The sequence below is a fragment of the Pseudomonas sp. S2_C11 genome, from assembly GCF_054668395.1.
Map to the genome: position 1 here is coordinate 1,256,486 of NZ_CP162765.1, position 54,371 is coordinate 1,310,856.

Consider the following 54,371-nt stretch of genomic DNA (forward strand, 5'->3'; position numbering starts at 1 on the left):
CAGCCACCGCCAGCACGCAGACGATCAGCTCGAACGTCGCGGCCAGTTTCACCCCGAGAATGTTCAGGCCCATGAACACGATGTACGCCCCGACCGCCGCGTGTTTCGGGTCGAGTGCCGGAAATTGCACATTGAGATACGCGCCAATCGCCAAGGCAATCGCTGGCGGGGCGAAGACGAATTCGATCAGTGTGGCCAGTCCGGCGATCAATCCGCCTTTTTCGCCAAACGCGCGGCGGCTGTAGGCAAACGGCCCGCCGGCATGGGGAATCGCGGTGGTCAGTTCGGTAAAGCTGAAGATAAAGCAGGTGTACATGGTCGCGACCATGAATGAGGTCACCAGAAAACCCAGCGTACCGGCCACGCCCCAGCCGTAACTCCAGCCGAAATATTCCCCGGAAATCACCAGCCCCACGGCAATACCCCACAGGTGCAACGTGCCCAGCGTGGGTTTGAGTTGTGTGTTCATGCGCTTGCTCCCGCAATGGTTGGAAAGCTCAGGGGAGGGCGTGTGCAGTGGGCGTGCCATTACGCTGAAACAAGTCGTAATGAGTTCAAAGCTGTCGCAGCGGGGATGATTGGCGCTGGATGTGCGGGTTTTGTGCGCCAGTTGGGAGCAGCGGAGTCTGTTATGCCGCCTTCGCGGGCAAGCCCGCTCCCACAGGTTTCTCCGTCGTCCGCTGAATTTGATTCCACCGCATAACCTGTGGGAGTCGGGCTTGCCCGCGATGAGGCCCGACCTGACGCTGCAAAAACCTGCTGTAACGCCGGCATAAACCCACTCTTTACGCTTTCTTTATGACCCACGCCGCGCCTCGCTCTCGTTCCTTTACAGCCTCCTTCCCGACAATCGCTGCACACACGGCAATACGCCGTTACACGGAGATCTTCCATGAGCGTTCTGGACGGGGTGTCACTGCTGTTGGCAGTGGGGCTGTTCATTTATCTGTTGGTTGCGCTGTTGCGCGCGGACCGGAACTAGGAGCGGCTATGCACAGTTATGACTATTGGCTGATCCTCGGGTTTTTTGCGCTGGTCCTGCTGCCGGCGCCGTTCCTTGGGCGCTTCTATTACAAGGTGATGGAGGGCCAGCGCACCTGGCTGACGCCGATTCTCGGCCCGGTCGAGCGCGGTTGCTATCGTCTTGCCGGGGTCGATGCGCAGGCGGAGCAGAGCTGGCAGAAGTACACGCTGGCGCTGCTGGCGTTCAACCTTGCAGGTTTCCTGTTGCTGTTTGCGATTCTGCTGTTCCAGGATCACCTGCCGCTGAACCCGCAAAACCTGCCGGGCCAGGAATGGACCCAGGCGTTCAACACCGCGGTCAGTTTCATGACCAATACCAACTGGCAGTCCTACAGCGGCGAAGCGACCCTCAGCTACCTGAGCCAGATGGTCGGTCTCACCGTGCAGAACTTCGTCAGCGCCGCCACCGGCCTCGCCGTACTTGTCGCGCTGTGCCGTGGGATCGGCCGTAAGTCGGCGCAGACCCTCGGCAACTTCTGGGTCGACATGACCCGCGCCACCCTCTATGGCCTGCTGCCGCTGTGCCTGCTGCTGGCGCTGTACCTGGTCTGGCAGGGCGTGCCGCAAACCTTCGCCCAGTATGTAAATGCCGTGACTTTGCAAGGCGTCGATCAGGTGATCCCGCTCGGCCCGGCCGCCAGCCAGATTGCGATCAAGCAACTGGGCACCAACGGTGGCGGTTTCTTCGGGGTCAACTCCGCGCACCCGTTCGAGAACCCGACCGCGTGGAGCAACCTGTTCGAAGTCGCCTCGATCATTCTGATCCCGGTGGCGCTGGTGTTCACCTTCGGCCACTACGTCAAGGATCTGCGCCAGAGCCGCGCGATCATCGCCTGCATGCTGGCGTTGTTCCTGATCGGCGGTGCGACGTCGTTGTGGGCCGAGTATCAGCCGAATCCGACCCTGAACAACGCTGCCGTCGAGCAGACCGCGCCGCTGGAAGGCAAGGAAGCGCGCTTCGGTACCACCGCGACGGTGCTGTGGTCGGTGACTACCACGGCGGCTTCGAACGGCTCGGTGAACGGCATGCACGACAGCCTCAACCCGCTGAGTGGCATGGTCGCGCTGGTCAACATGATGGTCGGCGAAGTGATCTTCGGCGGTGTCGGTGCCGGGCTCTACGGCATGTTGCTCAACGTGCTGATCGCGGTGTTCCTCGCCGGTCTGATGATCGGTCGTACGCCGGAATACCTCGGCAAGAAACTCCAGGCCCGCGAAGTGCAATTGCTGGTGGTGACGCTGCTGGTGATGCCGGTCGGCGTGCTGGTGCTCGGCGCGATTGCCGCCACGGTTCCCAGCGCTGCGGCAACCATCAGCAACCCCGGCGCGCACGGCTTCAGTCAGTTGCTCTATGCCTACACCTCGGCGAGCGCCAACAACGGTTCGGCATTCGGTGGCCTGGGCGCGAACACGCCGTTCCACAACCTGATGCTCGGCCTGGGCATGTTGATCGGCCGCTTCGGCTACATCCTGCCGGTGCTGGCACTGGCCGGTAGCCTGGCGATGAAGAAAAGCGCACCGGTCGGCCAGAACAGCTTTCCGACTCACGGCCCGCTGTTCGTGACCCTGTTGACCGTGACCATTCTGCTGGTGGGCGGCCTGACGTTCTTGCCGACGCTGGCGCTCGGTCCTATCGCCGAACATTTAAGTATGGGCTTCTAAGGAATCCATCATGAATATGCCTGCAATCAAACCCGCCGCCGTCAAAGCGCCGGAACAAGCCAAAACCGCGATCTCGGCCCTGTGGCGTCCGGCGCTGGTGCAAGCCTTCGTCAAGCTCGACCCTCGGCAATTGGCGCGTTCGCCAGTGATGCTGGTGGTCGAACTGACGGCGATTTTCACCACCGTGCTGTGCTTCCTTCCGGATGCCGACGTGCCGACCTTCGTCGCCGCGCAAATCGCTCTGTGGCTGTGGTTCACCGTGCTGTTCGCCAACTTCGCCGAGGCCTTGGCCGAAGGTCGTGGCAAGGCTCGCGCCGACAGCCTCAAGGCCGGCAGCGAAGGCCTCAGCGCCCGCTGCCGCCAAGCCGATGGCAGCTTCAAGATCGTGCCGGCTGCCAATCTGCGCAAGGGCGACGTGGTGCGAGTCGAAGCCGGGGAGATGATCCCCGGTGACGGCGAAGTCATCGAAGGTATCGCGGCGGTCAACGAAGCGGCGATCACTGGCGAATCGGCGCCGGTGATCCGCGAGTCCGGCGGCGACCGTTCCGCCGTCACCGGCAACACGCGGCTGGTGTCCGACTGGCTGCTGGTGAAGATCACCACCAACCCTGGTGAATCGACCCTCGACCGCATGATCGCCCTGGTCGAAGGCGCCAAGCGTCAGAAGACCCCGAACGAAGTCGCGCTGGATATCCTGCTGATCGGCCTGACCCTGATCTTTCTGCTGGTGGTCGTCACCCTGCAACCGTTCGCGCACTTTGCCAATGGCAGCCTGCCGCTGGTGTTCCTCGTGGCGTTATTGGTCACGCTGATCCCGACCACCATCGGCGGTCTGCTGTCGGCCATCGGTATCGCCGGGATGGATCGGCTGGTACGCCTCAACGTGATCGCCAAATCCGGTCGCGCGGTGGAGGCGGCGGGTGACGTGCACGTGCTGTTGCTCGACAAGACCGGCACCATCACCTTCGGCAACCGTCGTTGCAGCGCGGTGTATGCCGCGCCGGGTGTGACCGGCCGTGAGCTGGCCGAAGGCGCGCTGTTCGCCTCGCTGGCCGATGAAACCGCTGAGGGTAAGTCGATCGTCGAGTTCCTCCGTGGCCTGCATCCGCAACCGGAGCCGGCCCCGGAAACCCTGACCGCCGTGCCGTTCAGCGCGGAAACCCGCTTGTCTGGCGTCGATTATCAGGGCCGCGTATATCGCAAAGGGGCGGTGGATTCGCTGCTGGCGTTTCTCGGTCAACAGCGTAGCGATCTGGCCCCGGCGCTGGCGCGGGAAATCGACAAGATTGCGCAGAGTGGCGGCACGCCGTTGCTGGTCTGTGCAGACGGTAAGTTGCTTGGCGCGATCCATCTCAAGGACGTGGTCAAGCCAGGCATCCGCGAGCGTTTTGCCGAGTTGCGCAAACTGGGAATTCGCACGGTGATGGTCACCGGCGACAACCCGCTGACCGCTGCTGCGATCGCCGCTGAAGCAGGCGTCGATGATGTGCTCGCCGAAGCCACGCCGGAGAAGAAACTCGCGCGCATTCGTCACGAGCAGAACGACGGTCGCCTGGTCGCCATGTGCGGCGACGGCGCCAACGACGCCCCGGCGCTGGCCCAGGCAGACGTCGGCATGGCGATGAACGACGGCACGCAAGCGGCACGCGAAGCGGCGAACATGGTCGATCTCGATAGCGACCCGACCAAGCTGCTCGACGTGGTGCAGATCGGCAAGGAATTGCTGGTGACCCGTGGCGCGCTGACGACCTTTTCCATCGCCAACGACATCGCCAAATACTTCGCGATTCTGCCGGCGCTGTTCGCCTCGATTTACCCGCAACTGGGCGTGCTGAACATCATGCATCTGAGCAGTCCGCAGAGCGCGATTCTCTCGGCCATTGTGTTCAACGCGCTGATCATTGTTGTGCTGATTCCACTGGCATTGCGCGGCGTACGAGTGCAGGCGGCGAGTGCGGCGGCGTTGCTGCGGCGCAATCTGCTGATCTATGGCGTCGGCGGGATTGTCGTGCCGTTCGTGGGGATCAAGGTGATCGACATGCTGCTTACGGCGTTGCATCTGGTGTGAGGCTGAAAAGAGCCCCTCACCCTAACCCTCTCCCGGGGGGAGAGGGGACTGACCGAGGTGTTTGTGCGAGGTTCGCCGACCTGAAATTCCGAGCCTAACTCGGGTTTTGAACAGCACAAGGATCGGCTCCCTTTCCCCCTCGCCCCCTTGGGGGAGAGGGCTGGGGTGAGGGGGAAAAATCTCCCTGACACCCCGCAAAAGTTTGCCCAACGAATTCGAGGATTTTGAAATGTCCACAATGATACGCCCGGCCCTGACCCTGTTAGCGCTGATGACCCTGATCACCGGCGTCGCCTATCCACTCGCGGTCACCGGCATCACCCAAGTTGCTTTCCCGGCTCAGGCCAACGGCAGCCTGATCCACGACGCCGACGGCAAAGTCCGCGGCTCGGCGCTGATTGCTCAGGATTTCAGCGGTGACAACTGGTTCCACCCACGCCCGTCCGCCGGGGCTTTTGCCACGGTCGCCAGCGGCGCCAGCAACCTCGCGCCGAGCAATCCGGCCCTGGCGACCCGCGTAATCGAAGACGCGCAAAAACAACAAGTTGCTGGGCAGGGGCCGGTGCCATTGGCCTTGCTGACCACCTCCGCCAGCGGCCTCGACCCGCACTTGCCACCGGCGGCAATTGCCTATCAACTGGCGCGTGTCGCAGCAGCGCGCAATCTGCCGGTGTCGACCGTGCAGCAATTGCTCGATAAGCACATCGAACAGCCGCTGGTTGGGCCGCCGGTGGTGAATGTGCTGAAGCTGAATCTGGCACTGCAAAACCTGTAATTCAGTTGATACCGATCGTTCCCACGCTCTGCGTGGGAATGCATCAATAGACGCTCTGCGTCTGCTTTTATGGGACGCAGAGCGTCCCGGACTGCATTCCCACGCAGAGCGTGGGAACGATCATTCGTAAGAGAGAGCATCAAGCATGAGCGACTCCGGCCGCGCCGACGCACTGTTAGCAGACCTGCCCCGCGATGGCCGTGGCCGGCTGAAGGTTTTTCTCGGCGCGGCGCCCGGGGTCGGCAAGACCTACGCCATGCTCCAGGCTGCCCACACGCAACTGCGCCAGGGCGTAAAGGTCCTGGCCGGCGTGGTCGAAACCCATGGCCGCGCCGAAACCGAAGCCTTGCTCGGCGGCCTGCCGCAGCAGCCGTTGGTGCGCAGCGAATACCGTGGCGTGCTGCTTGAGGAAATGGACCTCGACGGCATTCTCGCCGCCAAGCCGAAGCTTGTGCTGGTCGATGAACTGGCCCACAGCAACGCCCCCGGCAGTCGTCACGCCAAGCGCTGGCAAGACATTCAGGAACTGCTCGCCGCCGGCATCGACGTGTTCACCACGGTCAACGTCCAGCACCTGGAAAGCCTCAACGATCAGGTGCGCGGCATCACCGGCGTACAGGTGCGCGAAACCCTGCCGGACTGGGTCCTGCAGGAAGCCTTCGAGCTGCTGCTGATCGACCTGCCGCCGCGTGAATTGCTCGAGCGTCTGCGCGAAGGCAAGGTCTACGTGCCGGAACAGGCCCGCGCTGCGATCGACGCGTTTTTCACCCAGACCAACCTTACCGCCCTGCGTGAACTGGCGATGCAGACCGCCGCCGCGCAGGTCGACAACGATCTGGCCCAAGGCTATCGCCAACTCGGGCAGGCCGCGCCGGCGGTACGCGGGCGTTTGCTGGTCGGTATCGATGGCGATGCGCAGGCCGAACGGCTGGTGCGTCACGCCAGCCGCGTCGCCCAGCGCCGGCATCTGCCGTGGAGTCTGGTGCATGTCGACAACGGCAGTACGCGGGATGAGCAATCGCGTTTGCGTTTGCAAAGCGCCCAGCAACTGGCCGAACGCCTCGGTGGCGAAGTGGTGCTGTTGCGGGCCGGCGAAGTGGCGAAAACCCTGATTCAACACGCCGCCGAACGCCGCGCCAGTCTGTTGCTGGTCGGCCAGTCGCGGCCACGTCTGCGCCGTCGACTGTTCGGCGGTGGTCTGGCGGCGCGCCTGCTGCGTCAGGCGCACGGTCTGGAAATCAACGTGCTCGACAGTGACCACGAGCAGCGCCAACCGCGCCCGCGCAATTCAGTCACGCTGGTGTGGTTCGACTACGCGCTGGCGCTGGTCGCGACGTTGTTGGCCACGGCCCTGGCCTGGGCGGTGTCGAGTGTGTTGCCGCTGCCGAACATCTCGCTGGTTTTTCTCGCGGCGGTGTTGCTGGTGGCGGTGCGCAGCAGCCTCGGCCCGGCGCTGGCCTGTGCGGCGTTGTCGTTTCTGACCTACGATTTTCTGTTCATTCCACCGAATTTCTCCTTCAGCATTCAGCGCGAAGAAGACGTGCTGACGCTGCTGTTCTTCCTGTTGATGGCGGCGCTCACCGGCAACCTCGCGGCGCGTCAGCGGCGGCAGTTGCAGGCCTTGCGTGATACCCAGGAAGAGACCAGCGAGCTGCTCGACCTGTCGCGCAAACTCACCGCCGCGACGGATCGCCAAGCCGTGATCAGCGCTGCCGCGCAACACCTCGAAGGCTGGAGCGATGTGCAATTGTGCTTGCTCAACCGCGACGGCCAGGGCGGCTGGAAAGTCGAAACCGGCGGGCCGCTGCAATTCACCGAGGCCGAACGCGCCGCCGCCGATTGGGCCTGGCAACACGATCAACCGGCGGGCAAGGGCACCGGCACCTTGCCGCTGGGGCGTTGGTGGTGGTGGCCGTTGTCGGTCGAGGACGGGCCGCTGGCGTTGCTTGGTGTTTGCGCCAAGGAAGGCCAGAGCTTGAGCGGTCAGCGCCGACGTTTGCTCACTGCGCTTAGCCAGCCGCTGGCGCAAGCCCTGGCCCGCGCGCAATTGGCCGATGACCTCGAAGCGGCGCGTCTGCACGGCGAAACCGAACAGTTACGCAGCGCCTTGCTGGCCTCGGTGTCCCACGATTTGCGCACGCCGCTGACGGCCATGCGCGGCAGCATCGACAGCCTGTTGGCCCTCGGCGAAGCGATCCCGCTGGAGGATCGCCGCGAGCTGCTCGAAGGCACCCGCGATGAGGCCGAACGCCTCGACCGCTACATCCAGAACCTGCTCGACATGACGCGCCTCGGCCACGGCGCCTTGAAGCTGGCGCGGGACTGGGTATCGCCGGCCGATATCGTCGGCAGTTCGCTCAATCGCCTGCGCGCCGTGCTGGCGCCGCTGCAGGTCAGCACCGAAGTGCCGGCCGAGTTGCCGCTGCTGTATGTGCACGCGGCGCTGATCGAACAGGCGCTGGTTAACGTGCTGGAAAACGCCGCGCGATTTTCGCCCAGCCACGGTCGCCTGCAACTGCGCGCGGGTGCCGATGAGCAGGAGATTTTCTTTTCGGTCAGCGATGAAGGCCCGGGGATCCCTGAAGAGGACCGAGCGAAGATTTTCGACATGTTCTACACCGCCGCGCGCGGTGATCGCGGCGGGCAGGGCACGGGGTTGGGGCTGGCGATCTGTCAGGGCATGGTCGGCGCGCACGGCGGGCGTATTTCTGTGGCTGACGGCATCGACGGGCGCGGCACCTGCATCACCTTGCACCTGCCGTTGCAGGCGCAACCGGGGATGGACGGTGAAGCTTGAAGTCGACTGCGCTACTCTCTTGCCAATCTATTGTGTTGATGTGAATTCATGAGCCAGACCGCGACCATTTTGGTCATCGACGACGAACCGCAGATCCGCAAATTCCTGCGCATCAGCCTCGCTTCACAAGGCTACAAAGTGCTCGAAGCCGGCACCGGCGCTGAAGGCTTGGCACAAGCCGCGCTGAGCAAACCGGACCTGGTGGTGCTCGACCTCGGGCTGCCGGACATGGACGGTCAGCAGGTCCTGCGCGAGTTGCGCGAGTGGGCGACCACGCCAGTGCTGGTGCTGTCGGTGCGCGCCAGTGAAGGGCAGAAGGTCGAAGCGCTGGATGGCGGCGCGAACGACTACGTGACCAAACCGTTCGGCATTCAGGAATTTCTCGCCCGGGTTCGCGCGTTGTTGCGCCAGGCACCGGCGGGGGAGGCGCAGCCAGCGGCGCTGAGTTTCGGCCCTCTGACCGTGGATCTGGCCTATCGGCGCGTGCTGCTCGATGGCGCCGAAGTCGCCCTGACCCGCAAGGAATATGCGGTGCTCGCGCAACTGGCGCGGCATCCGGGGCGGGTGATCACCCAGCAGCAATTGCTCAAGGATATCTGGGGGCCGACGCACACCGAGGACAGTCATTATCTGCGCATCGTGGTCGGGCACCTGCGGCAGAAACTGGCGGATGACCCGACCCGGCCGCGGTTTATTGTGACTGAGGCGGGGGTGGGGTATCGGTTGTTGAGTGCTGATGGGTTGTAGTTTTGTGTTGTATGGTCGGGCGCCATCGCGGGCAAGCTCGCTCCCACAGTGAGCTATGTATCACCCAGATTTCATTCCCCCCGAGAACCCTGTGGGAGCGGGCTTGCCCGCGATGAGGCCGGAACATTCACCCACAGCCTTCAGGTAATCAACCCTGCTCCTGCTCATACCGATCCAGCGTATCACTGGCAATCTCCCGCCCCAGCGCGATCAACTCCGGCGCTTTGTAGAACTCGAAAAACCGGCACACCCGCTTCGGCACGTTGATCAGGATATCCGGCGGATACCCGGCAATCTTGTACTGCGCCAGTGAGGTCTGCATCACCTCGAAACTCTGGTTGATCAGATCCAGCAGCGACGCCGGCCCGACGTTATCGATGATGAACGAGCCGGTGGCGGATTTCGGCGCGCCTTCGCGTTCCGGGGCGGAGGCCGGTTGCTGGCTTTCCGGCTCGACGCCCTCAAGCCACGGATTGATCTCCGCCGCCTCGGCGCGCAAGGCTTCCTGTTCCAGCTTCAACAATTGTTCGGCCTGTTTACGGCGGAACGGCAACTTCGAACCCATGGATTTGATCAGACTGTCGAAGCGCGAACGGAACGCCGCCGGCCGCTCGATCACCGGCAACTTGTACTGGCGCTGATTGGTGGCGTTGAGGTTGACCGCGATGATCAGATCGCAATGGCTCGACACCACCGGAACGATCGGCAACGGATTGAGAATGCCGCCGTCGACCAGCATGCGGTTGCCCTGCATCACCGGGGTAAACAGGCTGGGAATCGCCGCCGAGGCGCGCATGGCCTGATGCAGGCAGCCTTCCTGAAACCAGATTTCCTGCTGATTGGTCAGGTCGGCGGCGACGGCGGTGTAGGGAATGCGCAGGTCTTCGATGTTGATCTCGCCGACGATCTTGCGAATCTGCCCGAAGACCTTTTCGCCGCGAATCGCGCCGAGACGGAAACTCACATCGACCAGACGCAGCACGTCGAGGTAATCAAGGCTTTCGATCCAGCGCCGGTACTCATCCAGTTTGCCGGCGGCATAGATCCCGCCGACCACCGCGCCCATCGAACAACCGGCAATGCAGGCGATGTCGTAGCCGCGTCTTTCAATTTCTTCGATAACGCCGATATGGGCATAGCCCCGGGCGCCACCGGAGCCCAGTACCAGTGCGACACGCTTTTTCATCAAACTTCCTCCGGACAAGCCTGCACAATGCACGCATCGGCCAAGCGGCTCAATCGCCAAGGTCGTTGCGCGAAGCGGTGACGTCGTTTTTCGTTCGCGGCGCACGCTTGCGCGCTATGCTCTGCGCCACGTGGTTTGACCGGTCAGCGAGGCACTTTTTCACCGCTTGACCGTCTTACCTGCACGACTGTTGACCTACCTTGAGGTGTGAGTGATGAAAGCCTGGATCTGTGTACCGTTGATGGCTCTGGTTCTGGCCGGTTGCGCCGGCAAAACCGCGTACCGCGACAGCTGCGGCAGCCAACTCGACGCGGCCTGGCACGAACTGGACCTGGCCAAGGCTGAAGGCTTCGCCGGCACCGTCAGCTATTCCAAAGCGCTGTCGCTGCTGACCGCCGCCAAGACCCAGCAACAATTCGAAGGCTTCGAAGGCTGCAGCAAGAAAGCCGAGAAAGCCCGCTTCTACATTCGCGAATCCCGCGCAGGACGTTAACAGCAGCTGCAAGTTTCTAGCTGCAAGCCGCAAGCTTTGAAGCAATCACATTCAGCTTGAAGCTTGTAGCTAGAAGCTTGTAGCTGTCTACGGAGTAGACCCCATGATCGATCGCTTGGTGGCTCATGTGTTGAGCCTGGATGTGCGGCTACTGGCATGTCAGGCGCGCCTGACTGCGCGCACTGATCCCGAGGCGTTGCATGATTTGCGCACCACGGTGCGGCGCTTGCGCAGTCTGTTGCGGCCGTTGCGCGGCTTGCCGGGTGTCGAGCAACTGGAGGCGGCGGCGTCTGCGGTGGGCGAGTTGACCACACCGTGGCGTGATCGCGAAGTGCTCGCGGCGTATCTGCTCGAGCATGATCAGCCCGAGGCTGCGCAGCGGCGTCTGGCGCAAATGGCCGAGGCGTATCCGGCGCTGGCGGCGAGTGCTGAATTGGCTTCGTTGCTGATGATTCTCGACGCATTTCCACGATTTTTGCGCGCGTCCCAGCGTCAGGGGCTGCTCAAGGATCTGGATAAACGCATCGAAAAACGCCTGGGCAAACAATGGCAGAAACTCGACGAAGCGCTGCACGATCCCGCCCATGACCGCCATCGCCTGCGCCTGCTGATCAAACGCGTGCGCTATGGTATCGAAGCCTACCCCGAACTGGATCGCTTGCCGAAACCGGCCTACAAACGCCTGAAATCCGCGCAAGGCGCACTGGGCGACTGGCACGATTGCTGGCAATGGCTGGCGCGCGCCGAACAGGAGGCTGATCTGCAACCGTGCGTGGCCACCTGGCAGGCCGGGTTGATCAAGGCAGAGCTGAAGGCCGATCAAGTGCTGGAAAAGCTCAGCGCTACGTGTTTCAAACACTCCTGAAGATGGCTCTGTTCCCCTGTGGGAGCGAGCCTGCTCGCGAAGGGGCCGTGTCAGTCGCAATCGTTGTCGACTGATCGACCGCTTTCGCGAGCAGGCTCGCTCCCACAAGGTGATTTGTCGCTTGAAGGAATCGGGCCAAGGCCTATCTGTCAGCCCATTTGACCGGAATAGACGCTGCGCCGCCGCCCGGGGCTGGGTAAGATCCGCGCATTCCTTTCTCGTTTTCCGAGGTTGCCATGCGCTTTTGCGATCTGCTCGATACTGTCCGCCAACAACCTGAAGTGACCATCCCCGCCGAATGGGGGCAGGGCCGTGCGAGTTTTGGCGGGCTGGTGGCCGCGCTGCAATTTGAAGCCATGCGCGCCAGGGTGCCGACGGAGCGCCCGGTGCGTTCGCTGGCGATTACCTTTGTCGGCCCGGTCGAGCCGGAAGTGCCGGTGAGTTTCGAAGTCGACGTGCTGCGTGAAGGCAAAGCCGTCAGCCAGGTGTTGGGCCGCGCCATGCAGAATGGTCAGGTGGTGACGATCATTCAGGGCAGCTTCGGTGCCTCGCGGCCCTCGGAAGTCGCCGTCGAAGCCTACCCGGCGCCGATCATGAAACACTGGGACGAATGCCAGGAGCTGCCCTACATCAAAGGCGTGACCCCTGAATTCATGCGCCATCTGGCGATGCGCTGGAGCGTCGGCGGCATTCCGTTCTCCGGCACGGCCTCGCGCTTGATGGGCGGCTGGGTGCGGTTGCGTGGGGATGTCAAAGAGGAGCCGGTCAACGAGGCGCATCTGCTGGCGCTGGTGGATGCCTGGCCGCCGGCGCTGTTGCCGTATCTGAAGAAACCGGCGCCGGGTAGCACGCTGACCTGGACCATCGAATTCGTGCAGCCGTTACACGATTTGAGCACGCTGGACTGGTGCCAATATATGGCCGATATCGAATACGCGGCCGACGGTTACGGCCATGTCGCCGCGAAGTTGTGGAGCGCGAAAGGGGAGTTGATTGCCATGAGTCGGCAGACCGTGACGATCTTCGCCTGACTCAATGCCGACGGTGGCGCTCACGCCAGGCGCGCCACCAGCCACCGCTGAGAAAGAACCGCGGAAAGGTCAGAAACTGCTCGACCAGCAAACGTGACACGGCATCTTTGCGATCACTGAACGGCTCGGAGGCTTGCGCCTCCAGGCCGTGACCGTGGCGCTGCAGACCCAGCGCCGCGATGATACCGATCACGCCGATGGCGACGCTGGCCAGGCTCAGACTGAACACTCCCGACACGATCAACAGAAACGCCACGATGAACAGCGGCACGGCAATCAGGTGCAGGACCAGATTGGTCGGGTGCTGATGATTGCCCGGATAGGCGCGCCATTGCCACGCGGGAAGGTTGGGGTGACGTTTGCCCATGTTTGCTACTCCTCGATCCATGTTGAACTTCATGGTTGAAGAATAGGCCCGGGCGCGGAGCGCGGCGAATCAAGGTTGGCTATTGAAGTGATAGCCGTCATCGCAGGATTCGATGTAGGTGCCTCTGACGCCTTCGCGAGCAGGCTCGCTCCCACATTGATTCTATGGCGCATGTGGGAGCGAGCCTGCTCGCGAAAGCGGATTCACAATTTCAACTGGCCTATCGCCTTGTTAAGCGCCCCGGCCAGCGCCGCCAGCTCATTACTGGTCGTCGCCGAATCCACCGTCTGCTGCACGGTGTTCTCGGTCACGTCACGAATACTCACCACCGCGCGATTCATCTCCTCGGCAACCTGACTCTGCTGTTCCGCCGCCACGGCAATCTGCGTGTTGCTTTCGCGCATCTGCGCCACCGCTCCGGTGATTTCCGCCAGCGCCGCGCCAGCCTCTTGGGCCTGCTGCACGCAGTCGTCGGCCTTGTACGAACTCTCCTGCATGAAATCCACCGCATCGCGGGTGCCGGCCTGCAATGCGGCGATCATGCCGGTGATCTCGTCGGTGGAAGCCTGCACGCGCTTGGCGAGATTGCGCACTTCATCGGCGACCACGGCAAAGCCGCGACCCATCTCCCCGGCGCGGGCCGCTTCGATCGCCGCATTCAGCGCGAGCAGATTGGTCTGTTCGGCAATGCTGTGAATCACGCTGACCACGCCGTTGATCTTCTGACTGTCCTCGGCCAGGCGTTGAATCATCTCTGCTGTCTGCTGCACGCCGCTGGACAGCCCGGCAATCGACTGCTGCACCCGCGCCACCACCTGCTGACCGCTGCCGGCGAGGCCATCGGCGGTTTTCGACAGATCGCGGGTGGCGCCGGCGTGTTGCGCGATGTGATAAACGGTGGCGGTCATTTCGTTGATCGCGGTGGCAGCCTGGTCGGTTTCGCTTTGTTGGCCGAGCATGCCGTGGCGCACGTCGTTCATGCTCGAGGCCAGCCGCGCTGCACCGTCATCCAGTTGTCGCGCGGTGCTGGCAACGGTGGTCACGACGCGTTGATAACCGGCCTGCATGGCGTTGAAGGCATTGGCCATCTGCCCGACTTCGTCCCTGCCCACCAGCGGCACGCGAGCGGAGAGGTCGCCGGTTTTTTCAACGTGCAGCATCACGTCTTTCAACGTGTTGAGCTGGCTGAGCAGAAAGCGGATCAACAGTTGCGAGGCGCCGAGCATCGCCAGCATCAGGATGAATACCGCCAGCGCATAGTTGGCGAAACGCTCGCTGAACACCTGGCTCAGGCTCGGGGCATAGGCGATGACCGCCACTTGCTCGCCGTCGGCACGGCTGAACACTTCGGCGCCGATCAACGGATTCTCGCCAAACAGCGGCATTTCATTGATGGCGTTCCAGCCGTTGCTGCCGCTGATTTCCAGTAGCGGTTGATCGTTGAGACGCGGCACTTCACCGCGCTTGAAGGTCAGCACCTGAGCGGACTTGGGCAACGGTTGCCCGGTCGGCCAGGCCTTGAGCAACTGCGCCTGCGCTTGCGCGGATGCCTGCGCGGCGTGGCTGCGGGCCTGCTGTTCGAGATGTACGGCGTACAGTACGAGCAGCAGGGTGGTGACAAAGGCGACCGCGTTGACCGCCCAGAATTTGTATTTCAGCGAGATGTTGCTAAGCCAGGCACCCATGGAGGTCTTCTCTGATAGCGGAAACAGTTTTGGCAAGGTGCCATTATTGTGCCGCTATGCAGATTCGGGAGTTTTGATATGAATCAAAAGATGCCGAGATCTATTGTGGGAGCGAGCCTGCTCGCGAAAGCGTTGCGTCCTTCAGCCCATTTGTAGCTGATCCACCGCCTTCGCGAGCAGGCTCGCTGCCACAGGGGAAGTGTGCAGTCAGGTGAGAATGGGGAGATTAAAAAACGCCCGGGCACACGCGGTGGTATGTGCGGCCAGCGCTTCCTCGGTCTCGCCGCGATGCAGCGCCACCTCGCGCAGCACTTCGCTCAGATACGCCGGCTCATTGCGGCCGTTTTTCGGCTTCGGCCGCAACGTGCGCGGCAGCAGATATGGCGCATCGCTTTCCAGCATCAGCCGCCCCGGCTTGATCTCCTTGACCAGAGGATGCAGATGCGTGCCCCGGCGTTCGTCGCAGATCCAGCCGGTAATGCCGATGTGCAGATCCAGATCGAGGTAGCTGAACAAGGCCTTTTGCTCGCCAGTGAAGCAGTGCACCACCGCCGCCGGCAGTTGATCGCGGAAGTCCTTGAGAATCTCCAGCAGGCGCTGGCTGGCATCGCGCTCATGCAGGAATACCGGCAATTGCAGTTCGACGGCCAGCGCCAGATGTTCTTCGAGAACCTTTTCCTGTTGCGCGCGCGGGGAGAAGTCGCGGTTGAAATCCAGCCCGCATTCGCCCACCGCGACGACGCTGGATTCGTTCAACAGACTGCGCAGGCGACGGGCGCTGTCAGCGTTCCAGTCGCTGGCCGAATGGGGGTGAATACCGGCGGTGGCGAACAGCCGTTGGCCGCTTTCATCCAGTTGCCGGCACAGTTCCAGCGCCTGCTCGCTACCCTCGACGCTGGTGCCGGTCAGTACCAGTTGGCAGACGCCGGCGGCATAGGCACGGTCGAGCACGGCCTGGTGTTTGTCGGCGAAACTGGGGTTGGTCAGGTTGACGCCGATATCGATGAGTTGCATGGTGCTACCTCGGGCCGAAGGCCGGAAAGCATATCAGAGCTGTAGATTTATAAGAAAAGCCAAGAACTACAAAGACTTATGGCTGTCTGTTGAGGCCGCGGGGGACTCCGGGGTGGCGACAATGCCATCACTGTGCCAGTCTCACGCACTTTATCAGCGCGCAAAGCGCTCTGTTTTCGTCGGTGATGTCGTCTCTTTTGCGACGAATCGCCCCGTATTCTTTTCGGAGAGTGGATGCATCGTCCCTCGGTTCTGCTGCTGTTGTGTGCTGCGTTGCTGCTGCCGATGACGGCGGCCGCGCGCCTGCCCGGGCCGCTGCAAGCCGTGCCGGCGAGCAAGGTTCGCGACCTCTCCGAAATCCGCAGCAGCCGCGTGTTGCGGGTGTTGGTCAATCAGAGCCGCAACAGCTCCGGCGAAGTCCAGGGCCAGGCCATCGGTGTCGAGTACCACCGATTGCGCGCGTTCGAGCAATACCTCAATGGCCATGCTCGCGACGGCCAGGAAGTCACCCTCAAGATCATTCCCAAAGCCAAGGATCAATTGCTCGGCGCTTTGCAGCGCGGCGAAGGCGACATGGTCGCGCCCGGTGAATTGCTCGATCTGCCATCGGGCTATGCAGTGGCCAGCAGTGAGCCGATTGCCAGCAACGTGCCGCTGGTGCTGGTCGGCATCAAGGGCCAGCGCCGGTACACCAAGGTCGAGCAACTGTCCGGCAAGACCCTGGCCTTGCCTACCGGCAGTGCGGCGGGGGAGGTGGTCAGCCAGCTCAACCAGAAACTGGCGCTGCACAAACTGGCGCCGATCAACATCGAGTGGGTCGATCCGACGCTGGCGGTCGAAGACGTGCTGGAGATGGTCCAGGGCGGGATTTTCCACCTGACCATTGTCGAGCAACCGATTGCCGAGCGTTGGGGCAAGATCCTGCCGAAGCTGCGTCTCGATCGGCAACTGAGCCTCGGCGAGCCGGGCGAAGAACATTGGTTCGTGCGCCGCGATGCGTCGATGTTGCGCGCGAGCATCGATCGCTTCCTCACCGGTTACAAGAGACCGTCGGACGAAGACGCCGCTTTCTTGCGCATCTATCGGCGCCTTTATCAGGTGCACAATCCGCTGGCCAAGGCCGATCGCCAGCGTCTGGAAAAACTCCGTCCGACCCTGCAGAAGCATGCCGACGCGCAAAACATGGACTGGCTCAATCTGGCGGCGCTGGCGTTCAAGGAATCGCGTCTGCAGTCCAACGCCCGCAGCGGCAGCGGTCCGACCGGGCTGATGCAGATCACTCCGTCCGCCGCGCAACGGGTCGGCGTGAACAATATCCAGAATCTCGATGCGAATGTGCAGGCCGGCGCCAAGTACCTGGCGATGATCCGCCGCAAGTTCTTCAGCAGCCCGAAACTCAACGAGCGTGAGCGCATGGCGTTCACCCTCGCCGCGTACAACATCGGCCCCGAGCGCGTCCAGGGTATGCGTGCGGAAGCCCGCCGCCGTGGCCTCAATCCCAACCAGTGGTTCTTCCAGGTCGAGCGCATTGCCATGGAGCAGGTGGGGATGGGCGCCGTCAGCTATGTTAATAGCGTGAACAAGTATTATCTGGCATTCGACCGGGAGCGAGAGTCGCTCGAGCCCCGGCAGCAGAAAGTGGTCACACGGAAATAATCTAACAATTCGATTGTTATGGCGAAATTTTTGCGCTTTAAACATGAAATAAACTGATTAATATAGCGACCAACCCAAACACACAAACACTTCTGCACAACAAGGAATGCACCATGAGCTCTCTGATCAACAAGGTTCTGTTCACCCGCGCCGGTTACGGCCTGACTGTCCTGCGCATTGCTGTCGGCGTGATCTTCGCCGCCCACGGTTCGCAGAAACTCTTTGGTCTGTTCGGTGGTTACGGCCTGGCCGGCACTGCGCAATGGATGGAAAGCATCGGCCTGACCCCCGGCTATCTGATGGCCTCGCTGGCCGGCGGTACCGAGTTCTTTGCGGGTCTGGCGCTGATCATCGGCCTGCTGGCACGCCCGGCGGCACTTGGTCTGGCGTTCCTCTCGCTGGTTGCGATCTTCTCCGTGCACATCGGCAACGGTCTGTTCATGGCCAACAACGGTTATGAGTTCGCTCTGGCTCTGCTGGCCGGCAGCATCGCGGTACTGATCGAAGGTGCCGGCAAGCTCTCGGCGGATCGCGCCATCGCCGGTTGAAGGCTCTGGCTCAAGGCAAAGGCCCGCATTGCGCGGGCCTTTTTTGTTGCTGGCGATTCTTGACACTGATCGGTCACGTTCTCTAGGATGTTGCCCATGCGCCGATTTAAACAGCTACTTGCGGGGCGCCAGGTGACTTCTACAGTTACCGTCAGAAGCCGGAACAGGGCTTCGAAATACCGCTAAAGCGCTGGTTCGGTGTTGCCTCTCACCTGCCATGCAGACTTTTGAGGCAGAGACACGACACGATGAACGCACTACGCCCTCCAGCACGTCCCGCGCCGATCACGGCACATGTCACCCAGCGCAACCCGAAAATCCTTCTTGGCGGCAAACACCAGCCGACGCTGTTGCGTTATCTCGATGGCTGGCCACGTCGCAGCGGCGGTCCTGCCGCGTTCCTGATCCAGTTTGTCGATGACGGCGAGTCGCTGGCGCGTTTCGCCACCGACAGCTTTGATCTGGCGGTGATTCAGGCGCCGAGCGCAGAAGATGCGCCGGACATGATCAAGCAACTGGCCCGCGTAGCGCGGCAGGGCCTGATCACTCGGCGCTGATCAGTCTTACGGGTATTCAATCGCAACGATGTAAACGAACTGCTCGCCGGTCGGCGTTTGCACCCGCACTTCCGCGTCGAGTGCCTTGCCGATCAGCGCGCGGGCCAGCGGCGAGTCGATGCTGATCAAACCCTGTTTGAGGTCCAGTTCATCGGGGCCGACAATGCGGTAGCGCGACTGCTTGCCGTCTTCGTCTTCGATGGTCACCCAGGCGCCGAAATACACCTTGTTTGGATCGCTGGGTTTTTCGCTGACTACCTTGAGCGCTTCCAGGCGTTTAGTGAGAAAACGCACGCGACTGTCGATTTCGCGCAGCATCTTCTTGCCGTAGGTGTATTCGGCGTTTTCCGAACGATCACCCTGCGCCGCCGCTTCACTCACCGCCTGGGTGACCTGCGGGCGACGCACATGCCACAACTCATGGAATTCGGCGCGCATCCGCGCTTCACCCTCGGGGGTGATCAGCGCGGTGCCAGCGGTGCGGGGAGGGCGATAACGGCTCATGGCGACTTCTTGTGATTAAGACCGCTTGAGTCTATCAACCCTCGCGCAACACTGTCAGCGGGCTCGCATTCAGAGCGCGACGCGTGCCGAACACACCGGCGCCACCAATCAGCGCGGCGCCAATCAGCGGCAGCACCAGCAGCCATGGATGCGGATGCCATGGCAGATCGAAGGCGAAGCGGTACAGCACCAGACTGACCACCTCCGAACCGATCGCCGCGAGCAGACCGCTGACCGCACCCAACAGACCGAATTCGATACGCCGCGCCTTGATCAGCAACTGCCGCTCGGCGCCCAGCGCGCGCAACAGCGCACCCTGGCGGATGCGTTCATCCAGCGTCGCTTGCAGGCCGGAGAACAGCACCGCCATCCCCGCAGCCAGAACAAACAACAACACATATTCCACCGCCAGAGTGACCTGAGCGAGGATGCTGCGCAGCTGTTCGAGCAACGCTTCGACCTGCAGGATGGTCACCGCCGGGAAGGTCCGCGACAACTCGACGATCTGCTGATCATGCCCCGGAGCCAGATAGAAACTGGTCAGGTAGGTCGCCGGCAGATCCTTCAGGGTGCCAGGCTGGAAGATCATGAAGAAGTTCGGCTGGAAGTTGTCCCAGTTGATCTCGCGCAGGCTGGTGACCTTCGCTTCGCGATTGACCCCGCCGACACTGAACATCATGTGATCGCCGAGTTTGAGTTTCAGGCTTTCGGCAACCTTGCCTTCCACCGAAACCCCCGGCACATCATCGGACGGCTGGCCGCTCCACCACGAGCCGGCGGTGAGCTTGTTGCCGGCCGGCAGATCCGCCGCCCAGGTCAGGCTCAGGTCACGCTGAATGGCGCGGTCACCGGCCGAGTCCTTGCTGACGATCTGTTGTACCGCTTCGCCATTGACGCTGATCAACCGACCCGGCACCACCGGATACAACGGCGCCGCTTGCGCGGACACCTTGATCAGGTGATCGGCGAAAGCCTGTTTGTCCGCCGGGAGAATATTCAGCGCGAAATAGTTCGGCGCGTTTTTCGGTAGCTGGTTCTGCCAGGTGTCGAGCAGTTCGCCGCGCAGCAGTGCGATCAGCGCCATCGACAGCAGGATCAGACCGAACGCCAGCGACTGCCCGGCCGCCGCCAATGGATGCCGCAACAACTGGCCAAGGCCCAGACGCCATGGCAACGAGGCGCGGGCCAGCATGCGGCGCAGGCTTTGCAGCAGCAACAACAGCAGGCCGCCCAGCACCAGCGCGGCGACTACGCCACCGCCAAGCAGGGCGAAGGTCAGCAGCAGGTCGAGGCTCAGACGCCACATGATCAGGCCCAGCGCACCCAGCGCCGCGCCGTAGACCATCCATGTGCTCGAGGGGATCGGCAGCATGTCGCGGCGCAACACCCGCAGCGGCGGCACGCGACCCAGTGCAGCCAAAGGCGGCAAGGCAAAACCGGCCAGCGCCACCAGCCCGGTGCCAATCCCGGCCATCGCCGGAAACAGGCCACCCGGTGGCACGTCACTTGGCAGCAAATCATGCAGCAACGCGAACAGCCCCAACTGCGCCAGCCAACCGAGCAGGGCGCCACTGATGGCGGCAATCAGGCCGAGCACCGTCAGTTGCAGGCTGAACAGCACCATGGTTTCCCGGCGCGACAAGCCGAGGCAGCGCAGCAAGGCACTGGCGTCGAAACGGCGACTGGCGAAACGGTTGGCTGATAGCGCCACGGCCACGCCAGCCAACAACACCGCGACCAGACTGGCCATGTTCAGATAGCGCTCGGCCTTGCCCAGCGCACCGCCAATCTGCCGGTTACCGTCACGGGCATCCTGGATTCGCTGGTTTGCAGCGAGGCCCGGTTTGATCAGCTCGCGATAAGTTTCCAGCGCCTGCGGTTCGCCGCGCCACAGTTCGCGATAACTCACCCGGCTGCCCGGTTGCACCACGCCGGTGGCGGCGAGGTCGTCAAGATTGATCAGTACCCGTGGCGTCAGGCTGTAGAAGTTGCCGGCGCGATCCGGCTCGTAGGTCAGCACGCGGGTCAGCTTGAGCGTCTTCATGCCGACGTCGATGCTGTCGCCGATCTTCAGATCCAGCGCAGTCAACAGACGCGCCTCGACCCAGGCTTCACCGGGTTGCGGTTCGCCGCCGACTTCTTCCTCGGCAAATGGTGCGGGCGCGCTTTTCAGCTCGCCACGCAATGGATAGGCACGGTCGACAGCTTTGATGCTCGACAGCTGAATGCCGTTGTCGGTGGCAATGACGCTGGAGAACTCCACCACTTGCGCATGATTCAGGCGCAGTTCGGTGCCGCTGCGGATTTGCTCCTCGCGGGCCGGCGAGCTGCCTTCAAGGACCAGATCGGCACCGAGAAACTCGGTAGCCCGCAGCATCATCGCGCCATTGAGGCGGGCGCCGAAATAGCCGATCGCGGTGCTTGCCGCGACGGCCACCACCAGCGCAAAGAACAACACGCGCAGCTCACCGGCGCGGCCATCGCGCATGAGCTGGCGCAGGGCAAGGCTGAACAGACGCAACAGCGGCAGACGTGCCATCAAGGCTCCAGAGGGGCGACCAGCAGCCCGGCTTCAAGACGGATCAGGCGCCGGCAGCGATGGGCCAGGCGTTCGTCGTGGGTCACCAGCACCAGGGTGGTGCCGCGTTCCTTGTTCAATTCGAACAGCAAGTCGCTGATGCGCTCGCCGGTGTGGCTGTCGAGGTTGCCGGTCGGCTCGTCGGCGAACAGCACGTCCGGTTCGGCGGCGAAGGCGCGCGCGATTGCTACACGTTGCTGTTCACCACCGGAGAGCTGGCGCGGCGAGTGGGTCAGGCGCTGGCCGAGGCCGACGCGCTGAAGCAATTGCGTAGCGCGCTCGCGGGCATCTTTGCGGCCATCGAGTTCAAGCGGCAACATGACGTTCTCCAGCGCATTGAGGCTGTCGAGCAACTGGAACGACTGGAAGACAAACCCGACGTGCTCGGCGCGGATTCGCGCGCGCTGGTCTTCGTCGAGATTGCTCAGGCCCTGGCCGGCGAGAGTGACTTCGCCGCTGCTCGGCAGGTCGAGTCCGGCGAGCAGGCCGAGGAGGGTGGATTTGCCGGAACCGGACGCGCCGACGATGGCCAGGCTGTCGCCCTTGTTCAGTTCCAGGCTGAGTTCGTGCAGGATAGTCAGTTCACCTTCCGCGCTAGGGACCACTTTGCTGAGGTTCTTCGCGGTGAGAATGCTTGCGCCCATGGAGAATCCGATGCGTGTATGGTTTTTGAGTGCTGGCCTGGCCTTGATGTGCATGGCCCAGAACGCAGCGGCGGGTACTGTCCTGATCGTTGGCGATAGTATCAGCGCCGGTTTCGGCCTGGATACCCGTCTGGGGTGGGTCTCGCTGCTCGAGCAGCGCCTCAAACAAGAGGGTTTCGACGATAAAGTGGTCAACGCCTCGATCAGTGGCGACACCAGTGCCGGAGGCCAGGCGCGGCTGCCGGCGCTGCTTGCAGAGCATAAGCCGGAGTTGGTGATCCTCGAGCTGGGTGGCAATGACGGCCTGCGCGGGATGCCGCCAACGCAATTGCAACAAAATCTTGCTTCGATGATCGACAGCTCGCGGCAGAGCGGCGCGAAAGTGCTGCTGCTCGGCATGCAGTTGCCACCCAATTATGGCAAGCGCTACACCGATTCGTTCGCTGAGGTTTACGGCAAGCTCGCCGTAGAGAAAAACATCCCGTTGGTGCCGTTTTTTCTCGAAGGTGTCGGTGGTCATCCGGACCTGATGCAAGCCGACGGTCTGCACCCGGCTGCCGGGGCTCAGGGCAAGTTGCTGGAAAATGTCTGGCCGACGCTAAAACCGCTGTTATGAGGCTTTTCTACAGGCAGGCTTTCGGCTAATGTGGCGCCCCCTAATTTGGAGCCCCCGATGCCGCGTCCTGCCTGGTCCCTGTTTGCCTACCAACTGATCGAGCCTGACGAGCAGCTGGATCTGTTCGCCTGCCAGGAAGTGCGGGTGCATCTGGTGACGCGGCAGCTGGAACTCGGCGGCTCGGCCGATCGCACGCTGTGCGGCACTCTGCTGCCGGCGCAACCGCGCTGGTCGAATGTTGATCGGCGGGTGTTCCAGGATCAGCGCCTGTGCTCGCTGTGCCGGGCGATTCTCGAATCGCAAAAGCGCGGCACCTCGCCGATCTGGCCTGAGCTGCGATTCGAACTTTAAGATCAAAAGATCGCAGCCTCGTTGCACTCGTCAGCTCCTACAGGGAATGCGTTGCAAATGTAGGAGCTGACGAGTGCAACCAGGCTGCGATCTTTCAGGGCGCGACACGGTCTATCGGCGTGTCTCCCGAATCCCCAAGCCGCGGTGTACAATCGCGGCCTTATACCCTTGATGATCATGCGAAGGATTTTCCGGATGTTGCCGCGCTTTCCTGCCGTCACCCGCTGCCTGTCACTTGCCGCCCTGTGTGTGGCCGGTCCCGTTGCTGCATTGGAGCTTCCCCTGCCACCACCCGGCGAGGACATCGTCGGCCAGGTGCAGGTGATCAAAGCCAAGTACGAAGACACCTTCGCCGACCTGGGTACCACCTACGATCTGGGCTATTCGGAAATGGTTGCGGCCAACCCGGGCATCGATGCCTGGCTGCCGGGCGCCGGTACCGAGATCGTCCTGCCGACGCGCTTCATCCTGCCGCCGGGCCCGCGTGAAGGCATCGTCATCAACCTCGCCGAATACCGTCTCTATTACTACCCGAAAGGCCGTGACGTGGTGTACACCTTCCCGCTGGGTATCGGCCGTGAAGGCTGGGGCTCGCCGATCGCGCACACCTCGATCATCGCCAAGACACCGAACCCGACGTGGACGCCTCCGGCTTCGATCAAGGCCGAACACGCTGCTGACGGTGATCCGCTGCCGAATGTGGTGCCGGCCGGTCCTGATAACCCGCTGGGGCCGTTCAAGTTCACCCTCGGCACGCCGGGCTACCTGATCCACGGTTCGAACAAGAAGTTCGGCATCGGCATGCGCACCAGCCACGGCTGCTTCCGCATGTTCAACAACAACGTGCTGGAAATGGCCGGCATGGTCCCGGTGGGCACCTCGGTGCGCATCATCAACGACCCGTACAAGTTCGGTCGCAGTGGCGGCAAGGTCTATCTGGAAGCGCACACGCCGCTCGATGACAAGGGCAATCCGTCGGTGGTAGACAAGCACACGGCGGTGATCAACGCGATGCTCAAGCGTGAAGACATCACCAGCAACCTGCGCATGAACTGGGATGTGGTGCGTGATGTGGTTGCGGCCGAAGACGGCCTGCCGGTAGAGATCGCCGTGCCGAATACCTCGGCGCCGATGGTGAGCAGTGCACCGATCGACCTGCAGCAATAAGAGCTGATCGAAACCCGCCGATGCGTGCAGCGTCGGCGGGTTTTTTATTGCCCGGAGAAAAGCACCGGGCACAAAAAAGCCGACCCGGAAAACCGGATCGGCTCGATAACAATCCCGAGGGATTATTACTTGCGGCTAGCTTTTTCCAGCATGCGCAGAGCACGCTCGTTAGCTTCGTCAGCAGTCTGTTGTGCTTTTTGAGCAGCAGCCAGAGCTTCATCAGCTTTACGGTAAGCTTCGTCTGCACGAGCCTGGGAGCGAGCAGCTGCGTCTTCAGTAGCGGTCAGACGTGCTTCGGTTTCTTTCGATGCGCTGCTGCAACCGGTAGCCAGAACTGCGGCCAGAGCCAGCGCAGAGAATTTCAGAACGTTGTTCATCGTGTTCCCCTTCAAGGACTTTCAAATTAAGTGGCTGTCTCCTCACGATTGAGGAAATAGCCGGCGTACATACTACCCATTACTTGTAGTAAGTAAACTGACGTAGCGCAAGAAGCAAAAAAAATTGTAGGCGTTGATTCTTTTTCGAGCAACTTTTAACTGCGCTGTATAAAAAATATCCAGCTGCAAGCCCCGGCGTGAGCGACTCAAACGGAAAAAGTTCCCGCCCTCGTGCGCTGTTTTTGCGACTTCGGCTAAAGTCTTTCTAAATGAATTCGTCCACACTTTTGTTCAGGTTCTGCGAAGCGCTTCGCGTATCTTTGTTGATGTACAGGTGACTTTAAAAAAGGTCGCACGTCTTAAGTCTCAACATTCCGGCAATGTTCAGGCAAACGGCACGCAAAGATTGTCTTGCGGCCGAACCTGCGACCATCGATGCCAATGCACGCAAACCATCCGATGACGAGCGTACCTTGAGCATTTTCGCCAATGGTGCCTACTATTCAGCAGGTGTCAGATTGCGCGAGATCGGTGTGGCTCTTCTCAGTGTCCATCAGGCACGGGGTGGCGTAGATGTTCCTTCGCCGGAAAAACATCGGTAAGGTAGGGGTCACAATTCAAGACCCGCGAGGAGTAGTGATGAGCGAGGCGTTGTCCATCCACCATGACCAGGCTGGTCATCAATTCGAGACCACTGTGGACGGTCATCGTGCTTACCTGACCTACATGGATCTGGGCAAGCAGACCCTGGATATCTACCGCACCTTCGTGCCCAATGCCCTGCGCGGCCGTGGCATTGCCGCAGCGCTGACTGAACGCGCGCTGCAATACGCCGAAGAAATGGGCTACACGGTGATCCCGTCATGCTCGTACGTCGAGCGCTATATGGAACGCCATCAGCGTCGCGCCGCGAAGATCTGAATCGCACACACATAAACGCCGGACAATGTCCGGCGTTTTTTTATATCCGTAAAACCGTGCTTACGTGCGCTGACGCTTCGGCAATACGTCCTTGAGCTTGGCGTGCATGCTGCGCAAGGTGTTTTCGGTGGCGGACCAATCGATGCAGGCATCGGTGATCGACACGCCGTATTGCAGGTCGGCGAGGTCTTTCGGGATTGCCTGGCAGCCCCAGTTCAAATGGCTCTCAACCATCAGGCCGATGATCGACTGGTTACCCTCGAGGATCTGGTTGGCGACGTTTTCCATCACCAGCGGTTGCAGGGCCGGGTCCTTGTTGGAGTTGGCGTGGCTGCAATCGACCATGATGTTCGGCTTGATCTTCGCCTTGTTCAGCGCCTGCTCGCACAGCGCCACGCTGACCGAATCATAGTTCGGCTTGCCATTACCGCCGCGCAGCACCACGTGACCATAGGCGTTGCCCTTGGTGGTGACGATCGACACGCCACCTTCCTGGTTGATGCCGAGGAAACGGTGCGGGCTGGATACCGACTGCAAGGCGTTGATCGCCACGGTCAGGCCGCCGTCGGTGCCGTTCTTGAAGCCGACGGCCGAGGACAGGCCGGAAGCCATTTCGCGGTGAGTCTGCGATTCGGTGGTACGCGCGCCGATGGCCGACCAGCTGATCAGATCCTGCAGATACTGCGGGGAGATCGGGTCGAGGGCTTCGGTCGCGGTCGGCAGGCCTTTCTCGGCCAGGTCGAGCAGCAACTGACGACCGATGTGCAGACCGTCCTGGATCTTGAACGAGTCGTCCAGATACGGATCGTTGATCAGACCTTTCCAGCCGACAGTGGTACGCGGCTTCTCGAAATACACACGCATGACCAGATACAGGGTGTCGGAGACTTCCTCGGCGAGTACCTTGAGGCGATCGGCGTATTCGTGGGCAGCCTTGATGTCGTGAATCGAGCACGGGCCGATCACGACGAACAGACGGTGGTCGGTGCCATCGAGAATGTTGCGAATGACTTCGCGGCCCTTGGTGACGGTGCGCAGGGCGGCGTCGCTCAGGGGGATATCACGCTTGAGCTGATCGGGAGTGATCAGGGTCTCGTTAGAGGCGACGTTTAGGTCGTTGATCGGTAAATCAGCCATCGTTTACTCGTCAGGTCACGGGTGCCGGCCGCCAGCGATCCCCGCGCGGCGGAGCACAGCAGATTTAGCGCGTCGGGGGAGCCGAACCTTAGCGCGTCGGAGGCGGCTCGACAATGGGCAAACCGTGCTTTAGTCCAGCGCTGGCTGCGCGAAAGCCTTGCGCAAGTTGTCGTGGGAGAACTCTTCGGCGTGCTCCTCGACCCATTGCAGGGCCAGCGCCTGACTATCCTGCAGGTCGTCGTGGCTGTCCTGCATGCGCGAATAGCGTTCGATCTGACACACCTGCTCACCCATTCGCGCGCTGAACAGGGTCTGTTCGTCAGTGAAGGCGATGCCCACCAGATAGCCTTTTTTACGGCGCAGACACCAGGCCACGTAGCCCGGGCAACAGAAGTCGGCATTCAGCGTCGGCATGCGTACTTGCAGTGCAGTGCCGTGGCGCCAGGCGCGGTGGTAATTGCAAGCGATGCCGCCGAGGCTGATAGTGTGCAGCTGTTGTCTGGAAATGCATTCAGGCTTGAGTAACGTCAATTCAACCGGCACTTCGTCCGGATGAGGAATGAAACGTCCCATGAGCACAGACTCCCTGTGTCGGCCATCTGACATTGTTTCCCCCAGTATAGTGGTCGAATCCGAGCTGACCGACTTCGACGCCGACCAGCGGCTGCTGGCGATGCGCGGGGTTTCTCTGGTGATCTTCACCAGCGTCGGCTGCGCCAGTTGTCGTTATGCCCGCGAGGTGTTGCCGGGATTGCCGCTGGCTATCGATCGGCTGTGCTGGATTGACGCCGGCGACAATGGCGGGCTGGTCGAGCGTTATCAGGTGTTTCATTTGCCGGCGCTGTTTGTGGTGCGCGACGGCGAGTTCTTTGGCGCAGTGCACACACGTCTGACGGTTGATCAACTCAACCAGGCGGTGGCGCAATCGCTGAGTCGAATTGCAGAGGAGTTGCCATGAGCGAGACAGTCAGCAAACCGGTGGTGGGGATTATCGGCACCGGTGCAATCGGCGGATTCTACGGGGTGATGCTGGCGCGTGCCGGTTTCGACGTGCACTTTTTGTTGCGCAGCGAATTCTCGGCGGTGGCTGAGCGCGGTTTGCAGATCAACAGTGCGGTGCACGGGCCGTTGACGCTGAATCCGGCCAATGCCTATTCCGCTGCCGAAGACATGCCGCCCTGTGACTGGCTGCTGGTCGGCACCAAGACCACCAGCAACGCCGGGCTGGCCCCGGCGATCATTCAGGCCGCCAAGCCTGACGCCAAGGTGCTGTTGCTGCAGAACGGTCTGGATGTCGAAGACAGCCTGCGGCCACTGTTGCCGGATTCGCTGCATCTGCTCGGTGGTCTGTGCCTGATCTGCGTGCACCGCGAGGGGCCGGGGCAGATTACCCATCAGGCCCTTGGCGCGGTGAATGTCGGTTATCACAGCGGCTCGGCCATTGATGAAGTAGCGCGCATGGCGATCGTCGAGGAGGGCGCCGGACTGTTCCGTGCCGCCGGCATCGACTCGCAGGCGATGGCCAACCTGCATCAGGCGCGCTGGCAGAAACTGGTGTGGAATATTCCCTATAACGGACTTTCAGTATTGCTCGGCGCGGGAACGGAAGCGCTGATGGCCGATGCCGACAGCCGCCTGTCGATTCAGGCGTTGATGGCCGAAGTGGTGCTGGGCGCCAAGGCCTGTGGATACGAGATCCCGCCCGGCTATGCCGAGTACCTGTTCACCATGACGGAAAAAATGCCCGATTACTGGCCGAGCATGTACCACGACTTTGCACACAAACGCCCGCTGGAGCTGGAGGCGATTTACGCCCGGCCACTGGCGGCGGCGAAAGCGGCGGGCTGCGAGTTGCCGCGCATCGAGGCGCTGTATCGCCATTTGGGTTTTATCGACCGACGCAATACCTGAGTCGGTTGTTCTGGGGGAAGGCATGGCCAATAACATCGATGACAAACTGGTGCTGGCGATTTCCTCGCGCGCCTTGTTCGACCTGAGCGAAAGCCACAAGGTCTACCTGTCGAGCGGCGTCGAAGCCTATCGGCAATATCAGATCGAGCACGAGGACGAAATCCTCGCGCCGGGCGATGCGTTCCCGCTGGTGGAAAAACTCCTGAGCCTGAACAGCCGCCTCGGCCGCGCGCGGGTCGAGGTGATTCTGGTTTCCCGTAACAGCGCCGACACCGGGCTGCGCGTGTTCAATTCGATTCATCATTACGGTCTTGCTATTTCTCGTGCGGCGTTCGTCGGTGGGCGCAGTCCGTACCCTTATCTGAAAGCGTTTGGCTGCGACCTGTTTCTCTCGACCCACGCCGAAGACGTGCGTGCGGCGCTGGACGCCGGGTTCGCTGCGGCAACGATTCTGTCCGGTGGCGCGAGCCGTGCGGCCAGTGATGAATTACGTATCGCCTTTGACGGTGATGCGGTGATCTTTTCCGACGAGTCCGAGCGCGTCTATCAGTCCGGCGGCCTGGAAGCGTTTCAGGCCAAGGAACGCGAATCGGCACGCGAGCCATTGCGTGGTGGGCCGTTCAAGGGCTTTCTGGCAGCGCTCAATCTGTTGCAGCGCGAGTTTCCCGATGACGATTGCCCGATCCGCACGGCGCTGGTGACTGCGCGTTCGGCGCCGGCCCATGAGCGAGTGATTCGCACACTGCGGGAATGGGATATCCGCCTCGATGAATCGCTGTTTCTCGGTGGCCTGACCAAATCGGCGTTCCTCGAAGCCTTCGCCGCTGACGTGTTCTTCGATGACCAGACCGGTCATTGCGAGCTGGCTCGCGAAGTGGTTGCCACCGGCCACGTGCCCCATGGCATCAGCAACGAACAGCCGATCTAGAGCCTTTTCATTCAGGACGTTGCGTCGCACGTCGTACTCGCCAAGGCACTGCTAAGCTGAATCAATCTCCGCCATCGTTGGCTCGCGAGGAGGTCCCATGATTCGCTCAATGCTGTATGCCACCGACCTCGGTCTGTACGCACCGTTCGTGATGCAGCATGCCCTGGCCTTGGCGCGCACCTTCAATGCCGATCTTTATGTAGTACACGCGGTGGAACCCATGGGCCTGTTTGCCGAGTCAGTGCTGCAAAGCTATCTCGACGAACAGGCATTGAACGAATTCCATAGTCAGGGTCTGAAAACAGTCATTGCCAATATCGAACAACGGGTGCTCGACAGCTTTCGTGAAGAACTGGGGGACGACGGCGAACAGGATCTGCAGCGCATACGCGCGGTGCGCGTGCTGCAGGGTGATCCGTCGCAGGTGATTCTCGACCAGGTGCACAAGCTCTCGGTCGATCTGCTGATCGTCGGCAGTCACAGCCATGGCGTCGGCGCGGAAACGCCGTTGGGGCGCACGGCGGCGCGGGTTCTGCAGTTGGCCAAGGTGCCGGTCTATCTGGTGCCGCTGATGGAGCGCCGGCGGCGGGACGATCGTTGAAGCAGGAATAATGGCGTTTTGATAAAAAAGTTCTAGATTTATTCTTCGAACCATTAATATAGTTATATACCGTCGCTGATGCCCGTGGCGTCTACCTGCTTTGAGGGATTGATATGAAGCTTCAACAACTGCGCTACATCTGGGAAGTGGCGCACCACGACCTCAACGTTTCCGCTACCGCTCAAAGCCTGTACACCTCGCAACCGGGCATCAGTAAGCAGATCCGCCTGCTGGAAGACGAGCTGGGCGTCGAAGTCTTCGCCCGCAGCGGCAAGCACCTGACCCGCGTCACCCCGGCCGGCGAGCGCATCATCACCACCGCCGGCGAGATTCTGCGCAAAGTCGAAAGCATCAAGCAGATTGCCCAGGAATTCTCCAACGAGAAAAAGGGCACCCTGTCGATCGCCACCACCCACACCCAGGCGCGTTATGCGCTGCCGCCGGTGATCAGCAATTTCATCAAGCAATACCCGGACGTGGCCCTGCACATGCATCAGGGCTCGCCGATGCAGATCGCCGAAATGGCCGCTGACGGCACCGTCGATTTCGCTATTGCCACTGAAGCGCTGGAGCTATTCGGTGATCTGGTGATGATGCCGTGCTATCGCTGGAACCGCTGCGTGGTCGTACCCCACGGCCACCCGCTGACCAAGCTGCCGAAGCTGACCCTCGAAGCGCTGGCCGAATATCCGATTGTTACTTACGTGTTCGGTTTCACCGGCCGTTCCAAGCTCGACGAAGCCTTCAGCCATCGTGGCCTGACGCCGAAAGTGGTGTTCACCGCTGCTGACGCCGACGTGATCAAAACCTACGTGCGTCTGGGTCTGGGCGTGGGCATCGTGGCTAAAATGGCCGTCGATACCAAACTCGATAACGACCTGGTGGTGCTGGATGCCAGCGAGCTGTTCGAGTCGAGCATCACCAAGATCGGTTTCCGTCGTGGCACCTTCCTGCGTGGCTTCATGTGCGACTTCATCGAGAAATTCGCTCCGCACCTGACCCGCGAAGTCATGGCCAAGGCCATTCAGTGCCACAACAAGCAAGAGCTGGAAGAACTGTTCGACGGCGTCGAACTGCCCGTTCACTAAGCACCCGCTTCAGAGCACCTCGGTGACAGCAAATTGTTGCCGGGTGCCCGCCACCAGAATCTCCACCTCATCGCCCGCGAACTTGCCCAGCAGACTTTTGCCCAGCGGCGAGCGTGGGGTGATGACGGTGATCGGCTGACCCACCACGTCGACTTTCAGCCCCGCCGCATCCGGCGCCAGAAACAGCCATTGCTCGCGACCCTTTTCGTCCTCCAGACCGAGCAGGGCGCCGACTTCGATGCCGCGATTTTCGTCGTAGGCACGCAATGTCAGGTTCTGGCACAGCGCCAGTGACTGACGAATCTCCTCAACCCGCTTCGCCTGACCCGCCGCCAGATATGACGCTTCCAGCCCCAGCGTGTCGTACTTGTTTTCGGCGATGTTTTCTTCGTGGGTCGCGGTTTCGTAAGCGGTTTGCGCAGCGCGTTCGGCGATGTCGAGGTCGATGCGCAGCTTGTCGAGAATCAATTGGTGGACGCTGTGTTTATTCATGATCAATCGCAGAATTGCAAAACGTTGGCGCGGCTCTTTTCCGTCGGCGCGGTCTGGTCCTGCTGCAGCCAGAACTGGCATTTCGGGTTCGACGCATTGCGCGAATTGGCGCGCGCCTGATCCAGTCGGGCCTGCTGTTCATTCTTGCGCAGGTTTTCTTCGTACTGTTGGAACAGCGGCGTTGGCGGCGGTGCGACGTCCGGCTGTGGCTCGACTGCAACTGGCGGATTGGCCAATTGCTGCACCGCTTGAGCCACCGGGACCAATTGCTCGGCAAAGATGAAGCGCGAAAACAGCCAGCAGGTCAGCGCAATGGCGAGGAAGCCCAGCCACAGGCCCAGCGCAATGCTGCCGGTCAGATGCAGCGCGCTAAGCTGAACAGGCAAGGGACGACGCGGATTCGGACGGTAGGGCATGGCGGCCTCCTGGCGGATGGTTGCGGGCAAGTGGCGATTGTCGCACGAAGATTAATCGCCGTCGGCTCTTCTGCACGAGCGCATTTATGCGGACAATCGAGGTCTTTTGCCAACGGGAGAACGGCATGCCTGAAGCGAAACCCCGCTGGGACATTTTCTGCACCGTGGTCGATAACTTCGGTGACATCGGCGTGACCTGGCGCCTGGCCCGGCAACTGGTGGCCGAACATGCCTTGCCGGTGCGCCTGTGGGTGGATGATCTGCGCGCGTTCGAGCGCCTCTGTCCTGAGATCGATGTCGATGTTGTGCAGCAATGGCAGCAGGGCGTCGAGGTGCGTCAGTGGCCGAGCGAATGGCTGCACGCCGAGGCAGCCGACGTAGTCATCGCCGCCTTCGCCTGTCAGTTGCCCACTGATTACATGGACAGCATGGCTGCGCGGGAAACGCCGCCGCTGTGGCTCAACCTCGATTATCTCAGCGCCGAAGACTGGGTCACCGGCTGCCATGGCTTGCCGTCGGTGAAATACAAAACGGTGCAGAAGTTCTTCTTCTTTCCAGGCTTCAAACCGGGCACCGGTGGCCTGCTGCGCGAATGCGGACTGCTCGAACAGCGTCGGCAGTTTCAGCAGGATCGGCCGGCTCAGCAACATTTCCTGCAAGACCTGGGTATTGATCCCGCGCCCGATGCGCAACTGATCTCGCTGTTTGCTTATGAAAATGCCGGGTTGGCCAGTTGGCTGGATGTGCTGGCGGCCGACGCACAGGCGACTCACCTGCTGGTGCCGGAAGGGCGGATTCTCGGCGATGTGGCGCGCTGGCTGGGCGTGGAAACCCTGACGGTCGGCGCGATTCATGTGCGCGAGTCCCTGACCGTGCAAGTGCTGCCGTTCGTCCGTCAGGATCAATACGACCATCTGCTGTGGTGCTGCGATTTCAACGCGGTGCGCGGTGAAGACTCATTCGTGCGCGCGCAATGGGCGGGGCGGCCGATGCTCTGGCACATCTATCAGCAGGACGATGACATCCATCTGGACAAGCTCGACGCTTTCCTCGCGCTCTACACTCACGGCCTTTCCCCCGCTGCGGCGCAGGCGATGAACGGTCTGTGGCGAGCGTGGAGCGCCGGGCAACCGATCGGCGAGCACTGGCTGGCGGTGCGAAATCATTGGCCGGAACTTCAGAAAAACGCCGAGGCATGGTGTCTGGAACAGGCCTTGCAGGCGGATCTTGCCACGGCGCTGGTACAGTTTTATGTAAATTGGATATGATACGCGGCCTAGATTTTTGTAAATCCCATCCAAATTCGGATATTCGCAATGAAAACTGGTAAAGAACTCAAACCCGGTACCGTGATCCGTATCGACAACGATCCTTGGCTGGTTCAGAAAGCTGAATTCACCAAGTCGGGCCGTAACAGCGCGATCATGAAGACCAAGCTGAAGAACCTGCTGACCGGTTACAAGACCGAAACCGTTTACGGTGCGGACGACAAACTGGACGACGTGATCCTGGATCGTAAAGAAGCCACCCTGTCGTTCATCAGCGGTGACACTTACACGTTCATGGACACCACTGACTACACCATGTACGAGCTGAACGCCGAAGACATCGAAAGCGTTCTGCCTTTCGTTGAAGAAGGCATGACCGACGTTTGCGAAGCCGTGTTCTTCGAAGAGCGTCTGGTTTCCGTAGAACTGCCGACCACCATCGTGCGTCAGGTTGACTACACCGAAGGCTCCGCTCGCGGTGACACTTCCGGCAAGGTGATGAAGCCTGCCAAACTGAAGAACGGTACCGAGCTGTCGGTTGCCGACTTCATCGAAATCGGCGACATGATCGAGATCGATACCCGCGAAGGCGGTTCCTACAAAGGCCGTGCGAAATAAGCACTGCTTTTTGCGGAAAGAAAAAACCCGACCATTGAGTCGGGTTTTTTTGTGCCTGCGCTTTGAGTTTCACACCTGTCCCATGTGGGAGCGAGCCTGCTCGCGAATGCGGTGTGTCATTCAATGAAGCGCTGTCTGACGGGACGCTTTCGCGAGCAGGCTCGCTCCCACAATGGGACTGTGGTTATTTCAAGTGTTGCTTCAGTTCTTCAGACGCCTGCAACATCGCCGACCGCACCGCCGGTACCTGGCTGACCACGTTGAGCAAACCGTAATCGTGAATCATGCCGTTGTAGCGCACCGACGTAACCGGTACTCCGGCTTCATCGAGTTTGCGTGCGTAAGCTTCACCTTCATCACGCAGCACGTCGGCGCTGGCAGTCTGCACCAGTGCAGGTGGCAGACCTTTGAGTTGCGCGGTGGTGGCGCGCAGCGGTGAAGCGTAGATCTCGTTACGCTGTTTGGCGTCGGTGGTGTAGTTGTCCCAGAACCACTTCATCATGTTGCGGGTGAGGAAGTGCCCTTCGGCGTACTGGTTGTACGAACCGGTGTCGAAGTTGGCATCGGTCACCGGCCACAGCAGTACCTGGAATTTGATCGCCGGGGTGCCCTTGTCCTTGGCCATCAGTGCAACCACTGCGGCCATGTTGCCGCCGACGCTGTTGCCGGCCACGGCCAGGCGCTTGCCATCGACGTTGATCTCTTTGCCGTGTTCCGCCACCCATTTGGTCGCAGCGTAGGCCTGGTTGATCGCCACCGGGTAATGCGCTTCCGGCGAAGGGGTGTAATTGACGAACACCGCCGCCGCACCCGAACCGACCACGAGATCGCGCACCAGACGTTCGTGAGTCGGGAAGTCCCCCAGCACCCAGCCGCCGCCGTGGAAGAACATGAACACCGGCAGCTCACCCTTGACCCCGGCCGGCCGGACGATGGTCAGGCTCAGCGGTTGACCATCGACCTGCACCGTTTTCTCGCTGACATCGGCTTTGGGCAGCGTCAACTTGACCCCGGACTGCGCGCCGACCAGCACGGCGCGGGCATCCTTGGGCGACAGCTGCTCGATCGGCTTGCCGCTGCCTGAGTTCAGCGCATCGAGAAATGCCTGGGTGTTGTGTTCGACATCACCGGCGAAAGCGCTGTGTACCGACAGGGCGAGAAGGGTGCCGGTCAAGACTTTGCTGAAAGTGTTCATGTTCAATTTCCTTGTTCGGGCCGGAGACTTGAGTGATTACACGGTTACGTGCAGACGCACATCGACGTTGCCACGGGTGGCGTTGGAGTACGGGCAGACCTGGTGAGCGGCGTCGACCAGCGACTGCGCATCGGCTTGTTCCAGGCCTGGCAGACTGATGTGCAAATCGATGTCCAGACCGAAACCGCCAGGGATCTGGCCGATGCCGACGTGCGCGGTAATCGACGCGTCGTCAGGAATCTTGCGCTTGGTCTGGCTGGCGACGAACTTCAGCGCGCCGATGAAGCAGGCCGAGTAACCGGCAGCGAACAGTTGCTCAGGGTTGGTCGCCGCGCCGCCAGCACCGCCGAGTTCTTTCGGGGTGGCCAGTTTGACGTCCAGTACGTTGTCGCTGGAGATCGCACGACCGTCACGGCCGCCAGTGGAAGTTGCGATTGCGGTGTAGAGAGTTTGCATGGTGTGAGCCTCATTGGTTGTGGTTTTGCGCGCTAAATGTTTGCGCGATAAGTAGGTGTGAAGAGAATGTATAGCGCTAATGTTTAGCGCGCAAGATAAATTTTTAATAAAAATCGCGTTTTGCTCAAGGGCATAGCGTGGAAGGGGCGGGTAAGGCCTGATTTAGAGCGCTTGACGAGGGAATTCAGGCGGGACAAATATTTTTGTTGGCGCTGAAATCACTGTGGGAGCGAGCCTGCTCGCGAAGGCGGTGGAACATTCAACGACTCGCTGTCTGATCGGACGCTTTCGCGAGCAGGCTCGCTCCCACAGGGGGATGTAGCGGGGCTTAATTCAGGCTGTCTTGCAGATGTCCGCGCAGCGCTTGCAGCTCGGCCTGCAATTTCTGCAGACGTTCAAGGGTGAAGCCACTGGCGCCGAGAATGCACTGTGGCACGGTCTGCGCCTTGTCGCGCAAGGCTCGGCCCGCTGCGGTCAGTTCGACAATCACCACCCGCTCATCTTCGCGACTGCGGGTGCGGCTGAGTAGGCCTTCGGCTTCCAGGCGTTTGAGCAATGGCGTCAGCGATCCCGGATCGGTCAGCAGGCGTGCGCTGATTTCTCCGACAGTCAGACCGTCCTTCTCCCACAGCACCATCATCGCCAGATATTGCGGATAGGTCAGGCCCAGCGCCTGCAACAGCGGCTTGTAGACCTTGGTCATCATCAGCGAGGTCGAGTGCAGGGCGAAGCACGCCTGATTGTCGAGCAGAAGGTCGTCGCAGTTGTCGCGTTCGGAAGTCATGTCAAAGCCTTGATCGTTGATCGTTTTTTAATCTAGCGCTCGAATCTTTAAGGCGCCAGATAAATATGTCCGGCCTCAGTGCCGGGCGAATTGCCGTTGCAACGCCAGATCCCACGGCGGCACCGGACTGAAGCGGGTTTTCAGATATTCCAGCAATAACCGACTGCGCGAATGGACCTGCTGTTCCATGCGCAGCGCGTAAATGCCGGTGGACTCCGGCGGAGGCAGGCCATTTTCGCAGAACAGTGGCACCAGTTCGCCACGCAGCAGGTATTCGCTGGCCAGCCAGGTCGGCAAGTGTGCGACGCCCAGACCCGCCGCCGCGCCACACGCCAGAGCTTCGGCATTGTTGGCGCTCAGACGTACGCGCGATGGCCGGTGCAATTGCATTTGCCCGTCCACTTCGAATTTCCAGGCAAACGGCGGCGCAAGGCCTTCCCAGTCGAGCCCGTCGTGTTCACTCAACTGCGCCGGATGCTCGGGCACACCACGCTGCTTGAGATAGTCAGGGCTGGCACAGGCGACGCGGACCATGCTCGCCAATGGCGTGGCGACCAGGCGCGAGTCAGCCAACTGGCCGGTACGCAGCACCAGATCGACCTTGCCCAGGCTGCTGCCGGCCATGTCGCTGAAGCTGTCGATCAGGTGCATCTGCACATCGAGTCCCGGATACAGCAGGAGAAAATCGGCAATTACCGGCGCCAGATGTCGCCGCCCGAAAGCTGCTGGCGCATCGATGCGGATCAGGCCTTCCGGTGCGCTGCTCAACGACACCGCTTCGGCACGTGCCAGTTGCAACTCGGCGATGATCCGTCGCGCCCGTTCGGCGAAGGCCAGACCGGCCGAAGTCGGCAGCACGGCATGGGTGCTGCGTACGAACAGCTGACTGCCGACGGCACTTTCCAGGCTGTCGATGCGCCGCGCCACGGCGGAAGGTGTCAGCGGATGGCGGCGCGAAGCAGCAGAAAAGCTGCCACTCTCCAGCACATCGAGAAACAGGCCGAGCTGATCGGTCAATTGGTTGGGATTCATGGAAACCACGCTTGTGCAAAATCGGCATAGCCATTGTGCGTTGCTATGCGTTTCCCCGCTAGGCGCGAGTGCGTAGCATTGGCCGCCTGTCGTTAGAGGATTACCGTTGTGATGGATTTTCTGTTGTACCTGCTGTTCGGCGCCGCCCTGGGCACATTGGGCGGGATCTTTGGCATTGGCGGTGGCTTGATTGCGATTCCGTTACTTGGCGTGTGGTTTGGGCTTGATCAGCAGATCGCCCAGGGCACGGCACTGGTGATGGTGGTACCGAACGTGATGCTGGCGCTGTGGCGTTATCACCAACGCAATCGCATCGAGTTGCGCCATGCGCTGCCGCTGGCGGTGATGGGTTTCTGCTTTGCCTGGCTCGGCTCGATTTGGGCGGTGGGCATCGACGCGCAGACCATGCGCATCGGCTTTGTTGCCTTTCTGGTGGCGCTGTCGGCCTACAATCTATTGAAAATGTTCGGCCCACGACCAGCGCCGACTGCCGAGATGCGCTATTCGTGGCCGTGGCTGGGCGTGCTCGGCGCCGCCTCGGGGACCATGGGCGGCTTGTTCGGCGTCGGCGGCGCGGTGGTGGCCACACCAGTGTTGACCAGCCTGTTCGGCACTAGCCAAGTGGTTGCTCAGGGCTTGTCGCTGGCGCTGGCCCTGCCGAGCACTGGCGTAACCCTGGTGACCTATGCGGTGCACCACGAAGTCGACTGGATGATCGGCCTGCCTCTGGCGGTCGGGGGTCTGCTCAGCATCAGTTGGGGCGTGAAAGTTGCCCACGCCATGCCGGAAAAAATTCTGCGCGGGCTGTTCTGCGGCTTCCTGGTGCTGTGTGCGGTGATGCTCGCGTTTAAAGTTTGAAGCCCTCGACAATGTGTTCGGCCAGGCACTCGGTGATCGGCGACGGGTTGTTCAAGTTGCGGATCAGCATGATGCTCGCCTCGGGCAACAGCGGCAGATCTTCGGCGGCGCCAAGGATGCGCATGTCCGGGGTGATCAGGCTTTCCAGTTGCGCGGTGATCGCCAGCCCTGCGCTGACCACGGCCATCAGCGCCGACAGGCTGCTGCTGTTGTAGGCGATGCGGTAATCGCGGCCCATCGCGTCCAGCGCATTGCACGCCCACAAGCGGCAGAAACAATCACTGTTGAACATCGCCAGGGGCAGCGGCGTCTGTTCGTGGGCGCTGAAGTTCTGCGCCTCGGCCCAGACAAAGCGCTCCTTGCGCAGCAACTGGCCGATCTCGTTGCCCGGCTCACGGGTGACGATCGACAAGTCCAGATCAGTGCGCTGCAACAGTTGTTTGGTCGATTCGCAATGCACTTCGATCTGGATCAGCGGATAGAACTGCGCAAACCGCGAGAGGATTCCCGGCAGAAAACGCATCACATAATCATCCGGCGTACCGATGCGCACGGTGCCGACCATGTGCGGCTCGCGCAGGGTGTTGAACACCTCACTGTGCAGTTTGAGGATGCGCCGTGCATAACCGAGCAGCACCTGGCCTTCGGCCGTCAAGCGCACCTGGCGCCCATCACGCTCGAACAGCTGGCGCTGCAACACGTCTTCTTCCAAGCGTTTCATCTGCATGCTCACCGCCGACTGGGTGCGGTTGACCATCTCGCCAGCACGGGTGAAACCGCCCTGATCGGCAATCGCGACAAAGGTGCGCAGGACATCGGTATCGATACTGGGGTAGGCGGACAATTGATGAATCTCCGTGATGCATGCCATCAGAAACATTCGTTGGATTGATCTTAGCGCCGGCGCGAGACTTGAGCCATCCACAAAAGGAGGCAAGACGATGAAAGGTCAAAGAGAGTATGCAAGCCAAGAACAGCTGCCCGGCCACGGCCATATCGTGTCCGATCTGCTGCACAAATTCAGCCGCTGGTATGAGCTGCATCGTGAACGGGAAATGCTCGCCGGGCTCAGCGACGAAGCGCTGAAGGACATCGGCATCAGCCGCGCCGATGTGGAGCATGAAACCGTGCGGCCGTTCTGGGACGACCCGATGCATAAATGATGAGGCTATCGCTACACAAACCCCTTTCAGGTGAGGTAGGTTGCGAGCAGACATGGAGGAATAAATGCCCGCGACAGTGTCCTTTTCCCTCAAACAGGCGCGACGTCTGGCGCTGGCTGCCCAAGAGTTCAACGGGCGCCAGCCGCCGAACGTCAATGCCAGTCATCTGAACCGGCTGATCGAACGGCTGGGCCTGCTGCAAATCGATTCCGTCAATGCCGTGGTGCGCTCGCACTACCTGCCGCTGTTTTCCCGTCTCGGTTGCTATCCATCTGACTTGCTCGACCAGGCTGCCTGGAGTTCGGGCCGTCGGCGCACGCTGTTCGAATACTGGGGCCATGAAGCGTCGTTGCTGCCGCTGTCGATGTTTCCGTTGCTGCGCTGGCGCATGCAGCGGGCCAAGCGTGGCGAAGACATCTATCAGCAATTGGCGAGGTTTGGTCGCGAACAACAGGAAACCATCCGCCGCGTGCTGACTGCGGTTGAGGAGCGGGGCGCGCTTGGCGCCGGCAGTCTGTCGACCCGCGAAGACAAGGCCGGGCCATGGTGGGACTGGAGTGCCGAGAAACATGCGCTGGAATGGTTGTTCGTCGCCGGTGAGGTCACAGTGGCGGGGCGACGCGGTTTCGAGCGCTTGTACGATTTGCCCGAGCGGGTGATTCCTGCTGCGATCCTGCAACAGCCCACGCCGGACGAGGCCGAGGCGCAACGCGGTTTGCTCTTGCATGCGGCGCAAGCATTGGGCGTTGGTACGGAAAAAGACCTGCGTGATTACTTTCGCCTGAACCCTGCGGATGCGCGGCGGCGTCTGGCTGAGTTGGTTGAAGCTGGTCAATTGCAGATGTGTGAAGTCGCCGACTGGCGGCAGATCGCCTATTGCCTGCCGGAGCCCAAAGTGCCGCGCAAGGTCATTGCCAGTGCGCTGCTGTCGCCGTTCGATTCGCTGATCTGGGAGCGCAGCCGCACCGAGCGTTTGTTCGATTTCCGCTATCGCCTGGAAATCTACACACCGCAGCCCAAGCGGGTTTACGGCTATTACGTGCTGCCGTTTTTGCACAACGAGCGGATCGCCGCGCGGGTTGATCTGCGCGCCGAACGGGCGGCAGGGCAGTTGGCGGTGCATGCGGTGCATGAGGAAGAATCGGGACTGGACGAGGAGGGCATGCTGGCGCTGGCGCTGAATTTGCGGCGGATGGCGGGTTGGTTGGGGCTTGAGCGGGTGCAGTTGAATTGTCAGCGCGAGAGTGCGGGCCGGTTGCGGGGAGCATTGGCGCAGATGGAGGGGGCCTGAGCTGGCGCCTTCGCGAGCAGGCTCGCTCCCACAGGGAAACGCATTGCAAATGTGGGAGCGAGCCTGCTCGCGAAGGGAGGCGACGCGGTCTAACGGCGGACTTGCTTCAGGGTCTCGGCAATCAAAAAAGCCAATTCCAGCGACTGGTCAGCATTCATCCGTGGATCGCAGTGGGTGTGATAACGGTCGGACAAGCCATCCTCGGTAATCGGTCGGGCGCCGCCGATGCACTCGGTGACATTCTGCCCGGTCATCTCGATATGAATGCCGCCGGCATAACTGCCTTCCGCTTCGTGCACCTGGAAAAACTGCTTCACCTCGCCAAGGATCTGCGCGAAGTCACGGGTCTTGTAGCCGCTGCTGGCCTTGATGGTGTTGCCGTGCATCGGGTCGGAGCTCCACAGCACCTGCTTGCCTTCGCGCTGGACCGCGCGGATCAGTGCCGGTAGATGATCGCCGACCTTGTTCGCACCCATCCGCGCGATCAGGTTCAAACGCCCCGGATCGTTGTCCGGGTTGAGCACGTCGATCAGGCGGATAAGATCATCGGGGTCCATGCTCGGGCCGACCTTGACGCCGATCGGGTTGTTCACCCCGCGCAGGAATTCAACGTGCGCGCCGTCGAGCTGACGCGTGCGGTCGCCGATCCACAGCATGTGCGCCGAGCAATCGTAGTAATCGTTGGTCAGGCTGTCGCGGCGCACGAAGGCTTCTTCGTAGTTCAGCAGCAAGGCTTCGTGGGCGGTGAAGAAACTGGTTTCGCGCAGTTGCGGCGAGCTGTCCATGCCGCAGGCGCGCATGAATGCCAAAGTTTCATCGATGCGGTCGGCGAGATGGCTGTACTTCTCGGCCAGCGCCGAGTTGGCGATGAAATCCAGGTTCCACTTGTGCACTTGGTGCAGGTCGGCAAAACCGCCCTGAGCGAAAGCGCGTAACAGATTCAGAGTCGCTGTGGACTGATGATAGGACTGCAGCAAACGCTCTGGATCCGGCACGCGGCTCTTTTCGTCGAAGCCGATGCCGTTGACGATGTCGCCGCGATAGGCCGGCAGGGTCACGCCGCCGATGGTTTCGTCGTTGGCCGAACGCGGCTTGGCGAACTGACCCGCCATGCGCCCGACCTTGACCACTGGGCAACCGGCAGCGAAGGTCATGACGATCGCCATCTGCAGCAACACTTTAAAGGTGTCGCGAATCTTCGCTGCGGAGAATTCAGCGAAGCTTTCCGCGCAATCGCCGCCCTGCAACAGAAACGCGCGACCCTGGGTAACTTCGGCGAACTGGCGGCGCAGCTCGCGCGCTTCGCCGGCGAACACCAGCGGCGGATAGCTGGCCAGGGTTTGCTCGACCTGGCGCAGGTGCGCGGCGTCGGGGTATTGCGGTTGTTGCTGGATCGGCAGGGCGCGCCAGCTGTCAGGGCTCCACGGTTGGCTCATCACGGTCTCGAAGTTCGTACGCAGGGAAGCGCCATGTTAGCAGCAATTAGTGCGTGACCTGCTCCCGCCCCATCGCCGACAATCGCCGCTTTGCCACGGCGCCACAGCGGTGCCATCGCGTCACCGCGCCCGGTGACCATCAGGAGACGAAATGACTGAGGAGCGCGTCGAGCATCTGCTCGCCGAAGTACAGGATGAGTTCGGCGTGATTCGCGTGCTGGAAGTGGCCGATTACCGCTTTCTCGAGTTCGGCGATGCGATCGAGCAGAGCTGCGTGTTCACAGCCGACCCGAGCTGGCTGGAGTACGACTACACCCGCGCGATGCTGATCGGTGCGCTGTGCCACGAGCAGCCGGAGAGCGCGCTGTTTCTCGGTTTGGGTGCGGGCACACTGACCCAGGCTTGCCTGAAGTTTCTGCCGCTCGAAGACGTCGAGGCCATCGAACTGCGCCCGGACGTGCCGCGCCTGGCCATCGAATATCTTGGCCTGGATGATGATCCGCGTTTGTACATCCGCGTCGGCGATGCGCTGGAATTGCTGCCGACTGCCGAGCCGGCGGATCTGATTTTCGTCGACCTCTATACCGATGTCGGTCCCGGTGTCGGGCATCTGGCCTGGAGTTTTCTCGGCGATTGTCAGAAGCGCCTGAATCCGGGCGGCTGGCTGGTGATCAACCAGTGGGCCACCGACGATGGCAAACCACTGGGCGCGGCATTGTTGCGCGGCCTCTATCACCGGCATTACTGGGAGTTGCCGGTGAAGGAGGGCAACGTGATTCTGATCGTTCCGGCGGATCTCGATCAGGCGCTGGACATGCAGGCGCTGACCCAACGAGCCGAAGCGCTGGCGCCGCAGTTGGGGTACTCGTTGCAGTCGTTGATCAACGCGATTCGCCCGGCGACCTGAGCCGGCAGTACCGCCCCCTTCGCGAGCAGGCTCGCTCCCACATTTGAAATGCGTTCGACCTGTGGGAGCGAGCCTGCTCGCGAAAAGGCCCTGACAGGCAGCAGATTCTTCACACCCCTTTGAAAATCCCTGGCCGCCGCTCCACCAGCGATCTCACCCCCTCCCGGGCATCTTCAGTGGCGAGCAACTTCTTCACCAGCGCCGGTAACGCCTGCGCCGCCGCTGTCTCCCCCTCATAACGCGCCTGTCGCGCTGACATCAAGGTCGCCTGCACGCCCAGCGGCGCCTGCCGGGCAATCCGTTCGGCCAGCTCGATCGCGCGGGGCAGCAAGTCTTCACTGGCCATCACTTCCTGGACCAAGCCCAGATGCAACGCATCGTGTGCATCAAACTCGTCGCCGGTGAGCAACCAGCGCATCGCATTGCCCCAGCCGGCAATCTGCTGGAAACGCAAAGTCGCCCCGCCAAACGGAAAGATCCCACGCTGCACTTCCATCTGCGCGAAGCGGGTATTGCTCGCGCACAGATTGATGTCCGCCGCCAGCATCAGCTCGATGCCGATAGTCAGGCAGTAACCCTGCGCGGCGACGATTACCGGCTTGCTCACCCGTGGCCCGACGAAAACGCCCCAGGGATCGCATCCGCCTGTCGGAACCTGCCAGCCTTCGGCCAGCGCCGCGCTGGCATTGACCAGATCAAGCCCGGCGGTGAAGTGCTCGCCGTGGCCGAACACCACGGCGACCCGCGCTTCGCGGTCGGCTTCGAACTCGCCGTAGGCCAGGCTCAGGTCGTTGAGCAGGTCGATATCGAAAGCGTTGCGCTTGGCCGCCCGATCGAGGCCGATCAAGTGCACATGACCACGACGTTCTCGGCTGACGCGGCCGGCGCAGGGCTGATTCATGGCTAAATCCTCAAGCGGGAAGGGCGGATGCGCGGCGCTTTGCCGCAGGTCGGTGAACCGTTTAAGCGTCATCGCCCGCAGGGCCGGGCCTTTGCAAAATAGACCGTTGCGCGATTATCCGCAAAACCCCGTTACACGGCGGTGACACACGGATAGGGGCCACAAAAAAAGCTCCCTTTTCGGGCGAAATCCGGTATAGTGCGCGCCGGCCTTTAACCGGGCCGCGTTTAGGTAGCGCATTTCCCGAAGTCAGCTTCGGCTGCACGTCCGCATTGCGGGCTCTTCCTTGACGATTCATCTTCATTCATTCGTTTTCGCAAATCCCCGCCGACAAAGCTGCCAGGGCGACTCTTGAGTCTCAACACGGCATGCGCAGCTTTGGAGCATGGGTCTTTGCGGATGCACTTAGAGGCAGACCCATGACCCAGGAAACCGGCGGATTCGCCGCTTTTAATCTCAACCCGAATATTCTTGCAGCCGTCGCAGCGACTGGCTACGAAGAGCCTTCGGCGATTCAGCAGCAATCGATCCCGATCATCATGGCCGGCCAGGACATGATTGGCCAGGCGCAAACCGGTACCGGTAAAACCGCCGCGTTCGCACTGCCTATTCTGCACCGCATCGATCCTGCCAAGCGCGAACCGCAAGCCCTGATCCTGGCGCCAACCCGAGAGTTGGCGCTGCAAGTAGCAACCGCTTTTGAAACCTACGCCAAGCAAATGCCAGGCGTCACCGTCGTGGCTGTCTACGGCGGCGCGCCGATGGGCCCGCAACTCAAGGCAATCCGTAATGGCGCACAGATTGTTGTCGCTACTCCGGGGCGTCTGTGCGATCACTTGCGTCGCGACGAGAAAGTCCTGTCGACCGTGAACCATCTGGTTCTCGACGAAGCTGACGAAATGTTGAAGCTGGGCTTTATGGATGACCTGGAAGTCATCTTCAAGGCTCTGCCATCGACCCGCCAGACCGTGCTGTTCTCGGCGACCCTGCCGCAGTCGATCCGCGCCATTGCCGAACGCCACCTGCGCGATCCGCAACACGTCAAGATCCAGACCAAGACCCAGACCGTTACCGCGATCGAACAGGCTCACCTGTTGGTTCACGCTGACCAGAAAACCTCGGCCGTGCTCAGTCTGCTGGAAGTCGAAGACTTCGACGCCCTGATCATGTTCGTGCGCACCAAGCAAGCCACTCTGGACCTGGCCAGCGCCCTCGACGCCAAAGGCTACAAAGCCGCCGCGTTGAACGGTGACATCGCCCAGAACCAGCGTGAGCGCGTCATCGACTCGCTGAAAGATGGCCGTCTGGACATCGTTGTCGCCACCGACGTTGCTGCCCGTGGTCTGGACGTTCCGCGCATCACTCACGTGTTCAACGTTGACATGCCGTACGACCCGGAATCCTACGTGCACCGTATCGGCCGTACCGGCCGTGCCGGTCGCGAAGGTCGTGCACTGCTGCTGGTGACTCCACGTGAGCGCCGCATGCTGCAAGTGATCGAGCGCGTAACCGGTCAGAAAGTTGCCGAAGTGCGTCTGCCGGACGCTCAAGCCGTTCTCGATGCTCGCATCAAGAAACTGACCAACAGCCTTTCGCCGCTGGTTGCTGATGCCGAATCGACTCACGGTGAGCTGCTCGACCGCCTGACCGCCGACATCGGTTGCACCCCGCGTGCACTGGCCGCTGCGCTGCTGCGCAAGGCTACCAACGGTCAAGCGCTGAACCTGGCCGCGATCGAGAAGGAACGTCCACTGGTGCCGAACAACGCACCGCGTGGCGACCGTCCTGAGCGTTCCGGTGATCGTCCTGATCGTGGTGACCGCGAGCGTCGCGCGCCAATGCCTTTGGGCGAAGGCCGTGCTCGTTGCCGTACCGCGCTGGGTGCGCGTGACGGTATCGCTGCGAAAAACCTGCTGGGCGCCATCCTCAACGAAGGCGGTCTGGCCCGTGAAGCGATCGGTCGCATCCAGGTGCGTGACAGCTTCAGCCTCGTCGAGCTGCCGGAAGAAGGTCTGGAAAAACTCCTGACCAAACTGAAGGACACTCGCGTGGCCGGTAAGCAGCTCAAGCTGCGTCGCTACCGCGAAGATTGATCCGCCCTTGGGCTGATTGATCGAACATAAAAAAATCCCCGACTGGTTCGGGGATTTTTTTTGCCTGCTCATCGGGCGACACAACACCTTGTGGGAGCTGGCTTGCCAGCGATGACGTCAGCCGAAGCGATAAATATCCATACCCAGCGCCCCCATCGTGAAACCCTGATGCGCCACGCTGAAAACCCCGCCAGCACCGCGAGCAAAGTACAGCGGCAACAAATGTTCATCACTCGGGTGACTGCGCACGGCATTCGGCGCCTCCTGGCGATAATCATGCAGCGCCGTTTCATCGTCGGCCGCCAGCTTGTCGATCATCCAGTCACGGAAATCCCGCGCCCACGGTTCAACGCTTTCCGGGCCGGCATGCCAATCCAGCTCCCGGAGGTTGTGGGTGATGCTGCCGGAGCCGATCAACAGAATGCCGTGTTCGCGCAGGCTCGCCAGTGTACGGCCAACTCGCGTCTGCAATGCCGGTCCGCCGCGACTCGGCAACGAGACTTGCACCACCGGAATATCGGCCTGCGGATACATCAAAGACAGCGGCACCCAAACACCATGATCGAACGGTCGTTGCGGATCGAGCCGCGCCGGCAGGTCATTGGCGTGCAGCAGTTGAGCCACCTCGGCGGCCAGCTGCGGATTGCCCGGGGCCGGGTACTGAACTTCAAACAGCGCACGGGGGAAACCGCCGAAGTCGTGCCAGGTTTCCGGGTGCGGGTGGCTGCTGACCAGCAGTTCCTGGCTTTCCCAGTGCGCCGAGACGATGACAATGGCGTTGGGGCGCGGCAGTTGAGCGGCCAGTCGCGCCAGTGCCGGGCCGCTGGCACCGGGCTCCAGCGCCAGCATCGGTGAACCGTGGGAGATAAACAGGCTGGGCAACATGGACGGGCTCCTGAGCGCTAAGATGAACCATCTTCAGTCAGATCATCGATCTGAATCCAATATAAGTTTCTGCGGTTTTTCATCGGTTTTTCGGGAGTGATCCATGCAGCCTGAGTTTTGGTACAAGAAATGGGATTCGAACCAGATCGGCTTTCATCAGCCCGAGGCCAACCCGTATTTGCAGCGCTACTGGCCGGAGCTGGCGATTGCACCGTCGGCGCGTGTGCTGGTGCCGCTGTGCGGGAAGAGTCTGGATCTGCTCTGGCTTGCCGGGCAGGGACACCAGGTGATTGGGGTTGAGCTAGCGGAAAAGGCTGTCGAGGAGTTTTTCAGCGAACATCAGTTGCAACCGCAGATCAGCGAGCAGGGCGCATTCAAGGTTTATCGCAGTGTTGCGTTCGAATTGTGGTGCGGTGATTTTTTTGCGCTGACGGCCGAGGACGTCGCAGATTGTACTGCGCTGTATGACCGCGCCGCGCTGATTGCCTTGCCGGACGCGATGCGCCAGCGCTACGCGGCGCATTTGCAGCACTTGCTGGCGCCGGAGATGAAAGGGCTGGTGATTACCCTGGATTACGATCAGACGCAGATCCCGGGACCGCCGTTTGCGGTGAATGATGATGAGGCGCAGCGGCTGCTGGGCCAGGGTTGGCAGCTGGAGAAACTGGAAGAGCGAGATATTCTGGCTGAGAGCCCCAAGTTTCTACAGGGCGGGGTTGAGTGGTTGGTGGAGCGGGTTTATCGGGTTTCTTCCAGATAGTTTTTTATTAGCAGCTCCGGCGTCTTCGCGAGCAGGCTCGCTCCCACAGGGGAATGCGTTTCAAAGGTGGGAGCGAGCCTGCTCGCGAATGGGACTTTGCTGACAACGCATGATCTGAAGATACAAAAAAAGGCCCGCATCACTGCGGGCCTTCTTTTTTATTGCGATCAAATCAACCGCGACGACGCAGTGCGTCAATACGCTCTTCCAGCGGCGGGTGGCTCATGAACATGCGGGCGAAGCCCTGTTTGATGCCACCGTTGATGCCGAAGGCGTTCAGGGTGTCGGGCATATGCACCGGCAGGCCCTGTTCGGCGCGCAGACGTTGCAGAGCACCAATCATCGCGCTGGTACCGGCCAGGCGGGCGCCGGCTTCGTCGGCACGGAATTCGCGCTTGCGCGAGAACCACATGACGATTGCGCTGGCGAGGATGCCCAGCACCAGTTCGGCGAAGATGGTCGCCACGTAATAGGCGATGCCCTGGCCTTCTTCGTTCTTGAAGATGACCTTGTCGACGAAGTTGCCGATGATCCGCGCGAAGAACATCACGAAGGTGTTCACCACGCCCTGGATCAGAGCCAGCGTGACCATGTCGCCGTTGGCGACGTGACCGATTTCGTGGGCCAGTACGGCTTTCACTTCATCGGGCGAGAATCGCTCGAGCAGGCCCTGGCTGACCGCGACCAGCGCGTCGTTCTTGTTCCAGCCGGTAGCGAAAGCATTCGCTTCGTAGGCCGGGAAAATCCCGACTTCAGGCATCTTGATCCCGGCTTCGCGGGACAATTGCTCGACCGTTTGCAGCAGCCATTGCTCATGACGAGTGCGTGGCTGGCTGATGATTTGCGTACCGGTGCTCATCTTCGCCATCCACTTGGAGATGAACAGCGAGAACAGCGAGCCGGCGAAACCAAAGACCGCACAGAAGACCAGCAGCTGACTGAGGTCGAGGTCGACCCCGTTGGCCGCCATGAACCCGTTGAAGCCGAACAGGCTCAGGGTGATGCTGGCTATCAGCACGACCGCCAGGTTAGTGGCCAAAAACAGCAGGATGCGCATCATGGTTGTAGAACTCTCCTCAAGCTAAAGATGTAGCGTACTGCGGGGTATATAAGGTGCGGCACCGGGCTATTCAACCGAGTGACTATTTCAAACTGTGTCCTACAGCGGTTTCTTGAGGAAAAAGAAAATTCCCACCCTCGATTCCGACACGGATGACACAGCCTTTCGCCCCGCCGCCATTAGGTCAGACACGTCTGTACGGCTCGCATCGCAAGTGTAGAAGGGCTGCAAAGGCGCGGAACAAAGATGTGTTGCTGAATCAGACATTGCGCAACAGTCAATCCGTTGCGCACTGCTGGCCATTACTGGCGGTAGGACTTGAGGAAGTTGCCGATGCGGCCGATGGCCATTTCCAGATCATCGACGCGGGGCAGGGTGACCACGCGGAAGTGATCCGGCCACGGCCAGTTGAATGCCGTGCCCTGCACCACCAGCAGCTTCTCGGAAAGCAGCAGATCAAGCACGAACTTCTCGTCGTTGTGGATCGGGCAGACCTTCGGGTCGATTTTCGGGAACGCGTACAACGCGCCCATCGGCTTCACGCAGCTGACGCCGGGAATATCGTTGAGCAACTCCCAAGTGCGATTGCGCTGCTCCAGCAGGCGACCCTGCGGCAGCACCAGATCGTTGATGCTCTGGTAGCCGCCCAGCGCGGTCTGGATTGCGTGCTGGCTCGGCACGTTGGCGCACAGGCGCATGTTGGCCAGCATGTCGATGCCTTCGATGTAGCTCTGCGCGTTGTGTTTCGGCCCGGAGATGGCGATCCAGCCGGAGCGGAAACCGGCCACGCGGTAGGATTTCGACAGGCCGTTGAACGTCAGGCAGAGCAGATCCGGCGCCAGCGAGGCAGTGCAGATATGCACGGCGTCGTCATAAAGAATCTTGTCGTAGATCTCGTCCGAGAACACCACCAGGTTGTGCGCGCGGGCGATTTCCAGCATGCCCAGCAACACTTCCTTCGAGTACACCGCACCGGTCGGGTTGTTCGGGTTGATGATCACCATGGCCTTGGTGTTCGGGGTGATCTTGGCCTTGATGTCGGCCAGATCCGGAAACCAGTCGGCGCCTTCGTCGCACAGATAATGCACGGCGTTACCGCCAGCGAGGCTGACGGCAGCGGTCCACAGCGGATAGTCCGGGGCTGGCACCAGCACTTCGTCGCCATTATTGAGCAGCGCCTGCAGCGACATCACGATCAGCTCGGAAACGCCGTTGCCCAAGTAGATGTCTTCGATGCCGACACCTTCAACCTGCTTCTGCTGGTAGTACTGCATCACCGCCTTGCGCGCGCTGAACAGGCCTTTGGAGTCGCTGTAACCTTGCGCGGTCGGCAGGTTGCGGATCACGTCCTGGAGGATTTCGTCCGGCGCTTCGAAACCAAACGGCGCCGGGTTGCCGATGTTCAGCTTGAGGATGCGCTGGCCTTCCTCTTCCAGTCGTTTGGCGTGCTTGAGCACCGGGCCGCGAATGTCATAGCAGACGTTGGCGAGCTTGTTCGATTTGCTGAACTGCATGGCGATGTGATCCCGAAAATGAACGATCCAGGCGGCAAATGGACAACCGTACTGGGATTGCTGCGTCTTCGCACAGGCGGAGGTCTGGCGCTTTAGCGCTCAGAATCCGTTTGAATGCGCCCGGTCTGGCTGCCAGACTGGCGCGTGACGAGGCGCAATCATACGTGCCGCCCGATCCGTGGAAAAGGTACAGATCGGGCTTTTTCAGCCGCTGAGGTGTGATGATGGAAAAGTTGCAGAAAACCCTGGAAGAATGGCGTGCCATGCTCGACCCCGAGCAGTACAACGTCTGCCGTCTGAGTGCCACCGAGCGTCCGTTTTCGGGCAAATACAACAACACCAAAACCGACGGTGTCTACCACTGTGTCTGCTGCAACGAGCCGCTGTTCGACTCCAAGACCAAATTCGACTCCGGCTGCGGCTGGCCGAGCTTTTACGCGCCGATCGGCGATAGCGCGATGACTGAGATCCGCGACACCAGCCACGGCATGATCCGCACCGAAGTGAAATGCGCGCGCTGTGATGCGCACTTGGGCCACGTGTTCCCGGATGGCCCACCACCGACCGGCCTGCGTTATTGCATCAACTCGGTGTGCCTGAATCTCGAGCCCCGGGAATAACCGAAACAGGCGACATCGCGTCGCCTTTTTATCGGTCAATTAGATTGCACACAATTCAATTGCTCGTTATGTTTGCGCCTTCCTGACCATTGCGGAGCCGACCCATGAGCGACAACCTGCTGAATATCCCGTGCACCACCATCAAGGGTGAGCAAAAGACCTTGGCCGATTTCGCCGGCAAAGCCGTGCTGGTGGTCAATACCGCGAGCAAGTGTGGCTTCACTCCGCAATACAAGGGCCTCGAAGAACTCTGGCAAACCTACAAGGATCAAGGGCTGGTGGTATTGGGTTTCCCCTGCAACCAGTTCGGCAAACAGGAGCCGGGCAATGACGGCGCCATCAGTGAATTCTGCGAACTGAATTTCGGCGTCAGCTTCCCGCTGTTCAAGAAGATCGACGTCAACGGCGCCGATGCTCACCCGCTGTTCGTGCAGTTGAAGAAGCGCGCCCCGGGCCTGCTCGGCTCGCAGGGCATCAAGTGGAATTTCACCAAGTTCCTGATCGGCAAGGACGGCCAGTTGGTCAAGCGTTTCGCCCCGACGACCAAACCGCAGGACCTGAGCGGCGAGATCGAAGCTCTGCTGAAATGAGCCTGGCGGTTGATTCGCTGAAGCTCGACAGCCAGTTGTGCTTCAAGCTGTACGCGGCCTCGCGGGCGGTGATTCGCGCCTACAAGCCGATGCTCGATCAGTTGGGCCTGACGTACCCGCAGTACCTGGCGATGCTAGTGCTGTGGGAATGGCAGGATGCTGCGCCGGAGCAACCGACGGTCAAGGCCTTGGGCGAACGCCTGGCCCTGGACTCGGGGACGTTGACGCCTTTGCTCAAACGTCTGGAGCAGAGCGATCTGGTCCAGCGTCGGCGCTCGGCGCGGGATGAACGCGAGATGCACCTGAGCCTGACGCCTGCCGGAACAGCACTGCGCGAGCAGGTCGGGCCACTCAAGGCGCGCCTGCTCTGCGACAGTGGCGTAGATCTCGACCGGCTCAATGATTTGCGCGCCGGCCTCGATCACTTGCTCGGGCAGATCAAAGGGCTTTAGTAGTCGGCATCCACTGATCAAGCAACGCGGCGAGTTCTTCGCGGCGAAACGGTTTGGCCAGATAGTCGCTCATGCCGGCCGCGCGGCAACGTTCGCGTTCCTCGGACATGGCATTGGCGGTCAGCGCGACAATCGGCAGACTCGGCCAGCGCCCGCTCTGGCGAATCTGCCGACTGGCTTCATAGCCATCCATCACCGGCATGTTGCAATCCATCAGCACCAGATCGAAATCTGCAAACTCCAGTTGATCCAGCGCCTCGGCACCATGGCCCGCCACCACTACATCGCAGCCAAGCTTGCCGAGCATGCCTTTGGCGACCAGTTGATTGACCGGGTTGTCCTCGACCAGCAGCACCTTGCCCCGGCGCGCGGACGGCAAGGCATCCGCTTGTGCTTCGTTGAGGGTGGCTGCGTCCGGTTGCAGAATCCGTCGCAGATGCTGGTACAGCGCGTTGCGCGCCAGCGGCCGGGCTTGCTGCTGCAAGGGGGCGAGGGCGGCGGCTTCTTCGCTGGGCAGAAAACTGCCGTAAGCAGTCACCAGCAGAATCGGCGCGGTGATGCTAGGGCGCAGACCGAACAGGCATTCCGGGCAATCGGTGATCAGCACATCCGGACTCAGGCCCAGCAGCGAATCATCAATAGTGCGCTGCGTGTATTCCAGGCCCCACACCGGCAACAGGCTTTTCAGCAATTCCGCCAGACCACTGCTGGCAGCGGTGATGGCGAGAACCTTGCCGCGTAACGGTATCGGCGGCAGCGCGCGGGTGTGAGAGGGCAGTGGCAGTTCGGCGCAGAACTGGCTGCCGAAGCCGCTTTCGGAACTGATGGTCAGCCGACCCTGCATCGCTTCGCACAGGTTGTACGTCAGCGCCAGTCCCAGCCCGGTGCCGCCGTACTGACGGGTGATACCGGCGCCGGCCTGGGTGAACGGCTGGAAGATTTTCACCTGCGCTTCCTGGGCGATGCCTATGCCGGTGTCGCAGACTTCGATGCGCACGCCACCCTTGTACGCCGACAGACGCACATCGACCCGACCGAAACGGGTGAATTTCAGCGCGTTGGACAGCAGGTTGCTGACGATCTGCCGCACCCGGGTCGGGTCGCCCAGCACCAGCGCCGGGAAGTGCGGCTCGATCAGACAGGTCAGCTCGACGCTTGGCGCGGCGTTCTGCGAGAGCAGGTTGGCGGTGTCTTCGATCAGCGAACCGAGGTCGAAGGGGATGTTTTCCAGCTCCAGTTGCCCGGCGTCGAATTTCGACAGGTCGAGAATATCGTTGAGCAGTTCCACCAGCACCTTGCCCGAGTCGTGGGCGATCGACAGTTGTTGCTGCTGCTCGGCGTTGAGCGGGCCATCCAGCGACAGCGCGATCATCCCCAGCAAACCGTTGAGTGGCGTGCGGATCTCATGGCTCATATTGGCCAGAAACGCCGAACGCGCTTCGGCCATGTCCAGCGCAGTGCGGCGGGCCACTTCCAGCTCTTCGTTGGATTGACTGAGGCGGGCGTTGATTGCCTTGAGTTCGGCGGTGCGCGCAGAGACGATGTCTTCCAGTTGCGCGAGGTATTCGGTCAGGCGGTTTTCCGCGGTGCGCCGTTGCTGGATTTCGGTGGCGATGTTCTCGAACTGCTGATTGGCGACCTTGACCAGCACGCCGATTTCATCGTTGCCGTGGCCGGCCGGGCACTCGAGCGTGGTCGGCTCGGCGCTGCGCGGGTCGCGACCGCTGAGCTCACGGATGACCCGCACAAACGGCTTGGTCAGCATCACGTAGAACAGCGCCAGGAGGATCCCGGTCAGCAGCAGGCTGCGGGCAAAACCGTTGAGCAGGGTGACTTCCGCGCGGCGCAGGAAGCGGCTGCCGAAGGCATAAGTGTCGACTTCAAGCTTGAGGACGCCGAGGGATTCGTTGGGCAAGTGGTCGAGGTACAGACGATCTTCGAAATGACGCTTGGCGCCGAACAGGAAGTCGCTGATCAGCCGATAGCTGCTCTGCAGTTCCGGGCGTTTGACGCTGGCCAGCACGGTATCGTTGTTGTCGATCAGTTGCGCGGCGATGATCGCGGGCGAGCGCAGCAGGCCGAGGGTGAGCTCCTGCGCGAGCTCGGCGTCGATGTTATAGGCGATGCGCGAGGCCGGATTGTGGCTGATTTCCAGCAGCGCGAGGATTTCACGGTTGATGGAAGCGTCTTCGCTGGCATAATCGATGCCGATCTGCAGCAGACTGAGCAGGGTGCCCAGAATGAACCCGACCAGCACGGTAAGCCTGGCTTGCTTGTAAGACA

The 54,371-nt window shown here is 61.2% G+C and carries 56 protein-coding genes (2 of these 56 running past the window's edge); 32 read left to right on the top strand and 24 right to left on the bottom strand.

Annotation, left to right across the window (positions count from 1 at the left end):
* Positions 1 to 469: the start of an ethanolamine permease gene (eat, locus tag AB4N48_RS05830; protein ID WP_460094935.1), read on the bottom strand. The gene continues 896 nt to the left of window position 1, outside the view; only the first 469 of its 1,365 coding nucleotides appear in the window; the start codon lies at positions 467 to 469; the stop codon falls past the left edge of the window.
* A 423-nt stretch (positions 470 to 892) separates the two neighbouring features.
* On the opposite strand from eat, the gene kdpF reads away from it, so the two are divergent.
* The 6 genes from kdpF to AB4N48_RS05860 all read left to right on the top strand — a co-directional run bounded on the left by kdpF (position 893) and on the right by AB4N48_RS05860 (position 9,072).
* Positions 893 to 982 (top strand): K(+)-transporting ATPase subunit F, encoded by a 90-nt coding sequence (kdpF, locus tag AB4N48_RS05835; RefSeq protein ID WP_007899818.1) that lies wholly within the window; start codon positions 893 to 895, stop codon positions 980 to 982.
* 8 nt (positions 983 to 990) lie between these two features.
* The gene (gene kdpA / locus AB4N48_RS05840; protein WP_056788402.1) at positions 991 to 2,685 is read left to right on the top strand and encodes a potassium-transporting ATPase subunit KdpA; all 1,695 of its coding nucleotides are present in this window, start codon (positions 991 to 993) and stop codon (positions 2,683 to 2,685) included.
* A 10-nt stretch (positions 2,686 to 2,695) separates the two neighbouring features.
* A complete protein-coding gene (kdpB, locus tag AB4N48_RS05845; protein ID WP_122611496.1) occupies positions 2,696 to 4,753 on the top strand; it encodes a potassium-transporting ATPase subunit KdpB in 2,058 nt (685 codons plus the stop codon).
* Between the two features lie 229 nt (positions 4,754 to 4,982).
* Entirely contained in the window at positions 4,983 to 5,528 is a 546-nt protein-coding gene (gene kdpC, locus AB4N48_RS05850) for a potassium-transporting ATPase subunit KdpC (RefSeq protein ID WP_460094937.1), read from the top strand.
* Positions 5,529 to 5,673: 145 nt separating this feature from the next.
* Positions 5,674 to 8,325, top strand: coding sequence for a DUF4118 domain-containing protein (locus tag AB4N48_RS05855; RefSeq protein ID WP_460094939.1), 2,652 nt, complete (start codon positions 5,674 to 5,676; stop codon positions 8,323 to 8,325).
* 48 nt (positions 8,326 to 8,373) lie between these two features.
* Positions 8,374 to 9,072, top strand: a complete 699-nt coding sequence (locus AB4N48_RS05860; RefSeq protein WP_056788412.1) for a response regulator — start codon at positions 8,374 to 8,376, stop codon at positions 9,070 to 9,072.
* A gap of 148 nt (positions 9,073 to 9,220) precedes the next feature.
* On the opposite strand, the gene AB4N48_RS05865 is transcribed toward AB4N48_RS05860, so the two are convergent.
* The gene (locus AB4N48_RS05865; RefSeq protein ID WP_110601565.1) at positions 9,221 to 10,258 is read right to left on the bottom strand and encodes a patatin-like phospholipase family protein; all 1,038 of its coding nucleotides are present in this window, start codon (positions 10,256 to 10,258) and stop codon (positions 9,221 to 9,223) included.
* Positions 10,259 to 10,472: 214 nt separating this feature from the next.
* On the opposite strand from AB4N48_RS05865, the gene AB4N48_RS05870 reads away from it, so the two are divergent.
* The 3 genes from AB4N48_RS05870 (at position 10,473) to AB4N48_RS05880 (ending at position 12,647) form a co-directional block, all read left to right on the top strand.
* Entirely contained in the window at positions 10,473 to 10,751 is a 279-nt protein-coding gene (locus tag AB4N48_RS05870; RefSeq protein ID WP_016770894.1) for a hypothetical protein, read from the top strand.
* Positions 10,752 to 10,854: 103 nt separating this feature from the next.
* On the top strand, positions 10,855 to 11,616 hold the full coding sequence (locus AB4N48_RS05875; protein ID WP_460094941.1) for a CHAD domain-containing protein: 762 nt from the start codon (positions 10,855 to 10,857) through the stop codon (positions 11,614 to 11,616).
* A gap of 236 nt (positions 11,617 to 11,852) precedes the next feature.
* A complete protein-coding gene (locus AB4N48_RS05880; RefSeq protein WP_460094943.1) occupies positions 11,853 to 12,647 on the top strand; it encodes an acyl-CoA thioesterase in 795 nt (264 codons plus the stop codon).
* A gap of 1 nt (position 12,648) precedes the next feature.
* Here AB4N48_RS05880 and AB4N48_RS05885 read toward each other — a convergent pair whose 3' ends face one another.
* From AB4N48_RS05885 to AB4N48_RS05895, 3 genes are all read right to left on the bottom strand, one after another.
* Entirely contained in the window at positions 12,649 to 13,014 is a 366-nt protein-coding gene (locus tag AB4N48_RS05885; RefSeq protein ID WP_016770891.1) for a DUF962 domain-containing protein, read from the bottom strand.
* 203 nt (positions 13,015 to 13,217) lie between these two features.
* Complete coding sequence (locus AB4N48_RS05890; protein WP_460094944.1) at positions 13,218 to 14,699, bottom strand: methyl-accepting chemotaxis protein; 1,482 nt, start codon at positions 14,697 to 14,699, stop codon at positions 13,218 to 13,220.
* Positions 14,700 to 14,906: 207 nt separating this feature from the next.
* On the bottom strand, positions 14,907 to 15,713 hold the full coding sequence (locus AB4N48_RS05895) for a TatD family hydrolase (RefSeq protein ID WP_217851695.1): 807 nt from the start codon (positions 15,711 to 15,713) through the stop codon (positions 14,907 to 14,909).
* Positions 15,714 to 15,947: 234 nt separating this feature from the next.
* Here AB4N48_RS05895 and AB4N48_RS05900 point away from each other — a divergent pair, with 234 nt between their 5' ends.
* The 3 genes from AB4N48_RS05900 to AB4N48_RS05910 all read left to right on the top strand — a co-directional run bounded on the left by AB4N48_RS05900 (position 15,948) and on the right by AB4N48_RS05910 (position 18,474).
* A complete protein-coding gene (locus AB4N48_RS05900) occupies positions 15,948 to 17,369 on the top strand; it encodes an MltF family protein (protein WP_423662707.1) in 1,422 nt (473 codons plus the stop codon).
* A 113-nt stretch (positions 17,370 to 17,482) separates the two neighbouring features.
* Complete coding sequence (locus tag AB4N48_RS05905) at positions 17,483 to 17,917, top strand: DoxX family protein (protein ID WP_016770887.1); 435 nt, start codon at positions 17,483 to 17,485, stop codon at positions 17,915 to 17,917.
* 248 nt (positions 17,918 to 18,165) lie between these two features.
* On the top strand, positions 18,166 to 18,474 hold the full coding sequence (locus AB4N48_RS05910) for a class I SAM-dependent methyltransferase (RefSeq protein ID WP_423662705.1): 309 nt from the start codon (positions 18,166 to 18,168) through the stop codon (positions 18,472 to 18,474).
* Between the two features lie 6 nt (positions 18,475 to 18,480).
* Here the strand turns inward: AB4N48_RS05910 and greB are convergent, their stop codons facing one another.
* From greB to AB4N48_RS05925, 3 genes are read right to left on the bottom strand one after another with little or no spacing between them, the layout of a single operon-like run.
* Entirely contained in the window at positions 18,481 to 18,978 is a 498-nt protein-coding gene (greB, locus tag AB4N48_RS05915) for a transcription elongation factor GreB (protein WP_071173132.1), read from the bottom strand.
* A gap of 34 nt (positions 18,979 to 19,012) precedes the next feature.
* Positions 19,013 to 21,517 (bottom strand): ABC transporter permease, encoded by a 2,505-nt coding sequence (locus tag AB4N48_RS05920; protein WP_460094946.1) that lies wholly within the window; start codon positions 21,515 to 21,517, stop codon positions 19,013 to 19,015.
* On the bottom strand, positions 21,517 to 22,200 hold the full coding sequence (locus AB4N48_RS05925; protein WP_016770883.1) for an ABC transporter ATP-binding protein: 684 nt from the start codon (positions 22,198 to 22,200) through the stop codon (positions 21,517 to 21,519). The genes AB4N48_RS05920 and AB4N48_RS05925 overlap by 1 nt, the downstream gene beginning before the upstream one ends.
* A 10-nt stretch (positions 22,201 to 22,210) precedes the next feature.
* Here AB4N48_RS05925 and AB4N48_RS05930 point away from each other — a divergent pair, with 10 nt between their 5' ends.
* The 3 genes from AB4N48_RS05930 (at position 22,211) to AB4N48_RS05940 (ending at position 24,334) form a co-directional block, all read left to right on the top strand.
* On the top strand, positions 22,211 to 22,816 hold the full coding sequence (locus AB4N48_RS05930) for an arylesterase (RefSeq protein ID WP_056788467.1): 606 nt from the start codon (positions 22,211 to 22,213) through the stop codon (positions 22,814 to 22,816).
* A 57-nt stretch (positions 22,817 to 22,873) separates the two neighbouring features.
* Complete coding sequence (locus tag AB4N48_RS05935) at positions 22,874 to 23,167, top strand: hypothetical protein (protein WP_016770881.1); 294 nt, start codon at positions 22,874 to 22,876, stop codon at positions 23,165 to 23,167.
* A gap of 195 nt (positions 23,168 to 23,362) precedes the next feature.
* Entirely contained in the window at positions 23,363 to 24,334 is a 972-nt protein-coding gene (locus AB4N48_RS05940) for a L,D-transpeptidase family protein (RefSeq protein WP_024013783.1), read from the top strand.
* Between the two features lie 125 nt (positions 24,335 to 24,459).
* Here AB4N48_RS05940 and oprI read toward each other — a convergent pair whose 3' ends face one another.
* Positions 24,460 to 24,711, bottom strand: coding sequence for an outer membrane lipoprotei OprI (gene oprI, locus AB4N48_RS05945; protein ID WP_003183784.1), 252 nt, complete (start codon positions 24,709 to 24,711; stop codon positions 24,460 to 24,462).
* A 639-nt stretch (positions 24,712 to 25,350) separates the two neighbouring features.
* On the opposite strand from oprI, the gene AB4N48_RS05950 reads away from it, so the two are divergent.
* Positions 25,351 to 25,632: a GNAT family N-acetyltransferase gene (locus tag AB4N48_RS05950; protein WP_016770879.1), complete on the top strand. Its 282-nt coding sequence runs from the start codon at positions 25,351 to 25,353 to the stop codon at positions 25,630 to 25,632.
* Positions 25,633 to 25,692: 60 nt separating this feature from the next.
* On the opposite strand, the gene AB4N48_RS05955 is transcribed toward AB4N48_RS05950, so the two are convergent.
* Together AB4N48_RS05955 and AB4N48_RS05960 are read right to left on the bottom strand one after the other, a co-directional pair.
* Positions 25,693 to 26,769 (bottom strand): 3-deoxy-7-phosphoheptulonate synthase, encoded by a 1,077-nt coding sequence (locus tag AB4N48_RS05955; protein ID WP_016770878.1) that lies wholly within the window; start codon positions 26,767 to 26,769, stop codon positions 25,693 to 25,695.
* Between the two features lie 129 nt (positions 26,770 to 26,898).
* Positions 26,899 to 27,342, bottom strand: coding sequence for a PilZ domain-containing protein (locus tag AB4N48_RS05960; protein WP_056788469.1), 444 nt, complete (start codon positions 27,340 to 27,342; stop codon positions 26,899 to 26,901).
* Between AB4N48_RS05960 and AB4N48_RS05965 the strand changes: the two genes are divergently transcribed.
* The 5 genes from AB4N48_RS05965 (at position 27,341) to cysB (ending at position 31,297) form a co-directional block, all read left to right on the top strand.
* Positions 27,341 to 27,727: a thioredoxin family protein gene (locus tag AB4N48_RS05965; protein ID WP_041478405.1), complete on the top strand. Its 387-nt coding sequence runs from the start codon at positions 27,341 to 27,343 to the stop codon at positions 27,725 to 27,727. The genes AB4N48_RS05960 and AB4N48_RS05965 overlap by 2 nt on opposite strands.
* Positions 27,724 to 28,680 (top strand): putative 2-dehydropantoate 2-reductase, encoded by a 957-nt coding sequence (locus tag AB4N48_RS05970; RefSeq protein ID WP_460094948.1) that lies wholly within the window; start codon positions 27,724 to 27,726, stop codon positions 28,678 to 28,680. Before AB4N48_RS05965 ends, AB4N48_RS05970 begins: the two co-directional genes overlap by 4 nt.
* A gap of 22 nt (positions 28,681 to 28,702) precedes the next feature.
* Positions 28,703 to 29,608 (top strand): 5'-nucleotidase, encoded by a 906-nt coding sequence (locus AB4N48_RS05975; protein ID WP_122611508.1) that lies wholly within the window; start codon positions 28,703 to 28,705, stop codon positions 29,606 to 29,608.
* 97 nt (positions 29,609 to 29,705) lie between these two features.
* Complete coding sequence (locus AB4N48_RS05980; protein WP_041478409.1) at positions 29,706 to 30,209, top strand: universal stress protein; 504 nt, start codon at positions 29,706 to 29,708, stop codon at positions 30,207 to 30,209.
* Positions 30,210 to 30,322: 113 nt separating this feature from the next.
* The gene (cysB, locus tag AB4N48_RS05985) at positions 30,323 to 31,297 is read left to right on the top strand and encodes an HTH-type transcriptional regulator CysB (protein ID WP_016770873.1); all 975 of its coding nucleotides are present in this window, start codon (positions 30,323 to 30,325) and stop codon (positions 31,295 to 31,297) included.
* Positions 31,298 to 31,306: 9 nt separating this feature from the next.
* Here cysB and AB4N48_RS05990 read toward each other — a convergent pair whose 3' ends face one another.
* On the bottom strand, positions 31,307 to 31,789 hold the full coding sequence (locus AB4N48_RS05990; RefSeq protein WP_024013776.1) for a GreA/GreB family elongation factor: 483 nt from the start codon (positions 31,787 to 31,789) through the stop codon (positions 31,307 to 31,309).
* 2 nt (positions 31,790 to 31,791) lie between these two features.
* Positions 31,792 to 32,205 (bottom strand): hypothetical protein, encoded by a 414-nt coding sequence (locus AB4N48_RS05995; RefSeq protein ID WP_252884639.1) that lies wholly within the window; start codon positions 32,203 to 32,205, stop codon positions 31,792 to 31,794.
* Between the two features lie 125 nt (positions 32,206 to 32,330).
* Between AB4N48_RS05995 and earP the strand changes: the two genes are divergently transcribed.
* Positions 32,331 to 33,473, top strand: coding sequence for an elongation factor P maturation arginine rhamnosyltransferase EarP (gene earP, locus AB4N48_RS06000; RefSeq protein ID WP_460094949.1), 1,143 nt, complete (start codon positions 32,331 to 32,333; stop codon positions 33,471 to 33,473).
* A 48-nt stretch (positions 33,474 to 33,521) separates the two neighbouring features.
* Complete coding sequence (locus tag AB4N48_RS06005) at positions 33,522 to 34,091, top strand: elongation factor P (protein WP_003226785.1); 570 nt, start codon at positions 33,522 to 33,524, stop codon at positions 34,089 to 34,091.
* 184 nt (positions 34,092 to 34,275) lie between these two features.
* Here the strand turns inward: AB4N48_RS06005 and AB4N48_RS06010 are convergent, their stop codons facing one another.
* From AB4N48_RS06010 to AB4N48_RS06025, 4 genes are all read right to left on the bottom strand, one after another.
* Positions 34,276 to 35,286, bottom strand: a complete 1,011-nt coding sequence (locus AB4N48_RS06010; RefSeq protein ID WP_056788483.1) for an alpha/beta hydrolase — start codon at positions 35,284 to 35,286, stop codon at positions 34,276 to 34,278.
* 36 nt (positions 35,287 to 35,322) lie between these two features.
* A complete protein-coding gene (locus tag AB4N48_RS06015; protein ID WP_007940002.1) occupies positions 35,323 to 35,742 on the bottom strand; it encodes an organic hydroperoxide resistance protein in 420 nt (139 codons plus the stop codon).
* Between the two features lie 328 nt (positions 35,743 to 36,070).
* The gene (locus AB4N48_RS06020; RefSeq protein WP_042607887.1) at positions 36,071 to 36,526 is read right to left on the bottom strand and encodes a MarR family winged helix-turn-helix transcriptional regulator; all 456 of its coding nucleotides are present in this window, start codon (positions 36,524 to 36,526) and stop codon (positions 36,071 to 36,073) included.
* Positions 36,527 to 36,601: 75 nt separating this feature from the next.
* Positions 36,602 to 37,558, bottom strand: a complete 957-nt coding sequence (locus tag AB4N48_RS06025; RefSeq protein WP_016770867.1) for a LysR family transcriptional regulator — start codon at positions 37,556 to 37,558, stop codon at positions 36,602 to 36,604.
* Between the two features lie 111 nt (positions 37,559 to 37,669).
* Between AB4N48_RS06025 and AB4N48_RS06030 the strand changes: the two genes are divergently transcribed.
* Entirely contained in the window at positions 37,670 to 38,416 is a 747-nt protein-coding gene (locus AB4N48_RS06030; protein ID WP_221264894.1) for a sulfite exporter TauE/SafE family protein, read from the top strand.
* Here AB4N48_RS06030 and AB4N48_RS06035 read toward each other — a convergent pair.
* The gene (locus AB4N48_RS06035) at positions 38,406 to 39,260 is read right to left on the bottom strand and encodes a LysR substrate-binding domain-containing protein (protein ID WP_174823892.1); all 855 of its coding nucleotides are present in this window, start codon (positions 39,258 to 39,260) and stop codon (positions 38,406 to 38,408) included. The two genes, AB4N48_RS06030 and AB4N48_RS06035, sit on opposite strands and share 11 nt — an antisense overlap.
* A gap of 97 nt (positions 39,261 to 39,357) precedes the next feature.
* Between AB4N48_RS06035 and AB4N48_RS06040 the strand changes: the two genes are divergently transcribed.
* Positions 39,358 to 39,579, top strand: a complete 222-nt coding sequence (locus AB4N48_RS06040; RefSeq protein ID WP_315435978.1) for a DUF1127 domain-containing protein — start codon at positions 39,358 to 39,360, stop codon at positions 39,577 to 39,579.
* 64 nt (positions 39,580 to 39,643) lie between these two features.
* Positions 39,644 to 40,870 (top strand): winged helix-turn-helix domain-containing protein, encoded by a 1,227-nt coding sequence (locus AB4N48_RS06045; protein ID WP_460094950.1) that lies wholly within the window; start codon positions 39,644 to 39,646, stop codon positions 40,868 to 40,870.
* 89 nt (positions 40,871 to 40,959) lie between these two features.
* Here AB4N48_RS06045 and AB4N48_RS06050 read toward each other — a convergent pair whose 3' ends face one another.
* On the bottom strand, positions 40,960 to 42,306 hold the full coding sequence (locus AB4N48_RS06050) for a class II 3-deoxy-7-phosphoheptulonate synthase (protein WP_095182202.1): 1,347 nt from the start codon (positions 42,304 to 42,306) through the stop codon (positions 40,960 to 40,962).
* Between the two features lie 151 nt (positions 42,307 to 42,457).
* Here AB4N48_RS06050 and AB4N48_RS06055 point away from each other — a divergent pair, with 151 nt between their 5' ends.
* Entirely contained in the window at positions 42,458 to 43,213 is a 756-nt protein-coding gene (locus tag AB4N48_RS06055; RefSeq protein WP_024013768.1) for a spermidine synthase, read from the top strand.
* Between the two features lie 109 nt (positions 43,214 to 43,322).
* Here AB4N48_RS06055 and AB4N48_RS06060 read toward each other — a convergent pair whose 3' ends face one another.
* Positions 43,323 to 44,114: a crotonase/enoyl-CoA hydratase family protein gene (locus AB4N48_RS06060; protein ID WP_056788494.1), complete on the bottom strand. Its 792-nt coding sequence runs from the start codon at positions 44,112 to 44,114 to the stop codon at positions 43,323 to 43,325.
* A gap of 419 nt (positions 44,115 to 44,533) precedes the next feature.
* Here AB4N48_RS06060 and AB4N48_RS06065 point away from each other — a divergent pair, with 419 nt between their 5' ends.
* The gene (locus tag AB4N48_RS06065) at positions 44,534 to 46,207 is read left to right on the top strand and encodes a DEAD/DEAH box helicase (protein ID WP_016770859.1); all 1,674 of its coding nucleotides are present in this window, start codon (positions 44,534 to 44,536) and stop codon (positions 46,205 to 46,207) included.
* Positions 46,208 to 46,324: 117 nt separating this feature from the next.
* Here AB4N48_RS06065 and AB4N48_RS06070 read toward each other — a convergent pair whose 3' ends face one another.
* Entirely contained in the window at positions 46,325 to 47,092 is a 768-nt protein-coding gene (locus AB4N48_RS06070) for a DODA-type extradiol aromatic ring-opening family dioxygenase (RefSeq protein ID WP_056788497.1), read from the bottom strand.
* A 103-nt stretch (positions 47,093 to 47,195) separates the two neighbouring features.
* Here AB4N48_RS06070 and AB4N48_RS06075 point away from each other — a divergent pair, with 103 nt between their 5' ends.
* The gene (locus AB4N48_RS06075; protein ID WP_041478428.1) at positions 47,196 to 47,852 is read left to right on the top strand and encodes a thiopurine S-methyltransferase; all 657 of its coding nucleotides are present in this window, start codon (positions 47,196 to 47,198) and stop codon (positions 47,850 to 47,852) included.
* Between the two features lie 172 nt (positions 47,853 to 48,024).
* On the opposite strand, the gene htpX is transcribed toward AB4N48_RS06075, so the two are convergent.
* Both htpX and AB4N48_RS06085 read right to left on the bottom strand, forming a co-directional pair.
* Positions 48,025 to 48,912 (bottom strand): protease HtpX, encoded by an 888-nt coding sequence (gene htpX, locus AB4N48_RS06080; protein WP_007908619.1) that lies wholly within the window; start codon positions 48,910 to 48,912, stop codon positions 48,025 to 48,027.
* 302 nt (positions 48,913 to 49,214) lie between these two features.
* Positions 49,215 to 50,426: a pyridoxal phosphate-dependent aminotransferase gene (locus AB4N48_RS06085; RefSeq protein ID WP_016770856.1), complete on the bottom strand. Its 1,212-nt coding sequence runs from the start codon at positions 50,424 to 50,426 to the stop codon at positions 49,215 to 49,217.
* A 224-nt stretch (positions 50,427 to 50,650) separates the two neighbouring features.
* Here AB4N48_RS06085 and msrB point away from each other — a divergent pair, with 224 nt between their 5' ends.
* The 3 genes from msrB to AB4N48_RS06100 all read left to right on the top strand — a co-directional run bounded on the left by msrB (position 50,651) and on the right by AB4N48_RS06100 (position 52,088).
* Positions 50,651 to 51,046 carry a peptide-methionine (R)-S-oxide reductase MsrB gene (gene msrB / locus AB4N48_RS06090; RefSeq protein WP_041478500.1) on the top strand — a complete coding sequence of 132 codons (396 nt, stop codon included), beginning with the start codon at positions 50,651 to 50,653 and terminating at the stop codon, positions 51,044 to 51,046.
* 104 nt (positions 51,047 to 51,150) lie between these two features.
* Positions 51,151 to 51,636, top strand: coding sequence for a glutathione peroxidase (locus tag AB4N48_RS06095; protein ID WP_056788500.1), 486 nt, complete (start codon positions 51,151 to 51,153; stop codon positions 51,634 to 51,636).
* On the top strand, positions 51,633 to 52,088 hold the full coding sequence (locus AB4N48_RS06100; protein WP_056788501.1) for a MarR family winged helix-turn-helix transcriptional regulator: 456 nt from the start codon (positions 51,633 to 51,635) through the stop codon (positions 52,086 to 52,088). Before AB4N48_RS06095 ends, AB4N48_RS06100 begins: the two co-directional genes overlap by 4 nt.
* On the opposite strand, the gene AB4N48_RS06105 is transcribed toward AB4N48_RS06100, so the two are convergent.
* Positions 52,075 to 54,371, bottom strand: the 3' portion of a protein-coding gene (locus AB4N48_RS06105; RefSeq protein ID WP_460094951.1) for a hybrid sensor histidine kinase/response regulator. It continues 25 nt past the right edge of the window; 2,297 of the gene's 2,322 nt are visible here — the last part of the coding sequence; its start codon lies beyond the right edge, outside the window; its stop codon occupies positions 52,075 to 52,077. The two genes, AB4N48_RS06100 and AB4N48_RS06105, sit on opposite strands and share 14 nt — an antisense overlap.

Bases quoted from the DNA above. Each gene is read 5' to 3' on its own strand.
- kdpF (WP_007899818.1), top strand. From the start codon at position 893: ATGAGCGTTCTGGACGGGGTGTCACTGCTGTTGGCAGTGGGGCTGTTC.
- kdpA (WP_056788402.1), top strand. From the start codon at position 991: ATGCACAGTTATGACTATTGGCTGATCCTCGGGTTTTTTGCGCTGGTC.
- kdpB (WP_122611496.1), top strand. From the start codon at position 2,696: ATGAATATGCCTGCAATCAAACCCGCCGCCGTCAAAGCGCCGGAACAA.
- kdpC (WP_460094937.1), top strand. From the start codon at position 4,983: ATGTCCACAATGATACGCCCGGCCCTGACCCTGTTAGCGCTGATGACC.
- AB4N48_RS05855 (WP_460094939.1), top strand. From the start codon at position 5,674: ATGAGCGACTCCGGCCGCGCCGACGCACTGTTAGCAGACCTGCCCCGC.
- AB4N48_RS05860 (WP_056788412.1), top strand. From the start codon at position 8,374: ATGAGCCAGACCGCGACCATTTTGGTCATCGACGACGAACCGCAGATC.
- AB4N48_RS05865 (WP_110601565.1), bottom strand. From the start codon at position 10,258: ATGAAAAAGCGTGTCGCACTGGTACTGGGCTCCGGTGGCGCCCGGGGC.
- AB4N48_RS05870 (WP_016770894.1), top strand. From the start codon at position 10,473: ATGAAAGCCTGGATCTGTGTACCGTTGATGGCTCTGGTTCTGGCCGGT.
- AB4N48_RS05875 (WP_460094941.1), top strand. From the start codon at position 10,855: ATGATCGATCGCTTGGTGGCTCATGTGTTGAGCCTGGATGTGCGGCTA.
- AB4N48_RS05880 (WP_460094943.1), top strand. From the start codon at position 11,853: ATGCGCTTTTGCGATCTGCTCGATACTGTCCGCCAACAACCTGAAGTG.
- AB4N48_RS05885 (WP_016770891.1), bottom strand. From the start codon at position 13,014: ATGGGCAAACGTCACCCCAACCTTCCCGCGTGGCAATGGCGCGCCTAT.
- AB4N48_RS05890 (WP_460094944.1), bottom strand. From the start codon at position 14,699: ATGGGTGCCTGGCTTAGCAACATCTCGCTGAAATACAAATTCTGGGCG.
- AB4N48_RS05895 (WP_217851695.1), bottom strand. From the start codon at position 15,713: ATGCAACTCATCGATATCGGCGTCAACCTGACCAACCCCAGTTTCGCC.
- AB4N48_RS05900 (WP_423662707.1), top strand. From the start codon at position 15,948: ATGCATCGTCCCTCGGTTCTGCTGCTGTTGTGTGCTGCGTTGCTGCTG.
- AB4N48_RS05905 (WP_016770887.1), top strand. From the start codon at position 17,483: ATGAGCTCTCTGATCAACAAGGTTCTGTTCACCCGCGCCGGTTACGGC.
- AB4N48_RS05910 (WP_423662705.1), top strand. From the start codon at position 18,166: ATGAACGCACTACGCCCTCCAGCACGTCCCGCGCCGATCACGGCACAT.
- greB (WP_071173132.1), bottom strand. From the start codon at position 18,978: ATGAGCCGTTATCGCCCTCCCCGCACCGCTGGCACCGCGCTGATCACC.
- AB4N48_RS05920 (WP_460094946.1), bottom strand. From the start codon at position 21,517: ATGGCACGTCTGCCGCTGTTGCGTCTGTTCAGCCTTGCCCTGCGCCAG.
- AB4N48_RS05925 (WP_016770883.1), bottom strand. From the start codon at position 22,200: ATGGGCGCAAGCATTCTCACCGCGAAGAACCTCAGCAAAGTGGTCCCT.
- AB4N48_RS05930 (WP_056788467.1), top strand. From the start codon at position 22,211: ATGCGTGTATGGTTTTTGAGTGCTGGCCTGGCCTTGATGTGCATGGCC.
- AB4N48_RS05935 (WP_016770881.1), top strand. From the start codon at position 22,874: ATGCCGCGTCCTGCCTGGTCCCTGTTTGCCTACCAACTGATCGAGCCT.
- AB4N48_RS05940 (WP_024013783.1), top strand. From the start codon at position 23,363: ATGTTGCCGCGCTTTCCTGCCGTCACCCGCTGCCTGTCACTTGCCGCC.
- oprI (WP_003183784.1), bottom strand. From the start codon at position 24,711: ATGAACAACGTTCTGAAATTCTCTGCGCTGGCTCTGGCCGCAGTTCTG.
- AB4N48_RS05950 (WP_016770879.1), top strand. From the start codon at position 25,351: ATGAGCGAGGCGTTGTCCATCCACCATGACCAGGCTGGTCATCAATTC.
- AB4N48_RS05955 (WP_016770878.1), bottom strand. From the start codon at position 26,769: ATGGCTGATTTACCGATCAACGACCTAAACGTCGCCTCTAACGAGACC.
- AB4N48_RS05965 (WP_041478405.1), top strand. From the start codon at position 27,341: ATGAGCACAGACTCCCTGTGTCGGCCATCTGACATTGTTTCCCCCAGT.
- AB4N48_RS05960 (WP_056788469.1), bottom strand. From the start codon at position 27,342: ATGGGACGTTTCATTCCTCATCCGGACGAAGTGCCGGTTGAATTGACG.
- AB4N48_RS05970 (WP_460094948.1), top strand. From the start codon at position 27,724: ATGAGCGAGACAGTCAGCAAACCGGTGGTGGGGATTATCGGCACCGGT.
- AB4N48_RS05975 (WP_122611508.1), top strand. From the start codon at position 28,703: ATGGCCAATAACATCGATGACAAACTGGTGCTGGCGATTTCCTCGCGC.
- AB4N48_RS05980 (WP_041478409.1), top strand. From the start codon at position 29,706: ATGATTCGCTCAATGCTGTATGCCACCGACCTCGGTCTGTACGCACCG.
- cysB (WP_016770873.1), top strand. From the start codon at position 30,323: ATGAAGCTTCAACAACTGCGCTACATCTGGGAAGTGGCGCACCACGAC.
- AB4N48_RS05990 (WP_024013776.1), bottom strand. From the start codon at position 31,789: ATGAATAAACACAGCGTCCACCAATTGATTCTCGACAAGCTGCGCATC.
- AB4N48_RS05995 (WP_252884639.1), bottom strand. From the start codon at position 32,205: ATGCCCTACCGTCCGAATCCGCGTCGTCCCTTGCCTGTTCAGCTTAGC.
- earP (WP_460094949.1), top strand. From the start codon at position 32,331: ATGCCTGAAGCGAAACCCCGCTGGGACATTTTCTGCACCGTGGTCGAT.
- AB4N48_RS06005 (WP_003226785.1), top strand. From the start codon at position 33,522: ATGAAAACTGGTAAAGAACTCAAACCCGGTACCGTGATCCGTATCGAC.
- AB4N48_RS06010 (WP_056788483.1), bottom strand. From the start codon at position 35,286: ATGAACACTTTCAGCAAAGTCTTGACCGGCACCCTTCTCGCCCTGTCG.
- AB4N48_RS06015 (WP_007940002.1), bottom strand. From the start codon at position 35,742: ATGCAAACTCTCTACACCGCAATCGCAACTTCCACTGGCGGCCGTGAC.
- AB4N48_RS06020 (WP_042607887.1), bottom strand. From the start codon at position 36,526: ATGACTTCCGAACGCGACAACTGCGACGACCTTCTGCTCGACAATCAG.
- AB4N48_RS06025 (WP_016770867.1), bottom strand. From the start codon at position 37,558: ATGAATCCCAACCAATTGACCGATCAGCTCGGCCTGTTTCTCGATGTG.
- AB4N48_RS06030 (WP_221264894.1), top strand. From the start codon at position 37,670: ATGGATTTTCTGTTGTACCTGCTGTTCGGCGCCGCCCTGGGCACATTG.
- AB4N48_RS06040 (WP_315435978.1), top strand. From the start codon at position 39,358: ATGAAAGGTCAAAGAGAGTATGCAAGCCAAGAACAGCTGCCCGGCCAC.
- AB4N48_RS06045 (WP_460094950.1), top strand. From the start codon at position 39,644: ATGCCCGCGACAGTGTCCTTTTCCCTCAAACAGGCGCGACGTCTGGCG.
- AB4N48_RS06050 (WP_095182202.1), bottom strand. From the start codon at position 42,306: ATGAGCCAACCGTGGAGCCCTGACAGCTGGCGCGCCCTGCCGATCCAG.
- AB4N48_RS06055 (WP_024013768.1), top strand. From the start codon at position 42,458: ATGACTGAGGAGCGCGTCGAGCATCTGCTCGCCGAAGTACAGGATGAG.
- AB4N48_RS06060 (WP_056788494.1), bottom strand. From the start codon at position 44,114: ATGAATCAGCCCTGCGCCGGCCGCGTCAGCCGAGAACGTCGTGGTCAT.
- AB4N48_RS06065 (WP_016770859.1), top strand. From the start codon at position 44,534: ATGACCCAGGAAACCGGCGGATTCGCCGCTTTTAATCTCAACCCGAAT.
- AB4N48_RS06070 (WP_056788497.1), bottom strand. From the start codon at position 47,092: ATGTTGCCCAGCCTGTTTATCTCCCACGGTTCACCGATGCTGGCGCTG.
- AB4N48_RS06075 (WP_041478428.1), top strand. From the start codon at position 47,196: ATGCAGCCTGAGTTTTGGTACAAGAAATGGGATTCGAACCAGATCGGC.
- htpX (WP_007908619.1), bottom strand. From the start codon at position 48,912: ATGATGCGCATCCTGCTGTTTTTGGCCACTAACCTGGCGGTCGTGCTG.
- AB4N48_RS06085 (WP_016770856.1), bottom strand. From the start codon at position 50,426: ATGCAGTTCAGCAAATCGAACAAGCTCGCCAACGTCTGCTATGACATT.
- msrB (WP_041478500.1), top strand. From the start codon at position 50,651: ATGGAAAAGTTGCAGAAAACCCTGGAAGAATGGCGTGCCATGCTCGAC.
- AB4N48_RS06095 (WP_056788500.1), top strand. From the start codon at position 51,151: ATGAGCGACAACCTGCTGAATATCCCGTGCACCACCATCAAGGGTGAG.
- AB4N48_RS06100 (WP_056788501.1), top strand. From the start codon at position 51,633: ATGAGCCTGGCGGTTGATTCGCTGAAGCTCGACAGCCAGTTGTGCTTC.